The organism is Collinsella aerofaciens (assembly GCF_902501475.1).
Lineage (GTDB): Bacteria > Actinomycetota > Coriobacteriia > Coriobacteriales > Coriobacteriaceae > Collinsella > Collinsella aerofaciens_AL.
Window position 1 is genome coordinate 1 of the sequence record NZ_CABWIF010000022.1, and the last position, 57,671, is coordinate 57,671.

Annotated in this window: 44 protein-coding genes and 1 tRNA gene (1 of these 45 running past the window's edge); 15 read left to right on the forward strand and 30 right to left on the reverse strand. The window is 57.5% G+C overall.

Going from position 1 to position 57,671, the window contains the following annotated elements; all coding sequences use genetic code 11:
- Nucleotides 1-3: 3 nt before the first annotated feature.
- A complete protein-coding gene (locus tag GDJ93_RS10290) occupies nt 4-87 on the forward strand; it encodes an IS3 family transposase (protein WP_226812472.1) in 84 nt (27 codons plus the stop codon).
- A 126-nt stretch (nt 88-213) separates the two neighbouring features.
- On the opposite strand, the gene GDJ93_RS05210 is transcribed toward GDJ93_RS10290, so the two are convergent.
- The 5 genes from GDJ93_RS05210 to GDJ93_RS05230 all read right to left on the reverse strand — a co-directional run bounded on the left by GDJ93_RS05210 (nt 214) and on the right by GDJ93_RS05230 (nt 7,148).
- Complete coding sequence (locus GDJ93_RS05210; RefSeq protein WP_193221456.1) at nt 214-2,460, reverse strand: KAP family P-loop NTPase fold protein; 2,247 nt, start codon at nt 2,458-2,460, stop codon at nt 214-216.
- Nucleotides 2,461-2,623: 163 nt separating this feature from the next.
- The gene (locus GDJ93_RS05215; RefSeq protein WP_152068005.1) at nt 2,624-3,385 is read right to left on the reverse strand and encodes a TIR domain-containing protein; all 762 of its coding nucleotides are present in this window, start codon (nt 3,383-3,385) and stop codon (nt 2,624-2,626) included.
- A 1,828-nt stretch (nt 3,386-5,213) separates the two neighbouring features.
- Nucleotides 5,214-5,606 carry a P-loop NTPase family protein gene (locus GDJ93_RS05220; RefSeq protein ID WP_147332604.1) on the reverse strand — a complete coding sequence of 131 codons (393 nt, stop codon included), beginning with the start codon at nt 5,604-5,606 and terminating at the stop codon, nt 5,214-5,216.
- Nucleotides 5,607-5,715: 109 nt separating this feature from the next.
- Complete coding sequence (locus GDJ93_RS05225; protein ID WP_117769676.1) at nt 5,716-6,567, reverse strand: hypothetical protein; 852 nt, start codon at nt 6,565-6,567, stop codon at nt 5,716-5,718.
- Nucleotides 6,568-6,707: 140 nt separating this feature from the next.
- Entirely contained in the window at nt 6,708-7,148 is a 441-nt protein-coding gene (locus GDJ93_RS05230; RefSeq protein WP_117769675.1) for a restriction endonuclease subunit S, read from the reverse strand.
- 434 nt (nt 7,149-7,582) lie between these two features.
- Here GDJ93_RS05230 and GDJ93_RS05235 point away from each other — a divergent pair, with 434 nt between their 5' ends.
- A complete protein-coding gene (locus GDJ93_RS05235) occupies nt 7,583-8,026 on the forward strand; it encodes a hypothetical protein (protein ID WP_152068006.1) in 444 nt (147 codons plus the stop codon).
- A gap of 125 nt (nt 8,027-8,151) precedes the next feature.
- Here GDJ93_RS05235 and GDJ93_RS05240 read toward each other — a convergent pair whose 3' ends face one another.
- The 16 genes from GDJ93_RS05240 to GDJ93_RS05320 all read right to left on the reverse strand — a co-directional run bounded on the left by GDJ93_RS05240 (nt 8,152) and on the right by GDJ93_RS05320 (nt 24,864).
- Complete coding sequence (locus tag GDJ93_RS05240) at nt 8,152-9,411, reverse strand: nucleotide sugar dehydrogenase (RefSeq protein WP_152068007.1); 1,260 nt, start codon at nt 9,409-9,411, stop codon at nt 8,152-8,154.
- A gap of 69 nt (nt 9,412-9,480) precedes the next feature.
- A complete protein-coding gene (locus GDJ93_RS05245) occupies nt 9,481-10,521 on the reverse strand; it encodes an NAD-dependent epimerase/dehydratase family protein (RefSeq protein WP_152068008.1) in 1,041 nt (346 codons plus the stop codon).
- A 582-nt stretch (nt 10,522-11,103) separates the two neighbouring features.
- Nucleotides 11,104-12,540, reverse strand: a complete 1,437-nt coding sequence (locus GDJ93_RS05255) for a lipopolysaccharide biosynthesis protein (protein ID WP_152068009.1) — start codon at nt 12,538-12,540, stop codon at nt 11,104-11,106.
- Nucleotides 12,541-12,550: 10 nt separating this feature from the next.
- The gene (locus GDJ93_RS05260) at nt 12,551-12,943 is read right to left on the reverse strand and encodes an ATP-grasp fold amidoligase family protein (RefSeq protein WP_193221457.1); all 393 of its coding nucleotides are present in this window, start codon (nt 12,941-12,943) and stop codon (nt 12,551-12,553) included.
- A gap of 28 nt (nt 12,944-12,971) precedes the next feature.
- Nucleotides 12,972-13,898 (reverse strand): ATP-grasp fold amidoligase family protein, encoded by a 927-nt coding sequence (locus GDJ93_RS05265; RefSeq protein WP_226812484.1) that lies wholly within the window; start codon nt 13,896-13,898, stop codon nt 12,972-12,974.
- Between the two features lie 27 nt (nt 13,899-13,925).
- Entirely contained in the window at nt 13,926-15,008 is a 1,083-nt protein-coding gene (locus GDJ93_RS05270; protein WP_152068011.1) for an EpsG family protein, read from the reverse strand.
- A complete protein-coding gene (locus GDJ93_RS05275; protein WP_193221458.1) occupies nt 15,009-16,031 on the reverse strand; it encodes a glycosyltransferase in 1,023 nt (340 codons plus the stop codon). It abuts the gene before it with no gap.
- Nucleotides 16,032-16,131: 100 nt separating this feature from the next.
- On the reverse strand, nt 16,132-17,214 hold the full coding sequence (locus GDJ93_RS05280; RefSeq protein WP_152068013.1) for a glycosyltransferase: 1,083 nt from the start codon (nt 17,212-17,214) through the stop codon (nt 16,132-16,134).
- A 25-nt stretch (nt 17,215-17,239) separates the two neighbouring features.
- On the reverse strand, nt 17,240-17,989 hold the full coding sequence (locus GDJ93_RS05285; protein WP_152068112.1) for a glycosyltransferase family 2 protein: 750 nt from the start codon (nt 17,987-17,989) through the stop codon (nt 17,240-17,242).
- 38 nt (nt 17,990-18,027) lie between these two features.
- Complete coding sequence (locus tag GDJ93_RS05290; RefSeq protein WP_152068014.1) at nt 18,028-18,747, reverse strand: sugar transferase; 720 nt, start codon at nt 18,745-18,747, stop codon at nt 18,028-18,030.
- Nucleotides 18,740-19,993 (reverse strand): DegT/DnrJ/EryC1/StrS family aminotransferase, encoded by a 1,254-nt coding sequence (locus GDJ93_RS05295; RefSeq protein ID WP_152068015.1) that lies wholly within the window; start codon nt 19,991-19,993, stop codon nt 18,740-18,742. Before GDJ93_RS05295 ends, GDJ93_RS05290 begins: the two co-directional genes overlap by 8 nt.
- A gap of 15 nt (nt 19,994-20,008) precedes the next feature.
- The gene (locus tag GDJ93_RS05300) at nt 20,009-21,673 is read right to left on the reverse strand and encodes a polysaccharide biosynthesis protein (RefSeq protein ID WP_226812485.1); all 1,665 of its coding nucleotides are present in this window, start codon (nt 21,671-21,673) and stop codon (nt 20,009-20,011) included.
- 296 nt (nt 21,674-21,969) lie between these two features.
- Nucleotides 21,970-22,515 carry an antiterminator LoaP gene (gene loaP / locus GDJ93_RS05305; protein ID WP_226812486.1) on the reverse strand — a complete coding sequence of 182 codons (546 nt, stop codon included), beginning with the start codon at nt 22,513-22,515 and terminating at the stop codon, nt 21,970-21,972.
- A 772-nt stretch (nt 22,516-23,287) separates the two neighbouring features.
- Nucleotides 23,288-23,363: transfer RNA gene (locus GDJ93_RS05310), tRNA-Ala, on the reverse strand.
- Nucleotides 23,364-23,523: 160 nt separating this feature from the next.
- Nucleotides 23,524-24,165: a thiamine diphosphokinase gene (locus tag GDJ93_RS05315; RefSeq protein ID WP_152068017.1), complete on the reverse strand. Its 642-nt coding sequence runs from the start codon at nt 24,163-24,165 to the stop codon at nt 23,524-23,526.
- Nucleotides 24,166-24,174: 9 nt separating this feature from the next.
- The gene (locus GDJ93_RS05320; RefSeq protein ID WP_152068018.1) at nt 24,175-24,864 is read right to left on the reverse strand and encodes an HAD family hydrolase; all 690 of its coding nucleotides are present in this window, start codon (nt 24,862-24,864) and stop codon (nt 24,175-24,177) included.
- Between the two features lie 331 nt (nt 24,865-25,195).
- Between GDJ93_RS05320 and glgB the strand changes: the two genes are divergently transcribed.
- The 7 genes from glgB (at nt 25,196) to GDJ93_RS05355 (ending at nt 38,739) form a co-directional block, all read left to right on the forward strand.
- Nucleotides 25,196-27,457: a 1,4-alpha-glucan branching protein GlgB gene (gene glgB, locus GDJ93_RS05325; RefSeq protein WP_152068114.1), complete on the forward strand. Its 2,262-nt coding sequence runs from the start codon at nt 25,196-25,198 to the stop codon at nt 27,455-27,457.
- Between the two features lie 94 nt (nt 27,458-27,551).
- Complete coding sequence (locus GDJ93_RS05330) at nt 27,552-29,978, forward strand: glycogen/starch/alpha-glucan phosphorylase (RefSeq protein ID WP_152068019.1); 2,427 nt, start codon at nt 27,552-27,554, stop codon at nt 29,976-29,978.
- Nucleotides 29,979-30,085: 107 nt separating this feature from the next.
- Entirely contained in the window at nt 30,086-31,234 is a 1,149-nt protein-coding gene (locus tag GDJ93_RS05335) for a glucose-1-phosphate adenylyltransferase (protein WP_055310616.1), read from the forward strand.
- A 4-nt stretch (nt 31,235-31,238) separates the two neighbouring features.
- Nucleotides 31,239-32,366 (forward strand): glucose-1-phosphate adenylyltransferase subunit GlgD, encoded by a 1,128-nt coding sequence (glgD, locus tag GDJ93_RS05340; protein ID WP_152068020.1) that lies wholly within the window; start codon nt 31,239-31,241, stop codon nt 32,364-32,366.
- A gap of 90 nt (nt 32,367-32,456) precedes the next feature.
- Nucleotides 32,457-34,688, forward strand: a complete 2,232-nt coding sequence (gene glgA, locus GDJ93_RS05345) for a glycogen synthase GlgA (RefSeq protein ID WP_193221459.1) — start codon at nt 32,457-32,459, stop codon at nt 34,686-34,688.
- A 429-nt stretch (nt 34,689-35,117) separates the two neighbouring features.
- A complete protein-coding gene (locus GDJ93_RS05350) occupies nt 35,118-38,414 on the forward strand; it encodes a 4-alpha-glucanotransferase (RefSeq protein WP_152068021.1) in 3,297 nt (1,098 codons plus the stop codon).
- Nucleotides 38,415-38,502: 88 nt separating this feature from the next.
- Nucleotides 38,503-38,739, forward strand: coding sequence for an FmdB family zinc ribbon protein (locus GDJ93_RS05355; RefSeq protein WP_022094966.1), 237 nt, complete (start codon nt 38,503-38,505; stop codon nt 38,737-38,739).
- 141 nt (nt 38,740-38,880) lie between these two features.
- On the opposite strand, the gene GDJ93_RS05360 is transcribed toward GDJ93_RS05355, so the two are convergent.
- The 5 genes from GDJ93_RS05360 to gltX all read right to left on the reverse strand — a co-directional run bounded on the left by GDJ93_RS05360 (nt 38,881) and on the right by gltX (nt 46,101).
- Entirely contained in the window at nt 38,881-40,281 is a 1,401-nt protein-coding gene (locus tag GDJ93_RS05360; RefSeq protein WP_152068022.1) for an RsmB/NOP family class I SAM-dependent RNA methyltransferase, read from the reverse strand.
- Entirely contained in the window at nt 40,278-41,198 is a 921-nt protein-coding gene (fmt, locus tag GDJ93_RS05365) for a methionyl-tRNA formyltransferase (protein WP_152068023.1), read from the reverse strand. Before fmt ends, GDJ93_RS05360 begins: the two co-directional genes overlap by 4 nt.
- A gap of 330 nt (nt 41,199-41,528) precedes the next feature.
- Complete coding sequence (def, locus tag GDJ93_RS05370) at nt 41,529-42,065, reverse strand: peptide deformylase (protein WP_055250379.1); 537 nt, start codon at nt 42,063-42,065, stop codon at nt 41,529-41,531.
- Between the two features lie 18 nt (nt 42,066-42,083).
- Nucleotides 42,084-44,537: a replication restart helicase PriA gene (gene priA / locus GDJ93_RS05375; RefSeq protein WP_370739713.1), complete on the reverse strand. Its 2,454-nt coding sequence runs from the start codon at nt 44,535-44,537 to the stop codon at nt 42,084-42,086.
- A gap of 88 nt (nt 44,538-44,625) precedes the next feature.
- Nucleotides 44,626-46,101, reverse strand: a complete 1,476-nt coding sequence (gltX, locus tag GDJ93_RS05380; RefSeq protein WP_152068025.1) for a glutamate--tRNA ligase — start codon at nt 46,099-46,101, stop codon at nt 44,626-44,628.
- A gap of 308 nt (nt 46,102-46,409) precedes the next feature.
- On the opposite strand from gltX, the gene metK reads away from it, so the two are divergent.
- The 6 genes from metK (at nt 46,410) to GDJ93_RS05410 (ending at nt 55,075) form a co-directional block, all read left to right on the forward strand.
- Nucleotides 46,410-47,690 (forward strand): methionine adenosyltransferase, encoded by a 1,281-nt coding sequence (metK, locus tag GDJ93_RS05385; RefSeq protein ID WP_022094972.1) that lies wholly within the window; start codon nt 46,410-46,412, stop codon nt 47,688-47,690.
- Between the two features lie 344 nt (nt 47,691-48,034).
- A complete protein-coding gene (sdaAA, locus tag GDJ93_RS05390; RefSeq protein WP_152068026.1) occupies nt 48,035-49,642 on the forward strand; it encodes an L-serine ammonia-lyase, iron-sulfur-dependent, subunit alpha in 1,608 nt (535 codons plus the stop codon).
- Between the two features lie 149 nt (nt 49,643-49,791).
- On the forward strand, nt 49,792-51,525 hold the full coding sequence (locus GDJ93_RS05395) for a L,D-transpeptidase (RefSeq protein ID WP_193221460.1): 1,734 nt from the start codon (nt 49,792-49,794) through the stop codon (nt 51,523-51,525).
- 129 nt (nt 51,526-51,654) lie between these two features.
- Complete coding sequence (locus tag GDJ93_RS05400) at nt 51,655-53,091, forward strand: efflux RND transporter periplasmic adaptor subunit (protein ID WP_152068028.1); 1,437 nt, start codon at nt 51,655-51,657, stop codon at nt 53,089-53,091.
- Nucleotides 53,091-53,864, forward strand: a complete 774-nt coding sequence (locus tag GDJ93_RS05405) for an ABC transporter ATP-binding protein (protein WP_152068029.1) — start codon at nt 53,091-53,093, stop codon at nt 53,862-53,864. Before GDJ93_RS05400 ends, GDJ93_RS05405 begins: the two co-directional genes overlap by 1 nt.
- The gene (locus GDJ93_RS05410) at nt 53,861-55,075 is read left to right on the forward strand and encodes an ABC transporter permease (protein WP_152068030.1); all 1,215 of its coding nucleotides are present in this window, start codon (nt 53,861-53,863) and stop codon (nt 55,073-55,075) included. Before GDJ93_RS05405 ends, GDJ93_RS05410 begins: the two co-directional genes overlap by 4 nt.
- Nucleotides 55,076-55,286: 211 nt before the next feature.
- On the opposite strand, the gene cobK is transcribed toward GDJ93_RS05410, so the two are convergent.
- The 4 genes in view from cobK to GDJ93_RS05425 are tightly spaced (each overlapping or abutting the next) and all read right to left on the reverse strand, a layout consistent with a single transcriptional unit that may run on beyond the window.
- On the reverse strand, nt 55,287-56,060 hold the full coding sequence (gene cobK / locus GDJ93_RS05415) for a precorrin-6A reductase (protein WP_152068031.1): 774 nt from the start codon (nt 56,058-56,060) through the stop codon (nt 55,287-55,289).
- Entirely contained in the window at nt 56,057-56,698 is a 642-nt protein-coding gene (locus tag GDJ93_RS10000) for a precorrin-8X methylmutase (RefSeq protein ID WP_193221461.1), read from the reverse strand. The genes cobK and GDJ93_RS10000 overlap by 4 nt, the downstream gene beginning before the upstream one ends.
- The gene (locus tag GDJ93_RS10005; protein ID WP_193221462.1) at nt 56,699-57,214 is read right to left on the reverse strand and encodes a cob(I)yrinic acid a,c-diamide adenosyltransferase; all 516 of its coding nucleotides are present in this window, start codon (nt 57,212-57,214) and stop codon (nt 56,699-56,701) included.
- A protein-coding gene (locus tag GDJ93_RS05425; protein WP_226812487.1) for a cobyric acid synthase crosses the window boundary here: on the reverse strand, nt 57,211-57,671 show its end. 1,039 nt of this gene lie beyond the right edge of the window; only the last 461 of its 1,500 coding nucleotides appear in the window; its start codon lies off the right edge, out of view; it ends in the stop codon at nt 57,211-57,213. The genes GDJ93_RS10005 and GDJ93_RS05425 overlap by 4 nt, the downstream gene beginning before the upstream one ends.

Genomic DNA, 57,671 nt, shown 5'->3' on the forward strand with positions numbered 1-57,671 from the left:
TACATAGAGCTCTATTACAATAGGGTGCGCATGCATTCCACCCTGGGCTACATGTCTCCAGTGGAATACGAGCGGCAATACGCTTGAGGATCCTTAAAAGAAAGTCCAGTTTATCCTTCCCACTCCAGAGGATCCTTAAAAGAAAGTCCAGTTTATCCTTCCCACTCCACGGCACGGTCACATAGCCAGTCCAAAGAAACGTCCGCATCTCCATCACGCCCTCCTGTTATTTCGCCTCCAACTCGCAAGGAGCGTACCAGCCTCTTCGGCAGAGACCTCGTCCCCATCATAATCGTCTCTATTCACAAAGCAGAAAGCTGCCGCAACTAGCTGGCAGTCTTCCGGCAAGTCGAAAAAGCTGCCGTCTGCGCGCGCCTCAGCAAGAAGACCGTCGACCTTTGCGAGCTCGACCACCTTTGCGACACCAGCCTTGTCGAATGAGAAGCTCGTTACTTCGCCGCTGTCCAGCGAGGTGTAGCGCCCCGACCCGAACGAGAGAAAGGACGCGCACCTCGTCCCGTCAGCATTGGCAATTCTTTTCGCATAAGCCATGAATTCATTGGGCTTACGCTTCTTGAGCAAGATCAACGCATAACGACACTCATCGTTTAGGAACAGGTTCCTCTCGACGGCGTCCTCGCCCACCTTGGCGCAAACGGCATCGGAAAGCTCGAAAATGTCGCCTTCGGGCAAAAGCGCCTTGCGGCCACCGTCTCCCCTGTCATTCAGGCTGTTCAGCTGCGATATCAAGAAAGGCGCGAGCGGATAGATCGCTCTCCCCTTGCTCTCGTCCACCGACGCTCGCAGAATTTCGCCAGACTTAGCAGGCCCCAACTGTTTGAACAGTAACTCGGTGAGTCTGAGGAGTTCCAGGTCGGCACTCGTCGAGGCAAATGGGGCGTAGCTCTTTTCCTTGCTCAGGCCCAAGGCCAAAAGGCATGCCTTGGCGACGACTTCGGCACGTCCTTCCTCCAAGGTCGATACACGGGCCCTCATAGCCGACACAAAGTCGATCATGCTCCCCGCTTCGGCGTGCCTGTGCAGGTCTTCGAGCAACACTCCGCCGTCGCTCACATTCAGCGCATCCTGAACCTCGTGAACATCGATTCCGTCCGGCATGTTCGAATCGAAGTAAAGATCAAAGGAATCGGCCCGCCAGATAGCGTTCAAGCTCTCCCTCGGGTAAGAGACGCAATGGCTCATGCCAGTTTCATTTGCCATCCGCGGGAAAAGCCTGCAGATGGCCTCAACCGCCCACTTGGCCTCAGAGCTCGGGACTATCCCAGAAAACAGCCTCTCCAAATTAGCGAGGTTGTCTTTCTGATCCATGCCATTCATATACAACGACGTTCCGATTGTGCCGCAAAGGAGGTCCTTGTGCACGCGAATCCAATCAACGAGTTGTGGCACCTTGAGCTCCAGCACTGTCAAGGCGACGACGTCTTCGAAGCAGCAGAATCGCGGCAGTATGCTCAACTTCGCCTTTAACGCGTTCGTGAACCGCCGAACCTCCCTTATGGTGAAGAATCGATTGTTCAGAAACGTCAGGCGGACGCCGTTCCACCTCTTGTCATCGAGGTCCTCCCGCCTGTAGGCAAACGCGTTGAAAATCGCGTTGATGTCCTTGAGAAGTATCCGCTCCAAATCGCCCGATGAAATGGATGGCAGGCGCACAGGGACCTGGACCACTTTCTCTAGGTATTCGGCGCCATCGCACTTCTGGACCTCACTCAAAGCCCGCGTAACCACCTCCTCATCGAATGAAAGAAGGTAGTTGATCTTGGGAAGCTTCGCCAGAGAGGCGACGAGCTGAAACACCATACGCACCTGATCATTCGGCAGCCGATCGATGTCGTCGATGATCACTACGACCCGCCCATCGAACTTAAGGAGCTCCTCCTCAAGTCTCTGTTTCTTTGAGGAGACGCTTCCCGCCCTATCTGCGGATTTCCTCAACCTGCTCGTCAAACGATTGCCGAAGGCGGGCACAGCAACGCCCGCAAGCGGCATGCCCGCCAAACTGACAGCGGCGCCGGCGGTCATCAACAAGGCTTCAGAATATGCCGCGAAGGCATTGAGGACCTCAGGGCGCTTAGCGCGCAGCTTGCCGAATAGCTTGCGCCGCCCTTGTACATCTTTATCAAGCGCACTCCCGACTTCCTTAAGGAACTGGGCGAGCAGCTGCTCGGCCGTTAGGTAATTCCAGGGTTCAAAACGGACGACAGAGACGTCCGCCTTGCCGTCATCGTCTTTTCGGGAGAGCGCATTTTCAACGAGGTTTATAACCGAAGTCTTGCCTGATCCCCAAGGTCCATACAAACCAATGACGAGCGACTCGGGGCCAGCTGCGGATTTCAGAATATCAGCCAGTCTCTCAGTGAAAGGGATCCTTCCGATAAGATCTTGCTCCCTCGCCTTGATTGGTGTATCGGTGGCAAGAGATAGGTTGAGGTTATCCAAGGCCACTACCTCCCCAGTTCGTAGCTGCGCACGGCGGCCTCAGAAAGCCGCATTTTCTCTGTCAGGTTGAGCTGCGTCATTCCCAGCTCCTGGCAACTTCGTCTGTTCTTTGTTCCGAAGCCAGCTCCCACAAAACACATCTCGTCGTCTGCTGCCGTATCCGTTAGAAAACTATCTTATTAAAGTCGATGGAATATCCCATGGACTTGAGTTCTTTCAAGAGGCCGAACTCCCAATTGTCTGATCCGGTATATACGACACCCTGTAGATCGGAGGGAATCTCTATACCTTTGTCAACGAGAATTGCAACGTTTTCTCTACCAAGCCGACCAATAAAGTATCCGGCTTCAAATACAACATTCTGTCTAGCCCTGGGCTTTGCCGACTGTTCTGCCTGGGCCCTTCCTTCGTCGTCCGCCGTAAAAAGGCATACCGCTCCTGCTGCATCGCCTTCAATTTCCAGCTTTTCGATGATTGTCTTGCCCTGATTTGACTGCTCGTTCAGGATTACCGCCGTCAGGCCCTGCCTTTCGATGATTCTCGCGACCCTTTCTCTAAGCTCTCCGTTGTGGCCATGAACGATAAATACCTTCGAATAATCTCCGACATTTGCAGTCGATCCGGTTTCCCCTTCGGCTGAAAACTCATCAAGGTATGTCTCCAGCACAGCTTTTGCTTTGCGCAGGCCGTCCGCACAGGCATCAACGAAAGCCGATTCGGGCGTGCTGGAGGCGAAAATAGACAACGAGTAGCGGATTTTGTTAAAGCTATTAAATTCGTAGCTGTCTTCTCCAAATCGCCTAATTAAAAGCCTGTCCGCCTTTGTCTTCCACGCTTTAAAATCAGGCGAACTAGAGCTGATGTATTTCTTTGAAAGTTCGTCTGCTGTTTCGCACAACTGCAGCAAAATTTCAAAATCAGACATTAAGCCTTCTTTCTACAACCAATCACAGAGCTAAGAATCATCTTATTCCAATGAGCAGCCAAATCTCTTTACCGTTTCCTCGGTGCCCCTATCGGAGATGGACTTGCCCATTGCGAACTCAATAGCGTCCAGCAAAGCCATGGCACAAGCTTTGAAATAGGCATCAAAGTCATCATTAATGAACGCATTCCAGTCAATGAGATTCGATTCGATGACGGAGTTCACCCTGTTCGATGACAACTTTCTTAACGTATTCCGCTGAGCAGACGCTGGGGGTCAAGCCTCCAATTTCTCTGTCCGATTCAGGCAGCAGAGGCATCTTGTTGATGACCGAGCTCCACTTATGCCTTTCGTATCCCGTTTTTTCGCAGTGGCTTTTGCGGGAAGCTGGATATCTGGGGCGGTTTCCATGCTGTTCACGATATCGATAGAGACGCCACGCATTAAATCGAGCCCCTTCCCCTTATAGAGGAGAGCCATGATTCTCTTATAGGCTGCCGATTGCCTCGACTGGAGTCGCAGGGGTCGGGTTGACTGAAAATGAGCAGTGTTCACGGTTCGCATCTCGAATTTCGCATCTTCAAGCTGGCATTCACATCCTCTATGTCATAGCGATAGCGGGTCTCGTTTGGGCCGCCATGCATCTCTCCAAAGATTCCACGCCAGAACCGACGAGTAACGTATTTTGGCTCTTTAGGTCTTTGAGTCTTACGAAAGGGCAACCATCGATCATCCTATATTATTCGGAGTTAGATTTATCGCCCCACGACGCTAAGCTGGTGACCATCCAGTGCCTTTTGATATCGATATAGACATCGCCAATCTGATTGTCCAAGCATTCATCGGACTCGTTACCTTGGGGGCCTTGATTGCCGCACTCTGGCAAAGTAACCAGAGCAAAAAGAACAGGGAGGACGACATCAAGCGGCATCAGCCATCCCGCATATCGGCATGGTACGAAGGGGATCGAAACCGAACTGATCAGCCCGAGGACAATCGGTTCGTCTGGCAATTCGTCGTGCTTCGAAACGAAAGCGAGTCCCCCGTCTACGACGCAATCGTCACCTGCGTCGGGATTAGCGGGGCCGGCCCCTCTTTCAAAGGTGAGGATAACCGCCCCGCTTATCCCAACCGCGTCTGCGTCGGCACGCTTCCTCCTGGAGCATGGTGCATATGGCTCCCGACGGAAGGGCACGGAATGGGAGTACGCACGGCACCCGAAACGGCTTTCACCGACGCAAGCGGAACTTCATGGGTTCGGCGGGGCAACGGAAGGCTCGAGGAGATCCCTATGGAGCCAACCTCGTTCTACAGGCTGCCCCTTCCCTTGACCTGGCACGGATGCAAGAAGCTGACCGAGTAACCCCTTGGCATCGTCGTTTCAGGCATTGGGTTTTCCGGACTGGGACGCGAACTTCCCCAGATGTTCCGGATAACGGGAAAGTCAGAACTATTCGGGTTTGCGAGGCGGGATCGAGAGAGCGACTCCGCCCTATTATTTCGATGCGTCCATGAATTGAAGTGAGATCGGCATCATCACCTCGAAGCACTTACATACAGATCCATATGGCAAAGGCAGCAATTCGCCACCTTGGTTGCAGCAGCGGAGGTTATTACTCAGGATACAAGCGGAAGTAGCCAAATAGGCGCTGGGCGCAACCGAGACGCAGCCAGAGAAGGGTGACATGAGAGTTGTTTCAGAGGATTGGGGTGATATGGATGAAGTTGACTGGTAAGTGCATCTCCAGGTTCAACGGATGGCTGATCAAGGCCGTCTTTAGGTTCACGTAGGGATCCGCTTTTGCTGACAAACAAACACGTGATTGATTTATGGCTTCCAGACGCTTAGCGTGTCTGGAAGCTCATTTATTTTATTGTCAGCAACCACGAAGCCAGCGCTGAACCTCGCCCTAGTAATTGCAACATAGAGCTTGGAGCGTGTCTGCGGCTTCAGATCCGTCGAGGCATCTTGCAACCAAGAGGCCATATCGGCAACTGGATAAATCAAAACATGGTCATATGTTCGGCCTTTTGCTTTGCCGAAGTTGCAGATCGATGAAGCGTTCGCGGTCTGAGTGGCGACGCTACGTCTCAAAATCACTGGATCCAAAAACTCGCAATACCTTTGCGCAAGTGACTCTGGAATGGCCCAAACTCCATTATGGGTTTCATTTGAGGCGGCGCGCAAAGATGCGGTTGGTGAAAACTCCGGATAAACCATGTTTGCGAATCGCCATTCTTGATTTGCTGCTTTTTCGTTATCTTGTCTATGCAATGCAACTGAAACGCATCGGTGTCTCATCTGCAAATACTCGTAGGGCGATAAATGATTATTTAGCCGATCCTTCTTCGAATCCGAAAAGCAAACCGTCCTCATTTGGTAAACAGCCCCGTTCGACGCATTCCAAGATTAGCGCTTGCAATAATTTTGCAGAATCGGAAACACAAGACTCAGAAGGTTGTTTTCCCTCATGAACGGCTTCTGACCTTGCTCTATATAGTTTCTTTATTTCTTGCTGTTTTTGCTTGCCTCCTCCAAGAAACAAAGCTGCGAGAGTACTGACACGAAAAACAAGTTCGCTCCGGACTCCAAACAATGACTCAATCCCAGCCCATATAATCGCCATTTGAACTGAAGGTCGAAGCGATTGTTTGTAGCTCCACAAGGAATTCACCGCGGTCTCAAATCGCGTGTTTTTATCAAACAGTTCCCATGCGTCCCGATAATGCTGTCTTATCCACTGCTTCTCTGAATCGTTGATCACTTTCAATTTTCTTGGAATGAACAACCTTGTAGAAAGAACAACATTGATTGCCGAGCATGGCGAAAAATCTTCTGTCCGCGAATCGCTCTGAACATGCCAATACAATTCGCAATTCAAAAGCGCGGACAATAGAACTATTGCAGATTGGGCATTCCAAACTCGAACTGCAAGCTCTTTGCCCTCTCCAACAACGCGCAACTGAGCTGTAGTTTTCCTAAGGACGGCAATCAAGACACCTAAATCGGTCTCATCTCCGCTGCCATATTTCATCACAGAATTTATCATGTCGTCCGGCGAGGCCTTGCACGTGGCCGGCAATAGAGAGAGGTGTTGCGTAAGCGGCAGCTCTTCGTCTATGGTTAATCCCATTAGGTATAGATATGAAGCAGCAGCCGATTCATTTACAACAATCATCATCTTCGCCCCCCTGCCATAGCGCTCTATACCTAATCCATCCGAACAGCGCCAAACTGAGAGACGTCGATTTCGCCCTACATGAGTTTGGGAAGCAATGCGTCACGCAGTTCGCCAAGAGCCTACGACTTGAGTATATTAGCCTATATGAGCTCAAGAATACCATTGAGCGTCGAAGTCGTTCTTTCTATTGCACAAGCTGGAGCAAACGGGACGTTCATCGACTTAATGTTTTTTAATGCAAGCTTGGTCTGAACGGCACCAACAGTTCCAAGCCTAATAGCTTCCATGCCCATTGAGCTACGAAGAAAGAAATACGACCACGCCGCAAAGTCGCCTTTAAACGAAGTAAGTTTGTTGCAATTCTCTGTGAGGTTTGCCTCATCGAGCGTTTTTCCGATATACGCCGTAAGGCCAATCGTTCCGACAACGGAAACAATTAGATCGCCAGTGTTGACAACGTAGCGCGAAATATTAGATCGTGTTTCATCGTCGATATATAGCATTTCCGAAGTGAGTAAGAGAACAGAAGCGTTGTTTAAGTCGCGGACTCGAATATATGGATGAGAGTTTGCCTCTGCAATTAGCTCTGAACCTTTAGGGAGCCTCTAACCGCCCTTGACTTCGCAGAATGACTCGACTGAACGGTAATGATTTTCTCGCTTGTTCTCTTCAATTGTTTGAGCAAAAAGGGCTTCTCCGAGTTCAGCTAAATAATCATTTACCGGAACATAGGCCTGCACTTCAGAATTGTTTCCATCGAACCAAGGGGAAAGGAGCCCCCGGTGGAAGCGATGATCAATATGGTTCTAACACAGATGTAGCCGGTTCTAGACTATCTGCAGATAAAGCAATCTTAAAAGCAGTGCTCGAAAGCACTATGTGTAGCCATGCCGAAAGCAGCGTGCCCAGCAACTCGAGTCTACTCGGTCTCTTCCTTACCGACAAGGAAGTCGAGGGGTGCTCTCCGAGAACAATCGCGTACTACGAAAGCACCCTCAAACCATATGAGGCATGGATGGAAGAGAAGACGATGCTGAGCGAAGACGGCCGAATCGTCAGGGTGGACAACCCATGGTGTTCGTTCTACATCGACACCGAGCTGGCACCTGCGCTAGACGAGAGCAGGTGCGGGAAATGGATGTTCTACTTCAACGATATCGAGTTCGCGGAGGAAGTCTGCCGCAAGGCGGCCCTCGGAATGGTCGTCGCGGAATGCATGCACAGCTCATTCGAGTCCGTTATCGAGAACGGCAGAGGCGTCGCCTGCTTCTACCTGAACTTGGACGACGTCGAAGCACATCGCCGCGTTGTCGCATTCATGTTGGAGCATGGCCTGGTTCGGAAGACGAAGTCGGGGAAGCTGTATAACATCGGCTTCAAGTTGGATGACCAGGCACGGGCGGGAGAATATGGAGCCGGTTTCAAGGCACGAATCACGTTGAGCGATCGCTCGAATTAGGCGAATTTTACCTGCGAAGAACAATGAAGGGCGGGGGTGTATCGGCTAATGCCGAACACCCCCGCCCTCGACGCGGTTAAAATAGCGAATGATTGAAGCGGATCAGCCTGGTTCCGCCCTCTTCCCTAATCCCGCTTAAACAAATCCCTCGTGTACACCTTGTCGGCCACGTCCGCGAGCTCGTCGCTCCAGCGGTTGGCGACGATAACGTCGCAGCCGGCCTTGAAGGCCTTCAAGTCGTGGGTGACCTCGGAGCCGAAGAACTCCGGCGCGTCCAGCGTGGGCTCGTAGACCACCACGGGCACGCCCTTGGCCTTCACGCGCTTCATGACGCCCTGGATGGAGCTCGCGCGGAAGTTGTCGGAGTTGGACTTCATCGTCAGGCGGTAGACGCCCACGACCGGCTTTTCCTTGCCGGCGTACACGCGGTCCCACACCATCTGGAGCACCTCGTCGGCCACGAAGTCCTTGCGGGTGCGGTTGGCCTCCACGATGGCCTCGATCAGGTTCTGGGGCACGTCCTTGTAGTTGGCCAGCAGCTGCTTGGTGTCCTTGGGAAGGCAGTAGCCGCCGTAGCCGAAGCTGGGGTTGTTGTAGTGACTGCCGATGCGCGGCTCCAGGCAGACGCCGTCGATGACGTCGCGGGTGTTGAGGCCGCGGACCTCGCAGTAGGTGTCGAGCTCGTTGAAGTATGCCACGCGCAGCGCCAGGTAGGTGTTGGCGAAGAGCTTGACGGCCTCGGCCTCGGTGGTTCCCAGGACGAGCTCCGGGATACCCACGGTACCGTCAGCGTTCACGCGCTCGAGCTCCGCATGGTCCGCCCCTTGGGCAAGCAGGCGTGCGAAGCGCTCGGCAGCCGCGACGGCGTCAGCGTCCTCTTTCGGCGCGCCCACCACGATGCGGCTGGGGTGCAGGTTGTCGTAGAGAGCCTTGCTCTCACGCAGGAACTCGGGGCTGAAGAAGATCTTGCTGTCGCCCAGCCTCTCGCGCAGGCCGGCGGTGTAGCCCACCGGGATCGTGGACTTGATGACGATCCAGGCGTCCGGGTTCACCGAGCGCACGGCGGCGATGGCGGCCTCGACGGAGCTCGTGTCGAAGAAGTTCCTATCGCTGTCATAGTTGGTGGGCGTGGCGATGACGGCGTAGTCGGCACCCGTGTAGGCCTCGGCCACGTCGACGGTGGCGTGCAGGTCGAGCTCGCGCTCCCCCGCCTTTGCTTCCGCCAGGAATCGCTCAATCTCGTCGTCCTGGATGGGCGACTCGTAGTTGTTGATCTTCGCGACCTTCTCGGGCACGATGTCCAGCGCATGAACTACGTTGTGCTGCGAGAGCAAGACGGCGAGGGACAGGCCGACGTAGCCGGTACCGGCGACAGCGATCTTCATGTCATTCTCCAATTGTCAAAGAACAATAATTCGCATGAAAAATGGCCCCTGTTACAGGGCCATGATTTCCTAAATGTTGTAGTAGCGCTTATACCACTTGGCAAAGGCCCTCAGGCCGTCCTCGAGCGGCGTCGCGGGCTTGTAGCCCAGGTCGCGCTGGAGCGCCGTGGTGTCGGCGTAGGTGACGGGCACGTCGCCGGGCTGCATGGGCACGAGCTGCTTGTGGGCGTCAAAGTCATAATCGGCCGGGAGCACTCCTTCCTCCACAAGCACGCGCTGCAGTGTGTCGACGAAGTCGAGCAGGTTCTCGGGGTGCGAGTTGCCGATGTTGTATACGCGATGAGCGGCGAGCGGCAGCCCGTCCCCGCCCATCTTCACCTCGGGGGCGGCGTCCATGACGCGCCTGACGCCCTCGACGATGTCGTCGACGTAGGTGAAGTCGCGGCGGCAGTCGCCTATGTTGAAGATCTTGATGGTGTCGCCTCGGCGCAGTTTCTCTGTGAAGCCGAAGTAGGCCATGTCGGGCCTGCCCATGGGGCCGTACACGGTGAAGAAGCGCAGGCCTGTCGCGGGGATGGAGTAGAGCTTGGAGTAGGCGGCGGCCATGAGTTCGTTGGACTTCTTGGTGGCGGCGTAAAGCGAAACCGGGGAGTCGACGCGGTCCTCCTCGGAGAACGGCACCTTCTTGTTGCCGCCGTAGACCGAGCTTGAGCTGGCGTAGACCAGGTGCTTGACCGGGTGGTGGCGGCAGGCCTCGAGCACGTTGAAGAAGCCGACGAGGTTGCTCTCCAGGTATGCGCGCGGGTTCTCGATGGAGTAGCGGACGCCCGCCTGGGCGGCGAGGTTCACAACGACGTCGAAGCCGTTCTCGGCGAACAGTCGCTCGATGAGGGCGGCGTCGCACAGGTCGCCGCGCACGAAGGTGAAGCGGCCGTCGGTATCAGTCTCGGCCAGCATTCGCAGGCGCGCGTCCTTGATGCCGGGGTCGTAGTAGCTGTTGAGGTTGTCGAGGCCCACGATAACGTCGTCAGATTCCTCGAGCAGCTTCTTGACGAGGAACGCGCCGATGAAGCCGGCGGCCCCGGTGACGAGCACTTTTCTGGTTGTCATATATACTCTCTTTCATTAGGTAGGTTAGAGTTCTAAATTTGCACCTTGCGGTTAATATATCCACCCGTTGCGTTATCTCGAGGAATCACGCGACAGGGATTACCTAGCACAATCGAGTGGCTAGGAATGTCGCAGTTCACGTACGCCCCAGGGGCGATAAGGACATCGTTTCCCACCGAGATCCTGCCGACCAGGGTCGCGTTGACGCCTATCCAGACGCAGTTCCCTATTACCGGGGCGCCCTTGCGTTTCCCTCGGTTCTCCTGGCCGATGGTCACGCCCTTATGCAGGTTGCAATTCGAGCCGATGATGGCAGCCGGGTTCACCGTGATGTTGTATGCGTGGCCCAGGTAAAGGCCCGGTCCGATATCGGTTGAGCGGGATATCTCGAGTCCATACCTTTCGCGCATATGCTGCAGCATCAACCTCCAGATAGGATTGGAGGAGCGCTGGGCCTTTCGGAGCACCCATAGAAATCTGAGGGCGTGGTCAGTCATAAGTGAAGTGTCTTCTCCATAACGCTGCCAATCGGGGCACCCCCCCCGTTTTTGTTTACCAAACACAAGTTACATAGCCAATCTATTAGAGAAATCTCGAATAAAGCGAATTAAGTTGTTTGCGAGTCGACGGGAAAATCTCGCAGCACAGTGCGTAAACAATCACACACATGATTATCCCAGCGATGGTCGGGAGACAGATGCTATCAAGAACCCAGCCAGAGGTGAACATCACGACGGAGCAAGCAAAAATCGGAAGCAAGCGAGCAATCATTTTGCCAACAGGGAATTTGATAAAGACTTTGAGGATGAAGACGTCGATTCCGATGGCTACCAGACGTAAAAGTGAGCTATAGAGCGCAAACTCATTAAAGTCGAGGGATGCGGCATAGTAAGTTACTGGAACCATGACTAGGAGATAGGAGACCTGCGAGGCAAAGGATAGCTTTGGTCTGCCCTTAGCTCTGAAGACCTCGCTTGCATAATAGCCGACCGGAATCACTACGGCACTGCTTAAGGCCCATAGACCAAACATCAAAGAGCCCTCAGACCACTGCGGTCCAAGCACGAAGGTAGTCACGAAGTTACGGTAAAGAAAAATCCCGAAACCCAGGGGCACGACGAACAAGGCGACCTTTTCCTGCATATGGAAAAAGGCGAGCTGAAACGATTCATCGTCACTCTGCCTTCGAGAAAGTTCGGCAAATAGCACGGGAGTAGTCGCACTCGTGATGATGCCCATGCCGGTATTGACCATCGAGATTGATGTCTTGTAAAGACCAAGGTAGTACGGAGTTAACAGGGAGCCTACGATGAAAGTTCCCATCCAAGACGTAAGCCAAATGGAAAACTGCTCGAGAAGCGTCCATGAACTGAATGACAGCATCTCCTTCAATTCGGCAAATGAGTAAAAAAAGGAAGGCTTCCAATCCGACTTAAGGGTCAAGACTAGAGAATTCACCAAGTTGCCGATAATAGTGCCGATCACAAGCGACCAGAAGTCGAAACCGAGAAGCGCTAAGGGTACAGTAACAAACAAAGGGACGAGGGCCACTGCGACCCTGACGACAAATAACTCCTTAAAGGAGAAGGCCCTGTGAAACAGCGCAAGCTGGATGCTGCTCAAGGCGGTAAGGGGAAGAGAAGCACAAGCGACGATGAGGACGATTCCAAGGCCATCGTTGCCCACAAGGGCAGCAAGAGGCTCGTTGAATAAAGCTACGAGAGACCAGAGTGCTAAGGAGACGAACAAGTTCGTCACAAAGGCGACGTTAGCACTTCGGAAGAGATGAGACTTGTCCCTGAACTCGTGCTGGATGAGGTACTTCTGAAAACCCGCATCCGAAAGCATGTCCGCGAAGCTCGTTACCATGGTAACGGTAGCCACAACACCGAAAGCCTCTGGTGCAAGAATATGCGCAAGGGCGATCTGGGTAAGCGGTGATATTAGCTTAACGACCACCTCGGTCACAAGGGACCATTTGGTAGCCGAAGAAGCCTTTTGAGTTAATTCGTCAGTCATCTTCCTTCAATCATTTTTTCCCAAAAGCTAAGTCAAGATCAATAAAGGAACCAAGAAGAGAGTCGTCCGCATCATCTATAGCGCCGAACCCGCCATCGTTGAAAAGCGTAAGCTCGCCGAAGATGAGCCTATCCCCCGCTAAATACCAATCAGCGCGCATTTCTGGGAACCCTTCGGTAAGAACTGAGCTGTAATTGAGCATCTCGTTGAGTCTCGAAGGAGCAGGGATCTTATAATTGGACTTGGGTATGTCGCCCCATTCGAGATCAGGCAGGGAATCCCAACTTGGAGTGAAATAGTCGCACGTATGGTTGGAAAAACGCCCGCGATGAACTTCGATGAGCTTTGGTACGCCATTAAAACAGCTGACCTTATAGTCTGCAGGAGAGTTATCACGTTTCACAATGCCATGGACCCACAATATCGTTGTTTCATTTTGGAAGAACCCCCCCCCCGATACTATCGGGGAGTTGTATCCAGGAGCCGAGCTTTTCATCCCACAAGGAAGGGTCGAACTCCTCAAAACCACCGCCTGGGAAGAATGTCAGTTCTCCAAAGTAATACTGACCGGCAACCTCATAAAAGTCGGCCCGAACGAACGGAATCTCCTTTGATAGCAGCTCAGCGTCAGAAACCATTTGTTTCAAGCTTGCAGGTGCTTTCGGAGGAATGTCCGCGTTGGGATAATGCCTGGTAAACGGCAGATGGTTCCATTCGGGGTCGAAGAAATCAACGCGCAAGTCGCCCTCGGATCGATCGGTGCAAGTGAACTCGCAGCAGGCCTTTCCATCAAAACACATAATCTTGTAATCAGTCAGATCGCTTTTGCCCTCAGAAGGATCAAGATACTCCTCGGCGAAAACACATGGTTTGACATCCTTATACGGCCACTCTCGGGTACGCCAGAAGTAATTGGTCTTAAGGTGCTTCGCCAATTTCTTCTTCGCAGCATCGAGATCAAATGTGCTTCGGTCGCTGCAGATGGCAACGCCTCCGCAATCGTGATTTGTCTTGAGGACGAACCGGTCAGGAAGATCCGTGATATCGATATCCTCAACTTCCTCCCACATCGCGTAGGTCTTGGTGACATGCTCCACGCCGATACGCTCCGCGACCCAAGGTTTCACTCGATACTTATCCACTAGAGTGTTGTAAAGGGGGTTCTTATCATGCAATTTAAGCCACTGAAGCTTTTCATTGAATGTCTTTGGATTTTTAAGATCGAGCTTTTCACCAACCGTCCCCCTAAACATTGCCTTTAGATGGGGCTCATCGGGGACCCAATTGGTGAGCCCATATCCAGCAGCAAAAACGTATGCTATCCAAGGGTTATTAATAAACTTTGAAAGCTTGTTCACTTGAAACTCCTGAATTACAGTGGATGACTAAATTAAAGTTGCCATACTGTTGGCAAATAAAGCGATTGAGATAGGTACTACGAAATAAAAACTCAGCACTCGTCCATGTCTGCCAAAACAATGCATCATCAAATAAGGAATAAGAATGGCTAAGAAAATAGAATAATAAGAGAGAACTCGTCCCATGATGACCATTGAATATGATGCAGCCTGGAGACACAGCGCTAGACTCAGCGCAAAAATAGAGACTTTCACCATTTGAGGACTTTTTTCGAAATCATTCGTATCCCGAAGCGCGAAAAGAACAACAACCGCCACAAATAAGAGAATGACAAGCATGCTAAAGCTTCCGCCTTCAACATCATATTTTGAACCAACAAAATGAGCATACTGCGGAAAAATCTTTACAGCCACCATTGCCAAAGCGCGCCCAAGAGCAAGGAAGAGAAAGGAGACAGGAATCGCAATCTTAAGTAAGTGCATTACATCTATTTTTTTGTAAAACCAGAGAAGAGCGAAGCATATTGATGATGAATGGAAGGCCATGGCAAGAACTATGGTGAGAACAAATGGAATTGGTTTATTAGAGTCGATCCAACGAGTTGAAAATAAACAAATCGAAAGAGCAATCATCTGGCGGTAAACGCCTAGGCTATATGCAAAGAGGCTTAAAGCGCAGTAGATGAGAAAGCTGACATAGGGAGATTCGCTATAGCGTATAAAAAAATCAAATACCAGTGGATAAATCAAAATACCGATAATAAAAAAGAATGCATGGTCAGATAAATAGAAATGAGCGCAAATTTTCGTAAGCAGGAAGTAAAGCGGTTCATAATCGTATGGCCATACGAGCTTAGCGGTAAACACCTCACCCCACGAGATGCCCGCATAGTAATGTAAGGATCCGAGGTAATTTGGATTATCCGCTCCGACTGTAATATCGCGGACAGCCACGAAACAGATAAGGGCGACGCAAAGGCAGACGGCGTACGGCGTCCAGTTAACATCCTTTAGCCCATCGCTCTTTCGGATATCTCCGCCCTCGCAAACCCCCCTATAGATAAGGGCAACGATTCCAGCAATGATGATAAAGGTTAAATATGGAATCATTTACTGTAACTCCCGAGCGTTATCGTCGGTTCCATAGACCAGGGTAACGAATCGCTTGACTTCTTCATTGATGTCATAACCGGCATCTGCCATCTGATTTCGTTTATCAACCCTTGCTGCTTCGCCAGCACACAACACCGAATTAACCCAAAGATCAGTATCAGTAAAGGGCAGGAACGCAACATCGCCTGTGACATTTACTTCTCTCGTTACCGTGTCAGAAACGACGCAATGAAGGCCTGCGGCCTGAGCTTCAATTACGACATTTGGCATGCCCTCATATAATGATGGCAGAACGAAAACATCGAATGCAGACAATAAAGCCGGGATATCAGAGCGCAGGCCAGTAAAAATGATATTAGAAAGTACTCCCAAAACTTTTGCTTTCTCACGAATATTGTGCTCAAGCTCACCCATGCCCACCAACACGAGACGGGCGTCAGATCTTTGTTTTAGTAATTCAGCAAATACTTTAAGGAGGAATTCATGGTTCTTCTGAGCAGTAAAGCGCCCAACATGTCCAACAACAAGAGAATTGTCGTTTAAACCGAGTTCATTGCGAATTGACCTACGCATTTCAAGAGAAAACTGATATTGATTAAGATCAAGAGCATTGTGAAGATATCGAACTTCACCTCGCCTAATGGCTTTAGGACCAAAAGCATATTCGGCAGCAAGTTCAGAAGGTGCAATCTTTACATCTGCAATTGAGGTCAAAGGTCGGCGAATAGCTTTCTGAATAAACTGACCAATAACGCCCTTGCCGTCACTGGCGTTACTTGAACGCATAAAAAGTCGAGATGCACCCGCTTTCTTGGCAACCCAGAGATCTATTGCTGAAAGTGCATCCGATCCAATACGAAGCACGTTGGGGCATCCATCATCACGAACTGCAAGTGTGAGCTCGCGTCGGTAGGCAGAAAAATCTTTCGTTTTACGAGTGATTCTAAAAACTCTGCCTCCAAGGCGTTCGATTTCGTCTTCGTAATAGCCTCGCTTATCGCCGGAAACAACAAAGTCCATCTGATAACGCGTTCGATCTAGCTGTCGATACATCTTCATTAAGAATGTTTCAGCACCACCTGTGTCCATATTCGACACAATGCAGAGCAGTCGCTGAGGTTTATTGTTTGTGCACATCGAAATTGCTTTCAACAAGAAGCTTGAATGTCCTCAAGCCCGTTTCGTACGAGTAGTCGTGCCCCTTGTGAAGGCAAGATTTTTTCATTTCAAGCAGCTGCTTGGGCAGCCTGGGATTAAGTAGGATATCCAGCAACGCCTCACGATTGCAGAATTCATACGTCAAGCCCGTTTCGCCTTCTTTGACCATCTCGGCATAACTTGGCCATTGCGACGCAATTACGGGGATACCGGCACAGTAAGCATCGACCACGGTGCCTGGGACGCCTTCGCCCGGGTACCTCGTTGGAAAGGCCAATGCGAGGTACCCGTTAAGGACAGACGTGCTCTCTCCTGCAGGCGCTACGCCCTTGTAGGCAACTTCAGAGATGTCACAGCCGGCCATCAGTGAATCGAAGTGCTCCTTGTACTCGGGCAGCACATTTCCGTAAATATCGAGTTTGAAGGCGATACGACCAAGACGGCCGTTCGCCTCGCGAACGGCCCACACGACATCATCGATACCCTTGTCCTCATAGATACGGGAGAAAATTGCTAAAGGCCATGGCTCACTGGACGGCCGCTCAAGCTCGGAGGACTCCAGCAAAGGCAGACGCTTGTAGTTATATACAACAAGCACGTTGTCGAAGCCTTGCTCGATGAGCAGATCTTTAACTCGGTCGGACTCAACGAGTATCGCATCGAATGATTTGAGGTTCTTAGTGAGGAAAGACTGTCCAGCGATAAACTCGGCGAGCCACCCACCGACAACCGAGTACACGGCTTTGCAGCCATATCGATTTCGCAGGAAAACGAGCAACGGTGCGAAGACCTTCACCCCGTTGTGCGCCGGGAGCATAACGAGGACGTCCGCGAACTTCGCGAGCTCGATACATTCGCGCAGAAGGGCAAAGGGATGCTTCTGCCATCCACGTGTGTCGACAAAGCGGACATTCTCATTCCCGCAGACATCGCGTAGCAGCTCACGGACCGTACGAGTCTTCACGATCTGGCCGTCCGCCATGTCAAGCCCCTCGGCGAAGTGACCGATAATGCCCACCCTTTTTATGTGTCTAATCATTTCCATCTATAGAAAGCCTTGCCTCGCATGTTCAGTCACAGTTGTTAACGTACTTCATCTTCTTGTACGCACCAAAAACCAGATTTATGAATGTTCTCCAGCAAGCGAGCGAAGCGCACATGCCCTCGCCCTCGTGCCAAAGTACGTAGAGATGAGCGACCTGGCCCCTAAATCCAACGCCGTGCGAAACGGATGAGGTTCTCACCCGATATCGCCCGAGAACCTCGGGCAGCAGCAGACAGTCCGCATTGGCAGAAACCTTCAGCCACATGGCGTAGTCGTTGTGCTTCTTCAGGTCCGCAATCTGCACCACGCCAATCTTCCGCCTGTCGTACATCACGGTCAGGCAACCCGGCCAGCAGAAGCGGCGCATGCCAGCGCGCGTTATGCGCTTCGGACCCGAGTAGCGACGCCCCAGAGATCTTCCGCCCTCGTCAATCGTCTCATACTCCGTGTACGAGAAGCTGCAGCCGTTTTTGCTCATGAACGCCAGTTGCTTCTTGAGCTTCTCCGGCTTCCAAAGGTCATCGCTGTCCAGAAAGGCAATCCAATCGCCCTTAGCCTCTCGAAGCGCGCGGTTACGCGAGCACGCTGCGCCCGAATTGAGCTCATTTGAGAAAACGTGGATTCGCGGGTCATCCTTGGCTATAGCCTCGGCGATGGCGACGGTACCGTCCTTAGAGCAGTCGTCAACGACTAGCAACTCCCAATCGCCATATGTCTGCAACTGCACGCTTTTTATACTCTCCGCGATAAAGCGTTCAGAGTTGTACGATGGCATCACGATGGATACAAGGCCGAACGCATTGACGCCTTCGCTCACAGGATCACGACCGTTTCGTCCAATAATTTCTTTGCCTGCGCTTGCAGGTCGTCGTACTTCTCACGCGTCACGTGCTTCATAGCGAGCAAGTAATCGCCGTAATCGGCGGCGGTAGCCATTCCGTCCTCGGTAATGCCCTCCTGTTTCACGAAGGCTTTGGCAAGGGTCTTGAAGAAAATGGCGACATCACCCGCGAACGTGATGTGCTCGATATAGTCCAGGTCGTAGGCTAGCTTGTCATCCCAGGCAATTGCATTGCGCCCGTTCACCTGAGCAAGACCAGAAAGGCCGGGGCGCACACAATGGCGCCGGCGCTGTTCTGGTGTCATAAATACCATATCGCGAACCAGCTGAGGCCTCGGTCCGATGATGGCCATCTCTCCAAGTACGATATTGAACACCTCTGGCAGCTCGTCTAGACTTGTCGCACGCAATGCCTTGCCAAACTTTGTCAGACGCATCTCGTCAGGCAAAAGATTGCCGTTTTCATCACGCTCGTCGGTCATCGAACGAAACTTATAAAGGTTAAAGATTTTCTCGTCCTTACCCGGACGTGGTTGCCTGAACAGCACTGGACTACCGAGCTTGAATCGCACCAGCAGAGCGACAATAGCCAGTACCCACCAGAATAAAATCAAAAGTATGAGTGAAAGGCAAAGATCTATTGCTCGCTTACCATATCGCTGATAGAACGTCTCGTTACCAAGTCTACTCAAAACAACGCCTAATCACTTCGATGATTACGTCCTGCTGCTCGGGAGTCATCTTGTTGTCGGAGGGTAGGCAGAGACCACGATGGAAGATGTCGGCGCCAACATCCAAAGGCAAGCCATCTGCACCCGTTGCACCGCCGGAAATATACGCATTGGTCTTAGCTCGGCCATTGCCCTCGCGAGTCACGAAAGCATTCATGCGATAAATAGGCTGCATGTGCATGGGCTTCCAAATGGGGCGGCCCTCGGCATTGATGGCGGCAATGGCCTCAAGAATTTCGGTGGGGCAGCTTTTTCCGGGCTCGCTTACGTAAAGAGCCTCACTTTCGCCACGAACCTGCTTACACATCGCGTTGGCATCAATCAGCATGCAGGAAAGCCAAAAATTCGGCTCGCAAACGCTGGGATTATAGGGGTTCATGCTTACCGGCAGACCCTTGAAGCCCTCTTTGTAACGCATGTAAATAGCCTTCTTTTGGGCAATATGCTCCTCCAGATACGGAATCTGGCCACGCACGACACCGGCAATTACATTGCTCATGCGATAGTTATAGCCAAGCTCCTCATGCTGGTACCAGGGAGCGGCTTCGCGTGACTGGGTCGACCATTTGCGAGTTTTATTAGCTGCCTCTTTGCTATCAGTTAAAAGCATGCCACCAGCGGAACCGGTAATGATCTTATTGCCGTTAAAGCTAATGGCGCTGATGTCACCAAACGTACCAGTCTGACGACCCTTATACGTGGCGCCAAGTGACTCAGCAGCATCCTCAACAAGGACAGCCCCGTGCGCATCGCAAATTGAACGAAGCTCTTCGACTTTGCCAGGCGTTCCGTAAAGATGCGCCGCCACAACGACCTTTGCAGTCGGATGCAGTTCGAAGGCCTTTTCAAGAGCGACGGGATCCATATTCCAAGTGTCACGCTCGGTATCGATAAATACAGGAACACCGCCCTCGTAAACAACTGGGTTCACCGTAGCGTCGAACGTCATATCGCTGCAAAGGACCTCATCACCGGGCTTAATTCCAGCGAGCTTCATGGCAAGATGCAGCGCAGAAGTACCGCAAGAAAGGGCAACGGCATAGCCGCAACCAATCTTTTCGGCCATCTGGCGTTCGACTTCGTTGATATTCTCCCCTACCGTCGACATCCAGTTGGTCTCATATGCCTCGGTAATGTATTTGAGCTCTTCGCCGTGCATGGTCGGCGAGCTTAGCCATACCTTTTTCTCAAAGGGCTTGATATCCATCGTGACTCCTTATCCCTAATCGTTAAACTGTGGATGATATGTAGGTACAACCTCAGCGAGCACAGACTTAACCGTGTCGTTTTCCTTGTCGAGGCAGTCTTGAAGCTTCTCGAGCTTGTCTTTGATCTCTTCCATCTTGTCGGCCTCGGCTGTGGAAATGCGAATCTCGGAATGCTCGGTAGGCAGGAGCTGCTCGTTGTCCATAAGGAGCTCCTCATACATCTTTTCGCCAGGACGTAGGCCGACTTCTTTGATCTGGATATCTTTGCCAGGCTTAAGACCGCTCAGCGTAATAAGGTTGATGGCAAGGTCATAAATCTTGACCGGCTCACCCATGTCCAGTACAAAAATCTCGCCACCATGCGCCAAAGCGCCTGCAGTTATGACAAGCTTGCTGGCCTCCGGGATGGTCATGAAGTAACGAGTGATGTCCTTGTGCGTAATGGTGATAGGGCCACCCTCACGAAGCTGGCGCTTAAACAGCGGGATGACCGATCCGTGACTACCCAGAACATTGCCAAAGCGAACAGCCGTAAAGATGGTCTTGCTGTTTGCCGCGTAATACTGAACGATCATCTCGTCCATACGCTTGGTGGCGCCCATTACATTTGTTGGATTAACGGCCTTATCGGTAGAAATCTGCACGTAGTGGCTGCACTGGAACTTGTCGGCAAGACGTACGACGTTGAGCGTGCCAAAAACGTTATTCTCGATTGCCTCGCGGGCGTTGTGTTCCATAAGGGGAACGTGCTTGTGGGCTGCCGCGTGGAAAACAACTTGAGGATGGTACTTCTCAAAAACCTTGGTAATCGCTGGGAGATGCGTAATGGAGCCGATATAGACTTGAATATCAGTGCCTTGATCATGAGCGGTCTTGATGATGTCGTGATACAGCTCGTAGGTAGTGTTCTCGTAAATGTCGAACAACACGATTTGCGCAGGCTTAGCCGGAAGCAGCTGGCGTACAAGCTCTGAGCCAATAGATCCGCCGCCGCCCGTGACTAAAATGCGCTTACCGGTAACGTAACCCATCTGGTTAAGATCAAGCGACTTCTCCTCGCGAGAAAGCAAGTCGCTGATCTCGACCTCACGAAGGGCAACCCTGCCTACACCATCCTGCGGAATATCGCGGACATTGGGGAGCGTAAGGACCCTAAGACCCGTCTTCATGCACAGGTCATAGATACGCTGACGCTCTTCATGCGTGGCGCTCGGAATTGCCACGACAATCTGCTCCGCTTCACAATCGTGCGCAATAGTAGGGATATCGGCGCAAGTACCGCAGACCTTTACGTCATGAATACGCTGGTTTTGCTTATTGGGGTCATCGTCAACAACGGCAACCGGATCACCGATCATATCAGGGTCTCCGTTGAGCATACGTTTGATGGAGAGAGAGCCGGTCTCCCCTGCTCCTACGATGAGCGTACGCGGGAGATGCGCATCGGAATTGCTTTTAAAGCGCCAGAGCTGGCTACCATATATTGCACGTATGGCAAAACGGCCGCCACCGCAAATAATGAGGACGACAGCCCATGCCATAACGTCCTCACGAAGGGTCATGCCCTTGCCAAATAACACGTTAAAGATAACATCGCCAATAACTGAGCTTACCGTTACAGCAGCAACAATACGTCCAGCCTCGGAAATGCTTGCATAGCGCCACAAGCTGCTATACATATGGAAGAACCAAAAGACGACAACGTTAACAAGCGCAAGAACAAGAATAGCCGGACATGCACCGGCTGCCCCGCTGAGCGTCGCCCAATGCTGCGTTCCCCATGATGCGACAAACACGGCAATAAAAGTTGCCACAATGTCATATGCCATCAACGCATACGGTTCAAACGCACTCAGCTTCCCTTTTTGCTTTGCGCTCTTAGATTTGGTGTTCAAAATAAGTTCTTCTCTTCCCTATTGATCCCGTTATCCCCGCCTCGGGGATCCCCCTTGCTCCGTTAAACAGCCGCCAGCAGCTAGGCAATCGCCTTTTTAAGGTTTCGCATTACGCGCTGCTCAGCCGAAAGCACGGCAAGGCCAACGCGCGTAGTTACGCGTCGGCCGCACAGATCGAGCTCCAAATAAGCAGTGCTCTTGCGTCTGTTAATGTTTTTGATGAGGCCCTCGTGGCCCAGCAACGGACCTGCCGTCACTACAACCTGGTCGCCGTCTTTTAGTGCCTCGCTCATGGGCACTACGCGGTCTCCCTTATGCGTAAAGCCGCCAATAAGCTGGACCTCTTCTTTTGCCAACGGCACAAACTGACCGTCCTGGGCAAGCACCCGGGCAAAGTCGTCCATACGCAGCAGATACTGTTGCACGGTGCGGGGATCTGCCGTATCGCAGATAAGGTAACCGGGAAAGAGCGGCTTGGTCGTATCGACCCATTCGCCGCGCATCTTGATCTCGGTCTGAAATTGGGGATAAAAGAGCTCCTGCATGGCACCAGCCGGCACCATACGCTCGATGCGCTCGCGCATTACGTCTTCGCGGCCGTTAATGACCTGGATCACATACCACACGAGCACCACCCCCTTGCTGTCTTACGTGTGGCTCACGGGGTTTGGGTATGGCTTCGCCAGGGCGCTTGTGCGCGAAGGCGCTCCATATTCAAACCCTGAGCCCAGTCAGACAAGCACGTGGCTCTGCCCCACCGTGAACGGTATGTATGAGTGCAGTTGCTAGAGACGCGGACGTGTATCGCAAAAATGACCGCGACTCCAGCTGGCTGCGTGCGAACCAGTGAAGCGGGGACAAAACTGGACCGCACGCAAACAGCTGCAAAACTGTTTCGCATTGGCATACAAGCTATTAATTGCACCATGGAATTACCCAAAGCAAATAAATAACGTCGCATGACTTCTTTATTGGAGCTCGTGGTGTTTCGGACACCGCCGTTACGGCCGGATGCTGATCGACCCTGCGCTTTGTGACTTGCTGAAGCCGTGAGCACAGTTGAACTCATGTAACGTTAGGTATCCTAGCACAAACTGTTAGCGAAACTGATTTGGGCTGCGTTGGACAGCATATCGTTCATTTGACGTGCTTAAGGGGGCTGTTTTGGGATGTTGTTCACGTTGGCGCAGGTTATTGGGGTGCTGGCGTTTATTGGGAGCGTTCCTGAAGCCCAAATGGAGCAGCAAGCTGCACTGGTAATTGCGTTTGACTAACAAACTATGTACAGACAAGGGGAATAAATTGTGCAACTTTTTGTTGGCGTGGTTGGTATTTGTGGCGTGTGGTGTTTTGGCATAAAAAAGGCCTTCGGGATTCCGAAAGCCTTTACATTCACGATGGTGGAGACGAGGGGGATCGAACCCCTGACCTCTTGACTGCCAGTCAAGCGCTCTCCCAGCTGAGCTACGCCCCCGTGACACGGTAGTACTATAGGGGAAGACTTTCTTTGATGCAAGGACTTTTTTGGGGTTGAATCTCTTACTTACGGGTTTTCCTGGGACGGGGCAGAAATAATCACTCTTCGAGCGCTTATTTCTATCCACCGTCCCGATAAAACCCTGATGCGATAGACCTTACTTGTAGAGGTAGGCGATGGCGGTGCCGGTGTGGACTTGGATTGTGGCTGTTGACTTGACGACGTTGCTGATGCCCGTGTCGGCTAGCAGGGCTAAGGGGCTGTGGTCTAGTTCCCATTCTAGGCATTGTTCACTTATCTCTGTGTTGGGAGCGATGGCGATGATGGAGAAAGTTTTGCCCTCGGCGCCCTCGATGGTCCAGGTCTCGTCCTGGTGCAGGATTCTGGCCGTGACTTCGTCTTCTTCGATCCAGACGGGGGCGTCCGCATAGCCTGCCAGTAGCCCTAACACAGACAGGGCCATTTCCGGGCGACCACCGGTGGCGCAGGTCGCAACCACTTCGGCACCCGGCCAGCGACGGCGGACGGAATCGAGCGCCAGCGCCAGGTCTGTATAGTCCTTGTAGGGGTCGTGGCGCTCTACCTCAAAGGCTTCGGCGGCATCGACCAGAGCGCGTCCCTCATCGCTAACGGTATCGGCATCGCCCACGTAGACGTCGCAGCACAGTCCGGCGCCCAGCAGCGCGTCGAGCCCACGGTCCACGGCGGCAACGTGGTCGCACTCTCCCGCCAGCTGGCGAAGCAGATCCGCGCTCGCCACCACCGGCGAGCCGCAAACCACTAATACTTTGCAAGCCACGGCACTCGCCTAGCCCTCAAACGAAAGCACGCGGGCCAGTTCAAGGTCCCCATAGCTGTCGATAAAAATGTCGCAGTTGGTACGCACCTCGTCGCGCTCCATGCGTCCGTGTGGGTCATAGACGCCCACGCGCTTAAAGCCTGCAGCGCCAGAGCTCTTAAGGCCAAAGACCGCGTCCTCAAACACCCACGCGCGCTCAAACTTGCACCCATGGCGCTCCTCCAGGCGGCGCAGCGCCAGCTCGTACACATCGGGGAACTGCTTGGAGCGTCCTGCCTCACCCGTCGTGGTAACAAACTCCATGTAAGCGTCGAGCCCCGCACCTGCGAGCGCAGACTGCACCAGCTCGGCCGGAGTGGACGTAGCCACGCACATGGCAATACCCGCCGCCTTCGCCTGCTCCAAAAATGCCAGGAGCCCGTCGCGCGGCGGCACCTTGGAGTAGCCATCGATCAGGATGTCGCTCAGCTCACGGTAGAGCTCCTCACCATTTGCGCCAATGCCCCAGGTGTCGTGGTAGGCCTGGCACTCATCCTCCAACGACAAATGCTCAAACTGGGCAAAATCGTCGACCGTCACGTCAATCCCGTGACGGTGCAATAACTCAGGCTGGGCATAGGCCCATACGGGGGTGCTATTTACCAGCGTGCCATCGCAATCAAAAATAAAAGCAACCTTGGGAGCGGCGGTACGGGACATAAACGAACCTTTCGATATCAAATGGTAAACATCCTGCTAAAAACGTTTTACCAAACGTCAGCCAAACAATTTTGAAACCCAAATTGGTAAAACTGTCAAGAGTTTTACCACGTCAAATCTGCCAGTGGTATAAACATGTCGCTTACCGATTAAACGCCCGCGCAAATCCGCTTTCGTCCATAAAACTAACGCACAGGTGTTATCGTAGTTTCTGCCGAAAGTTCCACCGAGCACGCGAGGTGGAACGAATCACAGAAACTTCGCCGTCCCTTCGATTCGTGCAGCCTTGGACCTTTCGCATCTAGTCACCAAGGCAACACGCTGCCGCGTCATGATGGGATCAAACGTGAGCGATACAAAGCTAAAGCCAACGGCTAAAAAGCCCGCAACCCGCAAACCGGCTCCGCACGCACCGGAGCTCACCAAGGACGATGTCTATCTGTTTGGCATCGGCACGTGGGAGCGCAGCTGGGAAAAGATGGGCGCGCATCCCGACACGCAGCAGCGCACGCGCGGTTGGCGCTTTTGCGTTTGGGCGCCCGACGTAAAGAGCGTCCATGTCATTGGCGAATTTAACGACTGGGATGAACAAGCCAACCCGCTGGTGCCCGTACATACGAGCGCTATTTGGGAAGGCTTTATTCCCGGTGCCGAGCAGGGCCAGCTCTATAAGTACCTTATCGAGACCAACGAGGGCGAAAAGCTCTACAAGGCCGATCCGTATGCCTTTAAGGCCGAGTGCCCTCCGGGTACCGCCAGCGTGCTGTGGACCCTCGATGGCTATAAGTGGAACGACGCCGCATGGCTCAAGCGCCGCGCCGGCCACAACCACATGTCGCAGCCGCTCAACATCTACGAGGTGCATATTGGCTCGTGGAAGCGACACGGCGACGCGCCGCAGGGCGAGCCGGACGAGTACGGCAACTACCCTGGTCCCATGGATCCCTTCCCCGCGCAGCGCGGCGAGTTCTACACCTACGACGACCTGTCGGTGGAGCTCGTGGACTACGTGCGCGATATGGGCTACACGCATATCGAGGTCATGCCGCTTATGGAGCATCCCTTCGATGGCTCCTGGGGCTACCAGACGACCGGCTACTATGCCGCCACGTCGCGCTACGGCAACCCGCAGCAGCTCATGCACTTTATCGATGCGTGCCACGAGGCGGGCATCGGCGTGATCATGGACTGGGTACCCGGCGGTTTTTGCGCCGACTCCCACGGCCTTGCCACCTTTAACGGGCACATGCTGTTTGAGCACGAGATTCACCCCAACTGGGGCACGCACAAGTTCGACTTCGCCCGCGGCGAGGTCCGCTCCTTCCTGGTTTCTAACGTGCTGTATTGGCTCGAGAACTTCCACGTTGACGGCATTCGCATGGACGGCGTGTCCAGCATGCTGTACCTCAACTTTGGCATCGACGATCCCGGCCAAAAGAAGTTCAACAAGTACGGAACCGAGGAGGACCTGGACGCCAGCGCGTTTATCCGCCAGGTCAACTGCGCCGTGGAGGCTCACTTCCCTGACGTGATGATGATGGCCGAGGAGTCCACCGCGTGGCCGCTCGTGACCTACCCGCCGCAGGACGGCGGCCTGGGCTTCCACTACAAGTGGGATATGGGCTGGATGAACGACACCCTGCACTACATGCAAACCGATTTTCCGTGGCGCCCCGGCAACCACGGCCTGCTTACGTTCTCCATCATGTACGCCTTTACCGAGAACTTTATTTGCCCACTCAGCCACGATGAGGTCGTGCACGGCAAGTGCTCGCTGATCGGCCGCATGCCGGGCGACTGGTGGCGCCAGTTTGCCGGTCTGCGCACGCTAGCCTTCTACCAGATGACGCACCCCGGTGCCAAGCTCAACTTTATGGGCAACGAGATCGGCCAGTTTATTGAGTGGCGCTACTACGAGTCCATCCAGTGGTTCCTGACCGAGGAGTACGAGACCCACCGTCATCATCAGGCGTTTATCAAGGCGCTCAACCACCTGTACACCGCCGAGCCCGCCCTGTACGAGCGCGGCTACACCGACGACGGCTTTACCTGGATTGATGCGGATAATTCCAAGCAGTCCATCGTGAGCTTTGTGCGCCAGGGTGAGGACGTCGATGACGACCTGGTGATCCTGATTAACTTTGACCCGGCGAGCTACGAGAGCTTCCGCGTGGGCGTGCCGCGCGAGGGTGACTGGGAGGTCATCTTCGATTCCGACCGTCCCGAGTTTGGCGGCAGCGGCTATGCCGGCGAGGAGCCCTACACCTGCTCGAGCGAGCCCTATCCCTGGAACGGGCAGATGGACTCCATCGAGATCAAGGTGCCCGGTCTGGCAGGCGTGGTGCTTAAGCGCCGCGGTCCCAGCAGCTACAAGCCGCCCGTGGTCGAGGAGCCCAAGAAGGCGACACGTAAGCGTGCGTCTTCGGTGAAGCCCAAGGTCGCGGCTGCTAAGAAGGCTCCGGCTAAAACGAAGGCTGCCAAGCCCGCTGCCAAGGCTTCGGCCAAGTCCACCACGGCCAAGAAGGCAGCCACCAAAAAGGCTGCTCCCAAGGCCAAGGCAGCTGCTGTTAAGGCTCCTGCCAAGAAAGCGTAACAAAGGTGTTACCACTGTAATTACCCGCCCCGCGGGGGCGTAGGATACAAGTCATAACCGTTCCGGGAGAAACATCCCCGGGGGAAAGGAACGTATGAATAAGATCTTCGACAACAAGCAGGAGTTTACCGAGCTCTATCGCGATGCCGTCATGAGCATCAGTGGCAAGAGCATCGAGGCCGCCAGCGACCTCGATCGCTTTAACGCCCTGGCCAAGCTCGTGGCCGAGAAGGCACGCACCGTTGCCACCAAGAGTGACGCCCGTGCAGCCGCCGAGGGCAAAAAGCGCGTGTACTACTTCTCGATCGAGTTTTTGATCGGTCGCCTGCTCGACAACTACCTGCTCAACTTTGGCGTTCGCGACATGGTCGCCGAGGCACTCGACGACATGGGCTTTGACCTGTCTGTCATCGAGAATCAGGAGCCCGATCCGGCACTGGGCAACGGTGGCCTGGGCCGTCTGGCCGCATGCTTCCTGGATTCCATGGCAGCCGAGGGCATTGCCGGCTACGGCAACGGCATGCGCTACCGCTACGGCCTGTTTAAGCAGGAGATCGTCAACGGCAGCCAGGTCGAGGCCACAGACGAGTGGCTCACCCATGGCTATCCCTGGGAGGTCCGTCGTCAGGACAAGGCCGTGACCATTAAGTTCGGCGGCCGCGTCGAGGGCTTTGAGGAGAACGGCCGTACGTTCTACCGCACAGTGGACACGCAGGACATCCTGGCCGTCCCCTATGACATCCCCGTGGTGGGCTATGCCGGCGAGACCGTCAACAAGCTGCGCGTCTGGGCTGCCGAGCCGGTCGAGGAGCACTTCGATCTGGAGGCCTTCAACCGCGGCGACTACGCCCTGGCCGATGCCGAGCGAGCCGAGGCCGAGGCCATCAGCGCCATCCTCTATCCCAACGACGCCGGTGAGCACGGCCGTCTGCTGCGCCTGAAGCAGGAGTACCTGTTTGTCTCGGCCGGTATCTACAGCCTGCTCGACACCTTTGAGAAGGAGCACGGCGCGAACTGGGAGCTGCTGCCGCAGTTTGTGGCCATCCATACTAACGATACCCACCCCGCCATGTGTGGCCCCGAGCTCATGCGCATCCTCATCGACGAGAAGAAGCTCGAGTGGGACGACGCCTGGAACATCGTGACGCAGGTCGTGAGCTACACCAACCACACCATCCTGCCCGAGGCTCTGGAGAAGTGGCCCATCGGCACGTTCTCCAAGCTCCTCCCCCGCGTGTACCAGATCATCGACGAGATCAGCCGTCGTTGGCACGAGTCGTTCGACACCACGCAGGAGGGCTGGCAGGAGCGTCTGCGCCAGACCGCCATTCTGTGGGACGGCGAGATTCGCATGGCCAACCTGTCTGTGATCTGCAGCCACAGCGTCAACGGCGTGGCAAAGATTCACTCCGACATCATCAAGAACATCGTGCTCAAGGACTTCTATGCCCTGACGCCCGAAAAGTTCAACAACAAGACCAACGGCATCTCGCACCGTCGTTTCTTTGCCGAGGCCAACCCCACCTATGCCAAGCTCGTGACCGAGGCCATTGGCGACGGCTGGCTCAAGGACGCCTTTGAGCTGGAAAAGCTCAAGGAGTTCCAGAACGACACCGAGTTCCTGAAGGCCGTGGGTGCCTCCAAGCGAGCCAACAAGGAGCGTCTGGCCGCCTACGTTAAGGCCGAAACCGGTCTGGTCATTGACCCCAACACCGTCTTCGACGTTCAGGTAAAGCGCTTCCACGCCTACAAGCGCCAGCTCATGAACATCATGAAGGTGATGGACATCTACAACCGTCGCATCGCGGATCCCAACTTCCACGTGACGCCGACGACCTTCATCTTTAGCGGCAAGGCTGCGTCGAGCTACACCTTTGCCAAGGAGACCATCCGCCTCATTAACTCCGTGGCCGACGTCATCAACAACGACCCGCGCGTCAACGAGGTCATGAAGGTCTGCTTTATCCCCAACTTCCGCGTGAGCAACGCCCAGCTTATCTACCCTGCCGCCGAGATCTCGGAGCAGATCTCCACGGCCGGCAAGGAGGCTTCGGGCACGTCCAACATGAAGCTCATGATGAACGGCGCCATTACGCTGGGCACCCTCGACGGCGCCAACATCGAGATTGCCGACCTGGCTGGACGCGAGAACGAGGCCATCTTTGGCCTGACCGCCCCCGAGGTCGAGCAGCTCTGGGCATCCAACAGCTACTTTGCGTGGGATACCCTCAACGGCGACCGCGAGCGTCTGGGCCGCGTGATGGACGAGCTCAAGGACAACACCTTTGCGGGCCTTTCGGGCAACTTCGAGAGCATTTACAACGAGCTCATGAACAACAACGACCCCGACCTGGTCATGGCCGATTTCCGCAGCTACGTCGACGCATGGGAGAAGCTTACGGGCAGCTACGGCGACCAGGAGACCTGGAACCGTAAGGCGCTGCTCAACACCGCCTCGAGCGGCTGGTTCTCGAGCGACCGCACCATTCGCGAGTACCGCGACGAGATCTGGCACGCGTAAAGGCGCGCGAGTTCCCTTATGCCAGCACGGCATTACTCGACGGGCGCGCCCGAGCGCCGCGCCCGTCGCTAATGGGTTAGAAACATCGATGACAGAAGGAGAAATCGATGAGTAAGAAAGAATGCATCGCGATGCTCCTCGCAGGAGGACAGGGCAGCCGATTGGGGGCACTCACCCAAAAGATCGCCAAGCCGGCGGTTAGCTTTGGTGGTAAGTTCCGCATTATCGACTTCTCGCTTTCCAACTGCTCCAACTCGGGCATCGACACGGTGGGCGTTCTGACGCAGTACCGCCCCTACCTGCTGCATGCGTATGTGGGCTCCGGCGAGGCTTGGGATCTGGACAGCCGTGACGGCGGCGTGTCGATCCTGCCGCCGTACGAGACGCAGACCGGCGGCGCCTGGTATGCGGGCACGGCCGACGCCATTACGCAGAACCTCGACTACATCAAGGCCAACGACCCCAAGTACGTCCTAATTCTGTCTGGCGATCACCTGTATCGCATGGACTACCGCAAGATGCTCAAGACGCACATTGAGAACAACGCCGACCTCACGGTGAGCGTTATGCCCGTGCCGTGGGAGGAGGCCAGCCGTTTTGGCATCCTGACCACCGACCCCGAGGACGGCCGCATCACCAAGTTCACCGAGAAGCCCGATAAGCCCGATTCGAACCTCGCTTCCATGGGCATCTACATTTTCTCGGCCGACGTGCTGATCGAGGCGCTCGAGGAGGACGCTCTGGACCAGCGCTCGAGCCACGACTTTGGCAAGGACATCATCCCCAAGCTGCTCGGCGAGAACAAGCGCCTGTACAGCTACGAGTTCCACGGCTTTTGGAAGGACGTCGGCACCATCGCCAGCTTCCACGAGACCTCGATGGACCTGCTGGGCAACAACCCCGAGTTCGATCTGTTTGACAAGCACTTCCCCATCATGTCCAACATCACCACGCGTCCGCCGCACTACATTGGACCGGACGGTCGTCTGGACGACTGCCTGGTCTCCAACGGCTGCAAGATCTACGGCACCGCTCGCCACTCGATCCTTTCGACCGATGTCATCATCGAGGAGCGCGCCGTGGTCGAGGACTCCGTGCTGCTGCCGGGTGCGCACGTTAAGAGCGGCGCGCACATCTGCCGCGCTATTTTGGGCGAGAACTCCACGGTCGAAGAGGGCGTGAAGCTCGGCTCTGTCGATACCACCAAGGATACGGCCGTCGTTGGAAATGACGTCGTTATCGGGAAGGGGGAATGATCCGATGATCAATCGCAAGGCCATCGGTTATATCACCGCTAACTACTCTTCGACCTACGGCAGCGTGCTGCTCAAGGACCGCCCCATCGCGTCCGTTCCGTTTTTGGGCCGCTACCGCCTGATCGACTTTCCGCTGTCCAACATGATGAATGCCGGCATCAAGACCGTCGGCGTCGTCATGCCGGGTAACTACCGCTCGCTGATCGACCACGTGGGCTCGGGCAAGGACTGGGGCCTGGACCGCAAGAAGGGCGGCCTGTTCATGGTGCCCGGCAACGCCTATGGCACCACCAAGGGCGGTATGCGCTTCCTGCTGCGCGACATCATCTCCAACAAGACGCTGTTCCAACGCTCGGACAAGCCCTACGTTGTGATGATGGGCACCAACATCATCTTTAACATGGACCTCAACACCATCATCGAGGCGCACGAGAACTCCGGCGCCCAGATGACCGTGGTGTACTGCAAGGCCACGCGCAACGTCGATGACGAGACCAAGTTGCAGATCAACGAGAACGGCCGCCTGACGGGCGTGAGCGCCGGCGTCGTGTACGGCGACAACGCGTCTATGGACTGCTGCATCGTCAACCGCGAGACACTGCTCGAGATCATCGACCACTACCAGGCCGCTGACTATCTGGACCTGCTCGAGGCACTCCAGGGCGACTTTGGCAACATCGACGTTTGCAGCTACGAATACAAGGGCGAGGTCGTGGGCGTGTTTAGCGAGAAGTCGCTGTATCGCCGCAGCATGGACCTGCTCGACCAGACCGTGGCCGACCAGCTCTTTGACCCCGAGCGCCCGATCCTGACCAAGGCTCACGACGTGCCGCCTTCGCGCTATGCGACCGGTAGCCACGCGTGCAACTCGATCATCTCGGCCGGCTGCATCATCAAGGGCACCGTGCGCAACTCGATCCTGTCGCGCGGCGTCGTGGTCGAGGAAGGCGCTTCGGTGACCAACTCGATCATCAACCAGAGTTGCATCATCAAGAGTGGCGCCCGCGTTGAGAACGCCATCCTGGACAAGAACAACGTGGTTCCCACCAACACCGAGCTTCGCGGCACGCCCGAGAACATCCTGGTGCTGGGCAAGGCTCCGTTAACTTCCGATAACACCATCGTACGTTAACGTTGGCACTGCAACATCGCTCGTAACATGTAGAATAGCCGCCCGGTTAGCGCCAGGCGGCTATTCTCGAATTGCAACATGGGAGACAATATGGCTGATTCCAGCAAAAAGATGCAGATCGTGTTTGCCTCGGCCGAGTGCGCACCGTTTGTGAAGACCGGTGGCCTGGGCGACGTGGCAGGCTCGCTGCCTGCGGCGCTTGTGCGCGCCGGCGCCGAAGTCATCGTGATGGTGCCCAAGTACGCCACCATCAAGGACGAGTACAAGGCGCAGATGGAGCACTTCTCCGATTTTTACGTGAGCCTAGGCTGGCGCAATGAGTACTGCGGTCTCGAGAAGCTCGAGCACGACGGCGTCACCTATATGTTCATAGACAACGAGCGCTACTTTGCGCGCGACTATCCGTACGGCTTCTTTGACGACGGCGAGCGTTTTGCGTTCTTTTCCAAGGCTATCACCGAGAGCCTGCAGCACCTGCCGGCCGGCTTTGAGTGCGACATCCTGCACTGCAACGACTGGCAGACGGCGCTGGCGCCCGTGTTTTTGCGCGAATTCTATCAGGGCCTGCCGCTGTATGACCGCGTTAAGACCGTGTTCTCGATCCACAACGTGGCGTTCCAGGGCCAGTTTAGCGACACCGTGATGGAGGACATCCTGGGTGTGGCGCACATTCCGGCAGCCGCCTCGCAGCTGCGTTGCGACGCTTGCAGCATCAACTACATGCTGGGCGCCCTGCGCTATGCCGACGCCATCACCACGGTGAGCCCCACCTATGCCAACGAGATCCAGACGCCCGAATTTGGCGAGGGCCTGGACGGCGTTCTGCGCGAACGTTCGTACGCGCTGCAGGGCATTTTGAACGGCATTGACGTGGCGGGCTTTGACCCGGCGACCGACAAGCGCATTGCCGCCAACTACACGGTTGAGGACCGTTCCGGCAAGGCTGTGTGCAAGGCCAAGCTGCAGGAAGAGCTGGGGCTCGAGGTTCGCGACGACCGTCCGCTTATGGTCATGGTCACGCGTCTGACGCGCCAGAAGGGCTTGGACCTGGTCATGTACGCGCTCGACCGCATCCTGGCCGGCGGCGTGCAGGTGGCGGTGCTGGGCACCGGCGACCGCGACTACGAGGACGGACTGCGTTACTTCCAGGACAAGTACCCCGGCACCATGGCCGCACGCATCGAGTTCGATCCTGCGCTGTCGCAGCGTATGTATGCCGCCGCCGATATGTTCCTGATGCCTTCGAAGTTTGAGCCCTGCGGCCTGTCGCAGATTATCGCCATGCGCTACGGCACCCTGCCGATTGTTCGCGAGACCGGTGGTCTGAAGGACACTGTGATCCCGTACAACGAGTTTACCGGCGAGGGCACGGGCTTCTCGTTTAGCAACTTTAACGGCGACGAGATGGGCGACGCGGTATTCCGTGCGGCGCGCCTGTTCTGGGATAACCGCGACGCCTGGAACCAGCTGGTCACGCAGGCCATGAGCCAGGACTTTAGCTGGACGCGCTCGGCCGATAAATATCTGGACCTGTACTTCTTTATGCATCCGGAGATTGAGAGGCCGGCGGCTGTTGTCGACGAGCCTGAGGCTGTTGCTGAGCCGGTGGCCGCTGAGCCGGAGCCCAAAGCCAAGGCCGAGGAGAAGCCGGTTGAGGCTGAGCCCGCAAAGGCCGAGCCTGAGGTGAATGCTGAGACTGCTCCTGCGGCAAAGGCAGAGGTCAAGCCTGCCGCGAAGCCTGCCGCCAAGAAGACCACAACCCGCAAGACGACCGCCAAGAAGGCTACGACGACCAAGGCTACCGCGACTAAAACGACGGCTACCAAGGGAACGACCACGCGCAAGCGCACGACCGCCGCTGCCAAGACGGACGCCGAGGCCGAGGCTGCTCCCGAGGTAATGGCTGAGGTCGCTGAGACCAAGCCGGCCGCTAAGGCAGCTACGACCAAGGCAGCCGCAAAGCCGGCCGTCAACGTCGAGGAGACGCCCGCCGAGTCCAAGGCCGAGGCAACCGTCGAGGCCAAGCCGGCCGCCAAGACCACCACGCGCAAGCGCACCCCGACGACGACCAAAAAGACCACGACCAAGGCCGCAGTTACCAAGGCAGAGGCTAAGTCCGCTGCTGCCAAAGTGGAGCCCAAGGCTGAGGTAAAGGCCAAGCCGGCGCCGAAGACCGCTGAGGTCAAGGCCGCCCCGAAGGCAGAGACTAAGCCCGAGCCTGCCAAGGAGACCCCGGTCTCCCCCGCTGTTCCGGCCGAGGAAAAGACTCCGACCAAGAAGACCTCCGTCCGTAAGGCAACGGCCACCCGCAAGCGCCACTAGTCAGGACGATTAAAACTTAATCTAACGCAAAAGAGGGCGCCCCTACCAGGCGCCCTCTTCTTGGTTGAACTTCTGTATTAAAAAGAGGGCCAGTTTACTACGACAAAATGGCTCCAGCCGACCACGGCGGGTAATCTACGAAATTGGCAACGCCTCTACCTGCGGTTTTAATATCACCAAAATGACCGTGGTTGAGATCATCCAATTCATCGTAGTAAACCGAAGTACTTTTGGTTGGCTACAAATAGTATCGGTATAGACGTTTTTAAATATCGCGATAATTTGGGTGGTAAAACGATTTTCTAGGACAACCGTTCGCCGATGGTAAACGGATGTTGTTTATACAGCCTGTGTACAACAGATATACTTACATCCTGTGCGTAAAGCCCATGGCCAGCTGGCCATGATTCTATTGAACTGGACCGTACTATGAGATTGATACACAACAGCCGTCTGCCGCAGTTTCGCACTCCGTTTGGCGCTGTGACCACAGGAACTACCCTTTCGCTCTCCGTGATTCTAGAGGATGCCGATCCCGCGCAGGCAACGCTTACGCTGCGCACCTGGGTCGATGAGATCGGTGAGTCTCTGTATCCCATGACGCACGAAGGTGACGGCATATTTAGCGTAGAGCTTGAGTGCACCGAGCCCTGTCTTATCTGGTACAGCTTTATCTGCAATATCGAAGGCCAGCCCGAGGTCCGCTTGGGCGCACCGCAGGGACGCACCGGCGGCGAGGGTGTAACCTACGACTACGCCGAGGTGCCGTCATTCCAGGTCACCGTCTACAAGCACCGCGAAGTTCGACCCGAGTGGTACGAGCGCGGAATGGTCTACCAGATCTTCCCCGATCGCTATGCCCGCGACGAGCACTGGCGCGAGCGCACGCTGGCCGAGGTCGAAAAACCGCGCAACGGAATCCAGCGCCGGATGGTCGAGGACTGGAACGAGCCGCCCGTTTACGAGCGCGCCGAGGACGGCTCCATCAAGACCTGGGACTTCTACGGCGGATCGCTCAAGGGTATCCAGGAAGACCTGCCTCGCATCGCCGAGCTGGGCTTTACAGCCATCTACCTCAACCCCATTTTTGAAGCCGCGAGCAACCACCGCTACGACACAGCCGATTACACCAAGATCGATCCGATTCTGGGCACTGAGCAGGACTTTACTGAGCTGTGCGAGGCGGCCGAGAAGCTGGGCATTTCCATCATTCTGGACGGTGTGTTCAACCACACGGGCGACGATTCGATCTACTTCAACCGCTACGGCAACTACCCCGGCGTGGGCGCGTGGCAGAGCGAGGATTCGCCGTGGCGCGATGCGTTTTATTTCCACGAGGACGGCTCATACGACTGCTGGTGGGGCGTGGGCAATATGCCCGCCATTAATGAGAGCTCCGAACTGGTACGCGAGCGGCTCCTGGGCAAGGACGGCGTCATTCGAAAATGGCTGCGCGCCGGCGCTCACGGCTGGCGCCTGGATGTGGCCGACGAGCTTTCCGACGATTTCCTAGCCGAGATCAAAAAGGCCGTGCTCGCCGAGAAGCCCGATGCACTGCTGCTCGGCGAGGTCTGGGAAGACGCCTCCAACAAGATCAGCTACGGCCATCTGCGTCGCTATCTGCAAGGCTCCGAGCTCGACTCGGCCATGGATTACCCCTTCCGCGACATGGTCATCGGCTTTTTGATGGGCTACAAGAACGCCTACCAGGCAGCCGAGGATATCGAGACCCTACGCGAGAACTATCCGCGTGAGGCCCTGTCTTGCGCACTTAATCTGCTTTCGAGCCACGACCGTCCGCGCATTATCTCGGTGCTCGGCGGCGGCCCCGACGAGTCACAGCTACCCGAGTGCGAGCGCAGCAAGTGGCGCCTGGACGAGAACTCGATGGGCCTGGCCAAGAGCCGCTTTTGGCTTGCAACGCTCATGCAAATGACGTTCCCGGGCGTTCCCTCAATCTATTACGGTGACGAGTATGGCTTGGAGGGTCTCACCGATCCGGGCAATCGTCGCACCATGCCGACCAAGGAAAACCTGCACGACTTCGATACGTTCGCAATCGTCAAGAACGCATCTGCCGTGCGCCGCGCACTGCCGTTTATGGTTGACGGCGAGATCAAGGCCTTCGCGCTCAACGACGAGGTACTGGCCTATACGCGCACCGGTAAAGACGGTGAGGCCGCGACGGTTATCATCAACCGCAGCCTGCGCAATTCACACCGAGTGACGATCCCGGCGCTCGGCGAATGTGCGAGCGACGTGATTAGCGGCCACGAGTGCGAGATCCACAACGGTACCGTCACGCTCGATCTGTATCCGCTGGGGTCGTCCATCATCTATCACCATGCCGAGCAGCGCCTGCAGGAGCCGCTCGATCACGGTGCGGGTGTTGTGTGCCATATCACATCGGTGCCGACCGACGACGGCAAGCCCGGTACGATCGGCGCACCCACGCGTCGCTTTATCGACCATCTGGCCGCCATGGGTATGCGCTACTGGCAGGTTCTCCCCGTCAACCCCACGGACTTCTTCCGCTCCCCTTACGCCGGTCCTTCGGCCTTTGCAGGCAATATCGACCTGCTACCCGAGAGCCACGAGGAGCTGGCAGCCGACTTTGAGACCTGGAAGGCCCGCGGAGGCGAGGATGCCGATCCGCTGTACACCGCCTTTAAACATCGCAATGCCGATTGGCTCGAGAAATACTGCGTCTATATGGCCGTCAAAAAGAACTTTGAGGGCGAGTCGCGCCACGATTGGCCGGCAGATGTCGCGCGCTACAACGAGCATCTGATTGACGACAAGCGTTTCCACGACGAGGCAGAGCTGCAGGCTTACATGCAGTACCGCTTTGACCTGGCTTGGTGCGAGCTCATGAACTATGCGCACAAGAAAGGCATCGAGGTCATCGGCGATATTCCTATGTACGTGTCCGACGATTCGGCAGACGCGTGGAGCGAACCTGAGAACTTCTGGCTGTCCGATACCGGCAAAGCAATCGAAATTTCTGGCGCGCCGCCCGACAACTTTGCGCCCGAAGGCCAGGTGTGGGGCAACCCGACGTTCCGCTGGGACCACATGAAGCAGAACGGCTATAGCTGGTGGATGGATCGCCTGCGTCGCGCGTTTTCGCTCTACGACCGCGTGCGCCTGGATCACTTCCTGGGCTTCCACAGCTACTTTAGTATCCCCGCGGGCAAGGCTTGCGCCGACGGCCGCTGGCTGGCGGGCCCGGGCAAGGACCTGTTCCAGACTGCCTACGATGAGCTGGGTCCGCTCAACTTTATCGCCGAGGACTTGGGCTATTTGACGCCCGGTGTTCGCGCCATGGCTTCGACCTGCGGTTTCCCCGGCATGGACGTGCTGGAGTTTAGCGATTACGACGTCCGTTGCGGCGTGCACCCCACGCCAGGAAAGATCCTGTACACCTCAACGCACGATACGTCGACGCTGGCCGGTTGGTGCACGCGTTCCTTTGCGGGCGGCGACGAGCCGAGCGGTGTTGAGGTGGCGGCCAAGCTGATGAGCGACGCGCTGGCAAGCGACGCTCCCCTAGTGATGATGCCACTACAGGATATCCTGAGGCTTGGCGACGACGCGCGCATGAACGTTCCGGGCGTTGCCACGGGCAACTGGACTTGGCAGGCTGACGAGGCCGACGTTGCGGCCGCCGAGGGCAAAACCGCACAGCTCCTGCGCAACAACCATAGATTCTGGGGCGAAGCGTGATAAAACCCCCGATATAGGGTACAGTTACAGACGTTTGAATTTTTGCGGGCAGAGTAATCTGCCCGCTTTGTGCTGAAAAGGAAGTATTATGGCGCGCTACGATTACAAGTGCTCGAGCTGCGGCAACGTGTTTGAGGTTGAGCATCCCATGTCCGAGACTCCCGAGGTCGTGTGCCCCAGCTGCGGTGCCCCGGCGGCCAAGACGTTCTCGGCCAGCGGCATTAAATTTGAGGGTAGCGGTTTCTACAACACCGACCAGCGAAGCGGTGGCGCCAGCACCAGCGCCACCAGCGGCTGCTGCGCCAACTGCCCGCATAACCACTAGGAACCAAACAGCCCCGCGACCGACACCGATCGCGGGGCTGCTTCTTTAGCTACCCAAGTTTCCTAATGAGTTGCGGTGAAATAAGGACTGTTTGGCGGGCAGAAGCCGCTATTCAATCCCTATTTCACCGCAACTTAGTCGTTACTTGCGGACCAGCCTGGCGCAGAAGTGGCCGTCGTAGGAGTCGGCGTTTACCGGCACGCTTTGGAAGAGGCCTCGTTCGTTCTGGCGTACGGATACGAGCTTCTTAGCCTGATCGAACTCCGGGAGTTGCAAAATCTGCGCCTCGGAGAGCAGTGCCACGCTAAAGCAGGCACCCTCGGGAGAGGCTAGGAAGGCATCCACGACCTGCGTGTTCTCTTCATCAAAAACCGAGCAGGTGGCATAGATGAGCTCTCCGCCGGCGGCCACGCGCGCAGAAGCCTCCTTAAGCATCGTCAGCTGAAGCTTGGGTAACTCGGCCGTCACATCATTCTCGGTTAGGCGCCACGGGATCTCGGGATGACGACGCATGGTTCCGGTGCCAGAGCACGGCGCATCGATAAACACGGTATCGAACTTGACCCGCTCACCGCGCATAGCATCAAACGATGTGAGCACCTCATCAAGCTCGCAGGCATCACCCGAAACCGTACGAACGCCCTGAATACCCGCCTTGTGAAGGCGCGCGAGATTCAGGTCACACTTGCGGTCGTGCAAATCGAGAGCAGTGTGCTGGCGGTCGTAGCCGGCACGCTTGGCCTGGCACATCATCACATAGGTCTTGGTGCCACGACCGGCACCAATCTCAAGGCAGCTTCCGGGGCGCGTGGCTGCCGTGGCGATGAGCTGGGCGTTGAGATCAGATGCCACCGCGGCAGCACGCTCAAACACACCCGAAGCAACGGTAACCTGGGCATCAACCGGGGCATGGCAGCCCGGGAACACAGGTGCCACAAGCTGGGAGATAAACGGATCGAGCTTGGTCGCAAAGGCGTTCTCATGCAGGGCCAGCGGCGCGGGGGCCAGATTGCCGGCAAAGTTAAGCGCACCCTCAGGCGTGTCGAACGATGCCATAATGCGAGCGCACAGCCAACGCGGTAGACCCATCAGGCGCGACAGACGAACCAAGCGTCGCTCAGACTCATCCACATCGGACGCAGTAGCAAAGTCCTCAACGTTGTCCGCGACCTTATGCAGCACAGCGTTCGCCAGACCGGTGGCAGACTTAGCTCCGCTGCGCACCAGCTCAACACCCTGACTTACGGCAACGCGGCCAGGCGTATGCAGATAGAGCATCTCGAAGGCCGAGATACGAAGCGCCATGCGAACACGCGGCGCAACCTTTTTGGGCTTATCGAGAAACCGATCGAGCAGCTCGTCCAAAATACCCTGCGTGGCGGCCACACCAAGCGCTAAGCGGGCGGCAAAAGCGGAATCGCGCTGGTCAATAGCCTTGGCCGAAGCACGGGAAGACAGCACGTCGCGCGCGTACATGCCGCGGCGATCGGCCTCCATCAACACATCGAGCGCAAGCTTGCGCGCGGGAGACAACTTGCTCATGACAAAACACCCCAGATAAGATCGGCGCCCTGCAGGCCAGCAGCCCAAGCAGAAGCGGCCATAGCACGCTTACCATCGGGCTTAACCTCGAGCAACTCAACCGAGCCATCGGAAAGACCCAGGTAAACACGCTTGTTCTTAACGTCAACAGCGCCCTCGCCAAGCGAGACATCGGCCGGTGCAGCATCGAGCACGCGCACGGTCTTGCCGGCAATCACGCATCGGGCAGGCGCGGTATCGGACGAGGCCAGCACATGGCGCACGCAATCAAGCGCAGCCATCTGCGGATCCAGACGCATCTCCAGCTTGGAAATCTTGGCAGCATGGGTAACGAGCGACTCATCCTGCTCAGTCCAAACAGCCGAGCCATCGGCAAGCGAGGGAAGCGTATCGGCAAGCAGTTTGCCGCCAAGCTCACCAAGCTCCATGGTCAGCGCCTCAGCATGCTTACCGGCAACCGACGTGGAAGCCTGAGCACAATAAGCACCAGTATCCACGCCATGCCCAATGCGCATAATGGAAACGCCAGCAACCTCATCACCAGCAAGAATGGCACGCTGAATAGGAGCAGCCCCACGCCAACGAGGCAGCAAGGACGCATGAACATTCACAATACCAAGCGGCGCCATATGCAGCACGTCATCAGGCAAAATGCAACCATAAGCAGCCACACAGAAAATGTCAGCCTGAGCAGCTTGGAGTGCCTCAACAACCTCAGGCGTCATACGATTTGCCTCAACAACCGGCAACCCCAGTTCAAGCGCCTTAGCCTTAACAGGAGACGGCTCAAGCTTCTTACCACGCCCACGAACAGCATCAGGACGAGTAACAACAAGCGCAATCTCATTCCCAGCCGCAACAAGCGAAGTCAGCGAAGGCACAGCAAAATCAGGCGTACCCATAAACACAATACGCATAGAGAACGTCTCCCCTCAACCAAAGCCGAGACGGCTACAAAGAGCAGCGGAAAGCCAAGTACCCAGCCCATCCGCAATAACAATTCAACAAGAACAAATATACCCAAAACCAAAGAAAGAGCCGCCATAAAAGCAGCTCCCTCTCAACAAAGACTATCAGCGAAGACGCCCCTCCCTGGCCCGACGGCACCCGGGCGAAACGAAGAGCGACAACGTAGTCCCTGGGATGGGGCCCACACATATCGTCCCGCACGCAGTTTCGCAGCGCAGCGAGAATGTTTGAGCACGGGATGATATGTGTGGGCCCCATCCCAGGGACGGACAATTAACCTATTCCGTCTCGCCCGGTCGAGCGCCGCGGGCCAGGGCGTCCTGGTACTCCTTGACTGCCTTGATGCGCTGCATCGGCTTCAGTCGCTCGAACATGGTGTTACCGTGCAGGTGATCGATCTCGTGCTGCAGGCACACGCAGAACAGATCGCCCGTGGCCTCATAGCGAATAAGGTTGGCATCCAAGTCATACGCCTCGACGACGACATGGTCGGGACGCTCGATCTCGCAGCTAATGCCGGGGATGGACAGGCAGCCCTCGCTAAACGGCACCAGATGGTCGCTCTGCTCCACGATCACGGGATTGATGAGCACGTAGGGGTCATAGTCGTTCTTGTCGCTGTAGTCGCAGTCGATGGTGACGAGCTGAATAAGCTCGCCGATCTGCGGGGCAGCCAGGCCGCAACCGCCGTTATCGAACATCATCTTCTTCATCTTCTCGGCAAGCGCCTCGATCGCCGGAGTGATCTCCTCGATGACGGCGCACTCCTGGCGCAGACGAGGGTCGGGCGATAGTACGATTCCGTTGGCTTCCATGGCCATCCTTTCGGGTTGTTACATCAAATCATAGGCGTCGACGTCAACGCTCACGCTCACGCCGCGCACAGAGCCCACCTCTTTGAGGCAGGCGTCGATATCATCAGAGACATGGTACCCTACCGGCGACTTTACAAGCAGATGGAAGCGGTAACGGTCCTTGGCTCTCTCGATTACACATGAAGCCGGGCCCAGCACCTGAGGCACGGCGCTCCCCGCCCGCAAAAAGTCGGGCGCGGCGGCATGCCAGCGGCGCTTGAGGAGCTTCGCGATGCGGCCGATGTAGTCCTGCGCGTCGTCTCGGTTCGCCGACCATACCAAGATGTTGACCAGGCGAACAAACGGCGGGTACAGCGCGTCGCGGCGCTGGTCCAGGTCGTAGTCGGTAAAAATCGAGCGGTCGTGCTCGGCGACGGCGCGGATGACCGGGTCCTCGGGCAGGTAGGTCTGGATGATAACCTCACCGGGGCGATCGCCGCGGCCGGCGCGGCCCGCAACCTGCTCCAGCAGATCGTAGGCGCGCTCCCCTGCGCGAAAGTCGGGCAGCTTGAGGGCGAAGTCGGCATTGACCACGCCTACGAGCGTGACCTCGGGAAAATCGAGACCCTTTGCGATCATTTGCGTGCCCAGCAACACGGCACAATCCGCCGCATCGAACTGCTCGAGCAGCTTTTTGTGCGCATCCTTGCCGCGCGTGGAATCGGCATCCATGCGAATAATGGCGACATCCTCGGGAAGCATCTGATGCAGTGCGTCCTCGATCTGCTGCGTTCCCAGACCCATTTTTGCCAGGTAGCGACTGCCACATTTGGGGCATCGGCTCGTGGGCGCGGGATACGGCTGCACGCGCCAAGACGAACCGCAGGTGTGACATTGCAGCGTGTGCGTGCGCTCGTGATATGTAAGCGCGGTGGAGCAGTGATTGCAGGTGGGGACGCATCCGCACTCGCGGCACATCAAGAACGGCGCAAAGCCACGGCGGTTGTGCAACAGCACGGCCTTCTCGCGGCGCTCGACCACACGCTCCAAGCCCTCCATCAAGGGTTTTGAGAACATGCAGCGGCTGCCATGCGAGAACTCGCGGCGCAGGTCGGCAATGCGGACAGTCGGCAGCACGGCGTGTCCCGGGCGCTCGGGCATCTCGACGCGCGTCCAGGTAGCACCGTTATACATGCCACGGCGGCAGCGGTCGAGAGCCTCGGCCGAGGGCGTGGCGGAGCCCAACACAAGCGGGCAGCGGTAACGCCGCGCCATCTCTGCCGCCACCTCGCGCGCGTGGTAGCGCGGACTGGAACCCTGCTTGTAACTGGTCTCATGCTCCTCGTCGATGATGATGAGGCCCAAGTCGCTGAGCGGGCAAAAGAGCGCCGAGCGGGCGCCCACGACCACGCGGGCCGCACCGCTGGCGACCATATCCCACTGGTCCAGGCGCTCGCCAGCCGAAAGGCGGGAATGGAACACGGCGACCGTCTCGCCAAAGCGCGAGCGGAAGCGGCCGACGGTCTGGGCCGTCAGCGAGATTTCAGGCACAAGCACGCACGCCGAGCGACCGGCCGCGAGCACGCGCTCGATGGCGGAGAGATAAACCTCGGTTTTGCCGGAGCCGGTGACGCCGTCGACCAGCACCACGTCGCCATGAGCGTCCAGACGGGCGCGCTCAATCTGCGCGAGCGCCTGCTGCTGACCGTTGGTGAGTGCGACCGGTGCCTTGCCGCTTGCCGAGGAGAGCGTGGTCTGTTCATTGCAGCCACGCCACGCACGGCGCTCCTCCACCACCACGACGCCGCGTTTTTCGAGCGCCTTGATGGTAGCCGACATGCTGTTATAGAGCAGGTTGAGGTCACGCGTCGTGACCGGGCCGCACCGCAGTGCCTCGATGAGCTGGCGCTGGCGGACCGCGGTCTTGGGCGGCGTATAGTCAAAGCCCTCGGGCGTGAGCATGACCCAGCGGTTTTGGATAGGCTTGACGGCGGGACGTTCAACCGTCCACACGCCGTCGTCGCCCTTGACCACGCGCGGGCTTCCACCCGGGGGCAAAAACAGGCGCTGGCACTCGGAAAGCGTCGCGACATACTCGCGGCTCATCCAGCGCGCGATACGGGCAGCCTCGGCGGTAAAGAGCGGTTTGCTGAGGATGGCTTCGACGGCTTTAATGCGCGCGGGGTCGAGCGCGCTGTTGCCCTGCAGATCGCCCAGCTCGGGCGCAATGTCGACGATGTAGCCTGCGGCAGCACGGTTGCCAAAATGGACCAGGACCGTGGATCCGATCTGCGCGTCGCTAGCAAGGGGTTGAGGAATGCCATAGGCAAACGGCTCGGACAGCGCACGCGTCGGGATGTCGAGAACCACGCTCGCATAGGCGGCGATGGGCTCAGGTGCAGGCTTAGGCTGAGCCGAGGCAGCGGCAGACACTGGCTTCACCGGAACCTCCTCCGGTTCCGACGAACCAAACAGCGACAGTTGCTCGGCCACGGCTCCAGCACCTCCTATCCCATACGTCTACAGAAACAAGAGCCCCGCTCGGGTGAACGGGGCTCGGATACATGCGTTTACACGGCTGCTACAGCGCCATCGTGCGGGCGCGGTCGATGCGCGCCAGGCAGTCGTCGCGGCCGACGAGCGCCATGGTCTCGCCCAGTGGAGGGCTCACCATGTTGCCGCAGACGGCGACGCGCACGGCCTGGAACACCACGCGCTTCTTAAGGTCCATCTGCTTGGGCAGCGGCTCAAGCGCGGCGTCGATGTTCGCGGCGGTCCACTCGGTGACACCCTCGAGCGCGGCCTTGGCGGCGTCCAGGATGGCACCCATGCCTTCCTTGGCTAGGCCTTTGTTAACGGACTTCTCGTCATACTCGAGCGTCTCGGCCGTGGCAAAGATGGGAGCGGCGACGGTCACGGCGTCGGCCGGCATCTTAGTGCGCGGCTTGACGATAGCGGCAAGCGCGTCGATCCAGTCCTCGCCGTACTCGACGTTGCCCTCGATGAGGCCCGCCTCGTGCAGCTCGGGGACCATGATCTCGTCGGCAAACTGGGCGTCGGACATGCCGTTGATGTACTCGGCATTGACCCAGTCGAGCTTCTTGGGGTCGAAGGTCGCCGGGTTCTTGGAGATGCGGTCGAGCGAAAACTTTCTGGCCAGGACATCACGCGGAATGATCGTGGTCTCGCCGTCGAGCGACCAGCCGAGCAACGCCAGGTAGTTGACGAAGGCGTCGGACAGGTAGCCGGCGTCGCGGTACTCCTCCACCGAGGTGGCGCCGTGGCGCTTGGAGAGCTTCTTGCCGTCGGCGCCCAGGATCATGGAGATGTGGGCGAACGTAGGCACGGGAGCGCCGAGGGCCTCGTACACCATGACCTGACGCGGGGTGTTGGACAGGTGGTCGTCGCCACGGATGACATGGGTGATCTTCATCATGGCGTCGTCGACGACGGTCGCAAAGTTATACGTGGGCGTGCCGTCAGAGCGGAAGATGACAAAGTCGTCGAGCTCCTTGGCATCGAAGGTCACCTCGCCGTGGACGGCATCGTGGATAACGACGTCGCCGCGGTCCTCGGGCACCTTGATGCGAAGGACGTAGGACTCGCCGGCCTCGATGCGACGGCGGGCCTCCTCGGGATCAAGATTGCGGCAACGGCGCTGATAGCCCTGGAAGGGGTCCTTGCGCTCCTGCGCGGCCTTGCGGTCGGCGTCGAGCTGCTCCTTGGTGCAGAAGCAGGGATAGGCCTTGCCCTCGTCCCAAAGCTTCTGGGCGGCCTGCTTGTACAGGTCCAGGCGCTCGGTCTGGGCGTAGGGGCCAAAATCGCCGCCCACCTCGGGACCCTCGTCCCAGTCCAGGCCCAGCCAACGCATGGCGCGCAGGATGATCTGCGTGTTCTCGTCGGTAGAGCGGGTGGGGTCGGTGTCGTCGATGCGCAGGATGAACGTGCCGCCGTTTGCACGGGCGAAAGCCCAGTTATAGATAGCGGTGCGGGCGCCGCCGATGTGCAGCTTGCCCGTCGGTGAGGGTGCAAAGCGGACGCGAACGTCTGATGCCATGGAAATCTCCTCGATTGCAGGATGGATGTCTAACCGCATCAGTATAAAGCATCAAAGCAACCTCCGCACAAAGGGCACCGACCTACTCATTGGGGACAGACTTAAATGACCAGTCTTTGGGCAACCTGTCGGCACTTGGGCAAGGCTGATCATTTAAGTCTGTCCCCAATGAGTAATTTAAGTCTGTCCCCAATGAGTAGGTGCGGAAAGGGTGTGAATGTTTGATTTACGCGCTATGATGTGCCCTTGCATAGAGAGCCCGGCGGAATGGTAACGGTCGCTGGGACACGTTTTTTGAAAGGACAATCATGTCAGAAGAACTTCGTTCCATCCCGCCCCAACACGGGTCCTTTGTTTTTACGTCGGAGTCGGTGACCGAAGGTCATCCCGATAAGATTGCTGACCAGATCAGCGACGCCGTCCTCGACGCAATCCTCGCCAAAGAAATAGAGCTTCAGGAACAGGGCTACATCGCCCCCAACGGCGTGCCTGCGAACGTGGAGAACGTCCGCTGCGCCTGCGAGACCCTCGTGACCACCGGCACCGTCATCGTCGCCGGCGAGATCCGCACCCAGGCCTACGTCGACGTACAGGAGATTGCCCGCGGCGTTATCCGCCGCATTGGCTACAACCGTGCAAAGTTCGGTTTTGACTGCGACACCTGCGGCGTTATGAGCCTCATCCACGAGCAGTCGCCCGATATCGCCCAGGGCGTCGACGAGTCCTTCGAGACCCAGACCGGCGCTACCACCGACCCGATCGACCTGATCGGCGCCGGCGACCAGGGCATGATGTTCGGTTATGCCTCCAACGAGACCAAGACTTTAATGCCCATGCCGCACTACCTTGCCAGCCGCTTGGCCGAGCGCCTGGCAGCCGTGCGCCACGACGGCACCCTCGCCTACCTACGCCCCGACGGCAAGACCCAGGTCACCGTGCGCTACGAGGAAGGCAAGCCCGTCGAGGTCACGACCATCGTCATCTCCACGCAGCACGCCGCCGAGATCGAGGACATGGGCAAGATCAAGGCCGACCTCATAGAGCACGTCATCACCCCGGTCATGGCCGCCGAGAACATGCCGTGGGACAACGCCGACATCTACGTGAACCCCACCGGTCGCTTTGTCGTGGGCGGCCCCATGGGAGACACGGGCCTCACCGGCCGCAAGATCATCGTTGACACCTACGGCGGCTACGGCCGTCACGGCGGCGGTGCCTTTAGCGGCAAGGACTGCACCAAGGTCGACCGCTCCGCCGCGTATGCCGCGCGCTGGGTCGCCAAGAACGTGGTCGCCGCCGGCCTGGCCGACCGTTGCGAGGTCGAGCTTGCCTATGCCATCGGCGTTTCCAAGCCCCTCTCAATCATGGTCGACACCTTCGGTACCGCACATGTTGCCGAGGACAAGATCGTCGAGGCCGTAGAGAAGACCTTCGACCTGCGCCCGGGCGCAATCATCCGCGACTTGGACCTGCGCCGCCCCATCTACGAAAAGACAGCAGCCTACGGTCACTTCGGCCGAGAAGACGCCGACTTCACCTGGGAGAAAACCGACCGAGTCGAAGAACTCAAAGCAGCCTGCGGACTGTAAGCTAACGGCAAAAGCTGCAGCCACATATCGATGCGCCAAAAGAAGTACCGGCCCCAACCGGTACTTCTTTTTTTATTTAAAGGTGGTGAAGATGAGCCGACCTGGGACATGGAATAGGTCACAGGCCGATAAATTTCGCAGCAGAGCGACTCCAACCATGTATCCTAAGTTCCGAGGGCTTTAGTATTTGGTCGGTCGCGAGTTCCGCACGAGCCGGAGGCCACTTAATGTGGCCTCCGTGCGAGCAGGACTGTCCGAGCAGGCGACCAAATACTAAAGCCCTCGGAACGGCGGGACAGAGTATGCCCCGTCCCTCGGGACGACGGGATAGAACAGGAGCGCATATGGCAGGCAAGCCGCAAACACTAGCTACGACCTCGGCATTCGAGATCTTGGGCCCCGTCATGGTCGGCCCAAGCTCATCGCACACCGCCGGCGCCCTGCGCTGCGCCCAAGTTGCCGCCAGCCTGCTGGAAGGCCGCATCACCAAAGTCACCTTTGGCCTGTGGAACTCCTTCGCCCACACCTACCGCGGCCACGGCACCGACCGTGCGCTCGTCGCGGGCATCCTGGGCCTCGACACCGATGACGAGAACATCAAGCAGGCCTTCGACCTCGCGCGCGAGCAGGGCCTCGAATATCACTTTGACATCAAAGGCGACGACGCCTCCATCCACCCCAACACCGTCGACATCGACATGGTCGACGACACGGGCGCCACGGCACAGGTCCGCGGCGAGAGCCTGGGCGGCGGCAAGATGCGCATCAGCCGCATTAACGGCGTCGGCGTCGACATCTCGGGCATGTATTCCACGCTCTTCGTGGCGCACAAGGACGTCCCCGGTGTACTCGCCGCGCTCACCAACCTGCTCGCCTACGCACACGTGAACATCGCCTTCTGCCGCACCTACCGCACCGAAGTGGGCGGCCAGGCTTATTCCGTCTTTGAGACCGACGGCGCTCCCGACGACACCGTCGTCCCCATGCTGCGCAAGCTCGACAATGTCGATTACGCAACGTTTATCGAGCTCCCCGGTTCTGCCTCGTCGCTCTCCCCCGGCGTCTCGGCCAAGGAGATCTTCGACGACGGTGAGCAGCTGCTCGATGCGTGCGAGGAACTGGGGCTCAGCATCGGCGCCGTCATGGCCGTTCGCGAGGCGCGTCTGACCGGCGAGGCCCACGCCGTCGCCGCCATGCGCCGCGTGCTCGACGTCATGCGCGAGGAGACCACGGCCCCCCTCGCCAATCCGCAGCGCTCGCTCGGTGGGCTAATCGGCGGCGAGGCCAAACTCGTCGATGCCACCAGCCGCAACGATTTGAGTGCAAGCCTGATGGGCGTCGTCCAGACCGACGCCGTGGCCCGCGCGATGGCCGTGCTCGAGCGCTCCGCCACGATGGGTGTGATCGTCGCCGCCCCCACGGCCGGCTCCGCGGGTGTTGTGCCCGGCTGCGTGCTGGCGCTCGCCGATCGCCTGCAGCTCGACGACGAGCAGGTCATGGACGCGCTATACTGCGCAGCCGCCATCGGCCTCAACCTCACCACAAGCGCCTGCGTTGCCGGCGCCGAGGGCGGCTGCCAAGCCGAGGTCGGAAGCGCCGCCGCCATGGCAGCCGCCGCGCTGGTGCAGATGCTCGGCGGCACGCCCGAGCAGGCGCTTGACGCCAGTTCCATCGCGCTAAGTAACCTGCTGGGCCTCGTTTGTGACCCCGTCGGTGGCCTCGTGGAGGTGCCCTGCCAAAACCGCAACGCCATCGGCGTGGCAGCGGCCTTTAGCTCGGCACAACTCGCCCTCGCAGGCATTAAGAGCCTGGTGCCGTTTGACCAGATGGCACATGTCATGCTCTCGGTGGGCCACGCTTTACCGGCCACGCTGCGCGAGACGGCAAAGGGTGGCATCGCGCAGGCTCCGGCCGCACTTTCGGCCTGTGCAACATGCGGTGTGTGTGGATAACGGCAAAGAACGACTCAAAGGTGGGACAAATGTCCCACCTCTTTTGAATGCCACCGTTTCCGTACCACAAACAGCAGGGCAATCGCTATAATGCAAGCCCAGTAAAAACACGATGAACCGCAAGGCGAAAATCGAAGGATATGCATACGATGTCGCAAAACGATCGAACTCAACTGATTCCCGATCCGCAGCAGCCGAGCAGGCACACCGGCGGCGTTCAGTCACCGCGTCCTATCGCGCCGAGCCACGGTCAGCAGCGTAGTGCAGCAAACGCTTCCCAACGCCCGAACCAACAGCGACAGCAGCGTCAACAACGTCAGCAGCGCCAGGCAAACGGCAATGCGCCCAAGCAACCCCCCACGCACGCTCGAGGCGATCGCGGCCCCGCGCGCAAGTCCGCCGGCAACAATAAGTCGTGCAAAAAGACGACGCTCTTTGTCGTCCTGGGTCTAATCGTCATTGTCTATATCGTAGGCGTCGTAGCGTTTTCGCAGGTAGCCTACCCCAACACCACCATCGCCGGCGTCGACGTCTCGTTCTCCAACGCTTCGTCTGCCGCCACCAAGGTCAACTCGGCATGGAAGCACTATAAGCTCACCGTGACAGGCGATGACTTTAGCTGGACCTATCAGCCCGAGTCCGATGAGCCCATCGTCGACGGTGAAGCTGCCGCAAAAGAGATCATCAGCCACAACGAGGCCTTTGTATGGCCGGTCCGCCTTGTGGAATCCTTAAGCGGCAAGACCAAAACTACCGCTACCCCTAACGAAGTCGATCTTGATCAAGACGTCGACCTGTCCATGCTCTCCGACACCTTTGACCAAAAGAAGTTTGAGAAGGATCTGGGTACCGCCATCGACGAGTTTAACGAGGGCCGTTCGGGCACGTTCGAGGCCAATAGCTCCTATGACGAGCAGGCCGGCAAGTTTACCGTCGAGAAGGCGCGCTCCAACGAAAAACTCAACCGCGAGCATGTCATTAAGTATGCCGAGCTCGAGCTTGCCTCGCTGGCCGAGACCGTAGATCTTTCGAAGCTCGGCAACGATGCCTATGAGCCGCTCAATGGAACGCTGACAGATGATCAGATTCAGGCCGCATGCGATGCCGCCAACAACTTCCTGGGCGTCAACGTGACCCTCAAGCTCAACGGCGAGGATGCCGGCAAAGTTGATGGCAGCTCCGTATTGCAGTGGATCAGCTTTGCCGATCCGGCCAGTCCCACGCTCGATACGTCGCAGATCAGCAGCTGGGCAGCCGAGCTCGCCAACGGCTTTAATACCGTGGGCTCCACTCGCTGGTGGACGCGCGCCGATGGCAAGCAGTGCGCCGTCGAAGGCGGCGACTTTGGTTGGTCCATCGACAGCAGCTCGCTCGCCAAGCAGGTCGAGGACGCCATTAACAACAAGCAGACCGGCGAAATCGAGATCAAGTACTCCCAGAAGGCCGACACCTTTACCGCAAAGGGAGAGCCCGACTGGAAGGCATACATCGATGTCGATCTGTCCGAGCAGCACGCGCGCTACTACGACGAGAACGGCAATATCGTGTGGGAGGCCAACTTTATTTCCGGCAAACCGGGCGAAGACGCCACCCCCGAGGGCGTGTGGCAGATCAACAGCAACGACGGCGGCAGCACCCTGATCGGAGCCAAGGACCCCGAGACCGGTAAGCCCAAATACGAGAGCCCGGTGAGCTACTGGATGCCTTTTGAGGGCAATATGATCGGCTTCCACGACGCCACATGGCAAAACGACAAGAGCTTCGATAATGCCGAGTCGTACAAGTGGTGCGGCAGCCACGGTTGCATCAACCTGCGCCTGGCCGATGCAAAGGCACTGCACGATTGCATCAAAGTCGGCCTGTGCGTGGTTGTCCACTCGTAGGAAAACACGCCTTCACACAACGGGAAACTGACGCTCCAATCTAACAGTTCCGAAAGAATCCGCCATATGCGCCCGCCTCACGCGACGGGCGCATATACTTATTGAGGAACTTTCTATAAAGGAGACGCCATGTCGAATGTCCCCACCAACAGCTCGGGACCAAATGATACCGAGCGAGCGCCCGAGGGTGCCACCGAAACGATTCCCCTCATAACAGACGTGCACGCCACACAGCAAAATGGCAGCACAAGCGATACAACCGAGATTTCTGACGAAGAGGCCTACGCCAAGCTCAAAGCAAAACGTGCCGAACGTCGACGCAAAAAGCTGATTCGACGCGGTATTGCCGCCGGCGTCGTGGGTGCCATCGCGCTCATTGCCATTGTCGCAACCCTGGTTATCAATGCGCAGCCACAGGGCGCTAACGAGCCTGTGACCGACATGGTGACCGAGGGCACGTTTACCACAACGGTCGAGGCTAAAGGCCAGCTCAAACCCATTTCGTCCTCAGTGGTCTCCCCTTCTGTCGACGGCACGGTCGATTCTATCAACGTGCAGGCAGGCCAATCCGTCAACGAGGGCGACGTGCTTATGACCATTAAAAACGACGAGCTCGATCGTAACGTTGCCGAGGCGCAGCGTGCAGTTGCTGCCGCTCAGGAAGACCTCGCCAACGCACAGAAAGCCGCAGCCGCCGCGCAGGCCACCCCAACGACGGACGTCGATGGAGCTTCCGCAGCGGCTGACGTCTCCGCCGCATCAGCGGACACGAACGCCGTATCGGCCGCGCAGCGCAGCCTCGCATCGGCCCAGGCAAACCTCGACCAGGCGAACGCCAAGGCCGCCAGTCGCACGGTCACGGCCCCGAGCTCGGGTAGCATCGTGGAGCTCAACGCCAAGGTGGGCGCCACGGTAACAGGCGGCATGATCATGGGCGAAAGCGATACGAGCGGCGGCAAGCAATGCATGCAGATCGCCGACCTATCCAAGATGAAGGTGACCGTGCAGGTGGGCGAAAAGGACATCGCCAAGATCGCCGTTGGGCAGAGAGCCAACGTCACGTATCCCGCGTTTCCCGATATCGTGAGCCAGGGAACCGTCACGGCCATCGCGTCGGTGGCAAACTCCGACGCCGCAAACGGTGGCGGCGGCAACGTAACCTTTAACGTCGACATCCTCATCGAGGCGCCCGACGCGCGCCTGAAGCCGGGCATGACGGCCGAGGTATCGGTGGTGACCGAGCAGCTCGACGACGTGGTGATGGTGCCGACGATGGCGCTCATGACCGAAGACGGCGAACACTATTACGTCAACGTGGCAACCGATGACGAGGGCAAGCAAACCCATCGCGTGAAGGTGGCCGTCGTGACACAAAACGACAACGAAGCCGTAGTCGGCAAGACACAGGTCAAGCGCGACGACCAGGGCAACGAGATCAACCCTGACATGCCGGTTACCAAGCTGCGCGATGGCGACACCCTCGTCATGGACACCGGAGCGGACGCAACGGCTGACGGCGGCTACAGCGCGGATTCGGGCAGTATGACTGCCGATGAGGACATGTAATGCGTCCCGTTATCGACATTCGCAACGTGCACCGCATCTTTGAGAGCGAGGCAGGTTGCGCCCACATCCTGCACAACGTGAGCCTTGCGGTAATGAGCGGCGAATTCGTCGCTATCACTGGCCCCTCGGGCTCAGGCAAATCAACGCTCATGAACATCCTGGGCTGCCTGGATAAGCCGACGGCGGGCGACTATTACCTGCAAGGGCTCAACGTGGCCGAGCTCGATGATGACGAGCTCACCGAAGTTCGCGCCCTGAGCATTGGCTTTGTCTTTCAGAGCTTCAACCTGCTGCCGCGCCTGTCGGTTATCGAAAACGTCATGCTGCCGCTGGCCTACACCAATGTGCCCCGTAGCCAGCGCGAAATGCGCGCCGTCCACGCCCTGCAAGCCGTCACGCTGCCGGTCGACCACTGGGACCACCGCATATCAGAGCTCTCAGGCGGACAGATGCAGCGCGTCGCCATCGCGCGCGCCCTCGTCAATGACCCGCCCATCATTCTGGCCGACGAGCCGACGGGAAACCTGGACTCCGCGACTGGAGCGCTTGTGATGGAGACCTTCCATAAGCTCCAGGAGCGCGGCAAAACCATCGTTCTTATCACACACGACCCCGGCATCGCCGCCGAAGCCGACCGTGCCGTGACCATCCGCGATGGTCGCATTCACGACGGCGCGTATATTCCACATGCACCGCAGACCCTGCGCAGCGCCGTAGATAGCCTGCCCATGATTTCCGCCTCCGCCAACCCGCCGAAAGGAGTGGTGGCATGAGCGCCCGCGATCTCATCCAGGAAGCCCTTCACTCGCTCGAGGCCAACAAGGGGCGCAGCCTGCTCACCATTCTGGGCATTGTCATCGGCATCGCCTCGGTTATCGCCATGACTTCGCTCATCGGCGGCATCCAAAACAGCCTGGTCAACAGTCTGGGCCTCAATGCGGCACGCATGGTGCAAATCTATTCGTCGCAAGAACTCACCGAGTCGGAAATCGAGAAGCTTCAAAAACTGGTGCCGCAGATAGAGCAGATCGGCATTGTCGACAGCGCGTATACCGAGTATAAGACCGGCGATAAAAGCTATACCGTCATGGCACAGGGTGTCGATAGCGACATGCTCGACGCCGTGGGGGCCAGCAAGCTCGTTGCGGGGCGCACCTATTCCCAGGCCGAGTCCCAATCAGGCTCGCGCGTGGCGCTCATCAGCCGCAACGGCGCCGATCAGCTTTACGGCAACGAACAGGATGCGCTGGGGAAAACCATCAAGGTGTCCAACGGCGAGGTGCAGATTGTAGGCGTGATTGATGGCGGCAGCGACTCCATGGGCTCGCTCACGCTGTATATGCCACGCGAAACTATCTCCGGACTGTTTGGCGACGAGAATCCTTCATTCCCCAGCGTGACGGCACTTGCCGCCGAGGGCACGGACATGGATGAGCTTTGTAAGACCATCGAGTCCAAGGTGCGCGCAATGAAGGGCATCGCGGAGGATGATGAGTACGACAGTGTATCGGCGACCTCCATGAAAAGCGCCATCGATGCACTCAACTCCTTTATGGGCGCGTTCTCGCTCATCATGGGCGCTGTCGCCAGCATCTCGCTGCTTGTCGGCGGTATCGGCATTATGAATATGATGCTCACCAACGTGACTGAGCGCATCCGTGAGATCGGCATTCGCCGTGCCCTGGGCGCAAGTCGTCGCGATATCACCGCGCAGTTTTTGGCCGAGTCCTCGGCGCTGTGCGTCACCGGCGGACTGTTGGGTGTCCTGATTGGCTATCTGCTGGCCTGGGCTCTTGCGATGTTTGCCTCCGGATCCGGGATTCTTGGCGAGCTCGGTGCCAGCGGGCAAATCACACCGAGTTTTTCAATCGCCACGGTGCTGCTGGCCTTCGCCGTCTCCGTCGGCATCGGCGTAATCTTTGGCTTCTACCCCGCTCGACGCGCGGCAAAGCTCAACCCGGTGGAGTGCCTACGCTACCAGTAAGTCACCACCAACAAGTTGCGATGAATTAGGGACTGAATATGCTATCTAGCAGCAAAAACAGACACTATTTCACCGCAACTTATTGAAGGGCTGCTTGCGCCGGTTCCGGGCGTCGTCCTCGAGCTTTTGGCGGATGACGGGCTTGTACGGGTCGAGCTTGCTCGGGGCGCTCCTCCTCGCGGGCGAGAGGGCGCGCAGGCGTGGCGAGCGCCTAGCGCGCGAGCTCCCGTAAGAGCGCGTCTTCCACTTCCCGAAGCGAAAGGGCTCCGCCTCCCTCGGCGGGACGGGCAACCACGATACAGTGCGCTCCCACGCCGCGCGCGGAGGCGATCTTCTCGGCCGTGCCGCCTACGGTTCCCGAGTCCTTGGTCACAAGCCACTGGGCGCCCACCTGCCGAAGCATCGCCTCGTTGAGCTCGCGGGTGAAGGGCCCCTGCATGCCGATGACGTGCGACGGCGAAAACCCCGCGTCGATGCACTTCGTTATAGCACCGGGCAGCGGGAGCACACGTACGAAAAAGCGCTCCGCAAAATCGGCGACGCGCGTGTAGGGAGCAAGCTCCTTGCTCCCCGTCGTGAGAAGCGCGCGACCCGGGTTCTCGGAGAGAAAGCGCGCCGCGCAGGCGATCGACGCGACCGGCACGACGCCTTTGGGCAGCGCCTCGGCCGGGCGCGCAAGGCGCAGGCATCGTGCACCCACGGCGAGCGAAGCGGCCCGGATGTTGCCGCTTGCGAGCGTAGCGAAGGGGTGCGTGGCGTCGACGACGATGCACGCGCCGGAAAGCTCGCGCTCCATGTCGGCCTCGTCGAGCCTGCCCGCATGCACCTCGATGCCCGGAAGCTCGCCCAAAAGCTCGCCTCCGTACTCGGTTGCCGCGTAGGCACGGGCGGGGATGCCCGCCTCGCTCGCCCATTCGCACAGAAGGCGGCCCTCGGTGGTGCCGGCGAAGATGCGCAGCGCCGGCGCGGATGCGGGCGCCGTCACTTCGGGCCGCCTGGGCGCGTGATCTGGTAGAGCAGCGCATTCATAATGGCGGCCGCCACGGTCGAGCCGCCCTTGCGACCCCTCGCGACGATGGCCGGCACGCGTCGCGCGAGTAGCTCCTCTTTCGCCTCGACCACGTTCACAAACCCGACCGGCACCCCAACGACGAGTGCGGGCGCGATCTTCCCCGCGTCCATAAGCTCGGCGAGGCGCAGAAGTGCTGTGGGAGCGTTGCCGACGGCCACGATGAGCGGACCCTCGATGCCGCAAGCTTTGTCCACGCTCGCAACGGCGCGAGTCGTGCCCGCAGCGCGCGCAGCCGCGGCGACATCAGGGTCGGCCATGTAGCACACAGCCTTGCAGCCGAGCTTCGCGAGCGCTGGCTTGCTTATGCCTGCGAGCGCCATGTTCGTGTCGGTGAGCACCGTGGCCCCTGCGCGCAGTGCGTCGAGCGCACAGCGCGCGGCGTCATGGGTGAACACGAGGGAATCGGCGTACGAGAAGTCGGCAGTGGTGTGGATGACGCGCTTCACGACGGGCTCTTCGAGCGGCGGGAACGTGCGGCCGCCGAGCTCTTCGGTGATGATCTCGAAGCTGCGCCGCTCGATGTCGCCGGGCGCCATCTCCTTGGAATCCATCTAGTACTCCACTCCTTCCCTTGCACATATCCCCTGAGCGTAGGGGTGTTTCTCGCACCGCATCTCGGTTATGTAGTCGGCCCTCTCCACGATCTTGCGGGAAGGAGCGCGCCCGGTGAGCGCTACTTCGACGCCGCGCGCGGACATATCGAGCGCGCGGTCCACGAGCGCCTCGTCGACAAGCCCCTTCGAAAGCGCGTCGAGCGCCTCGTCGAGCACGAGCAGCCCCTCCTGAGCGCCCTCGAGCTCGGCTAGCGCGGAAGCGAGGTTCCCATCGTGCAGCTCGCACGTCGCGGCAAGTTCTTCCGACGTCATTGACCAAGTAAACTTGTCCGACACCTTCCCCGCGAACACGGGCACGCCAAAATGCTCGGCGAGCAGGCGCGCCTCCCCGCTTTCGCCGTCTTTCAGGAACTGCACGACGACAACGCGGCGGCCTGCGGCGATCATGCGAAGGGCAAGGCCCATCGCCGCCGTGGTCTTGCCTTTGCCGTCGCCATGATACACGTGGATCATACGCCCTCCTCGATAATGCGGTAAACATACTCCATGTCGAGCGCCCCGCGCACGGCGTCGGCCAGGCGGTCGAACTCGCGTACACGGTGATCGGCCGCGGACGCCGCACCCGCAGCACCCACGACGCTCTCGGGCAGGCCGCGCATGCGCGCGAGCGAGCGCGCGAGGGCGAGCGCCACCCCCGGTTCGTCGAACAGGCCGTGGAGATAGGTTCCGAACACGTTTCCGCAGGCCGCGCCTTCTGGTTTGCCGCCAATCGTGCCCGCAGGGGCGCAGGAGACGGTCGTTTCGCCGTCGTGAATCTCGTACCCGCGCGCCGTCATGCCGTTCCACACCGAGAACGCGCCTTGGGCGCCCGTGATGCGCAGCTCCGACTGGGCGAGGCGCTTTTCCTCCTTGAACACCGTACTTGCAGGGATGAGCCCGAGCCCGCGCGCGGTGCCAGCGCCTTCCCTGC

What these genes read in the sequence shown, in the direction of transcription:
- GDJ93_RS05215 (WP_152068005.1), bottom strand. Translation starts at nt 3,385, where the DNA reads ATGTCTGATTTTGAAATTTTGCTGCAGTTGTGCGAAACAGCAGACGAA.
- GDJ93_RS05220 (WP_147332604.1), bottom strand. Translation starts at nt 5,606, where the DNA reads ATGGTTTATCCGGAGTTTTCACCAACCGCATCTTTGCGCGCCGCCTCA.
- GDJ93_RS05225 (WP_117769676.1), bottom strand. Translation starts at nt 6,567, where the DNA reads ATGATGATTGTTGTAAATGAATCGGCTGCTGCTTCATATCTATACCTA.
- GDJ93_RS05235 (WP_152068006.1), top strand. Translation starts at nt 7,583, where the DNA reads ATGGAAGAGAAGACGATGCTGAGCGAAGACGGCCGAATCGTCAGGGTG.
- GDJ93_RS05240 (WP_152068007.1), bottom strand. Translation starts at nt 9,411, where the DNA reads ATGAAGATCGCTGTCGCCGGTACCGGCTACGTCGGCCTGTCCCTCGCC.
- GDJ93_RS05245 (WP_152068008.1), bottom strand. Translation starts at nt 10,521, where the DNA reads ATGACAACCAGAAAAGTGCTCGTCACCGGGGCCGCCGGCTTCATCGGC.
- GDJ93_RS05255 (WP_152068009.1), bottom strand. Translation starts at nt 12,540, where the DNA reads ATGACTGACGAATTAACTCAAAAGGCTTCTTCGGCTACCAAATGGTCC.
- GDJ93_RS05270 (WP_152068011.1), bottom strand. Translation starts at nt 15,008, where the DNA reads ATGATTCCATATTTAACCTTTATCATCATTGCTGGAATCGTTGCCCTT.
- GDJ93_RS05275 (WP_193221458.1), bottom strand. Translation starts at nt 16,031, where the DNA reads ATGGACTTTGTTGTTTCCGGCGATAAGCGAGGCTATTACGAAGACGAA.
- GDJ93_RS05280 (WP_152068013.1), bottom strand. Translation starts at nt 17,214, where the DNA reads ATGGAAATGATTAGACACATAAAAAGGGTGGGCATTATCGGTCACTTC.
- GDJ93_RS05285 (WP_152068112.1), bottom strand. Translation starts at nt 17,989, where the DNA reads ATGCCATCGTACAACTCTGAACGCTTTATCGCGGAGAGTATAAAAAGC.
- GDJ93_RS05295 (WP_152068015.1), bottom strand. Translation starts at nt 19,993, where the DNA reads ATGGATATCAAGCCCTTTGAGAAAAAGGTATGGCTAAGCTCGCCGACC.
- GDJ93_RS05300 (WP_226812485.1), bottom strand. Translation starts at nt 21,673, where the DNA reads ATGTATAGCAGCTTGTGGCGCTATGCAAGCATTTCCGAGGCTGGACGT.
- GDJ93_RS05320 (WP_152068018.1), bottom strand. Translation starts at nt 24,864, where the DNA reads ATGTCCCGTACCGCCGCTCCCAAGGTTGCTTTTATTTTTGATTGCGAT.
- glgB (WP_152068114.1), top strand. Translation starts at nt 25,196, where the DNA reads ATGATGGGATCAAACGTGAGCGATACAAAGCTAAAGCCAACGGCTAAA.
- GDJ93_RS05330 (WP_152068019.1), top strand. Translation starts at nt 27,552, where the DNA reads ATGAATAAGATCTTCGACAACAAGCAGGAGTTTACCGAGCTCTATCGC.
- GDJ93_RS05335 (WP_055310616.1), top strand. Translation starts at nt 30,086, where the DNA reads ATGAGTAAGAAAGAATGCATCGCGATGCTCCTCGCAGGAGGACAGGGC.
- glgD (WP_152068020.1), top strand. Translation starts at nt 31,239, where the DNA reads ATGATCAATCGCAAGGCCATCGGTTATATCACCGCTAACTACTCTTCG.
- glgA (WP_193221459.1), top strand. Translation starts at nt 32,457, where the DNA reads ATGGCTGATTCCAGCAAAAAGATGCAGATCGTGTTTGCCTCGGCCGAG.
- GDJ93_RS05350 (WP_152068021.1), top strand. Translation starts at nt 35,118, where the DNA reads ATGAGATTGATACACAACAGCCGTCTGCCGCAGTTTCGCACTCCGTTT.
- GDJ93_RS05355 (WP_022094966.1), top strand. Translation starts at nt 38,503, where the DNA reads ATGGCGCGCTACGATTACAAGTGCTCGAGCTGCGGCAACGTGTTTGAG.
- GDJ93_RS05360 (WP_152068022.1), bottom strand. Translation starts at nt 40,281, where the DNA reads ATGAGCAAGTTGTCTCCCGCGCGCAAGCTTGCGCTCGATGTGTTGATG.
- fmt (WP_152068023.1), bottom strand. Translation starts at nt 41,198, where the DNA reads ATGCGTATTGTGTTTATGGGTACGCCTGATTTTGCTGTGCCTTCGCTG.
- def (WP_055250379.1), bottom strand. Translation starts at nt 42,065, where the DNA reads ATGGAAGCCAACGGAATCGTACTATCGCCCGACCCTCGTCTGCGCCAG.
- gltX (WP_152068025.1), bottom strand. Translation starts at nt 46,101, where the DNA reads ATGGCATCAGACGTTCGCGTCCGCTTTGCACCCTCACCGACGGGCAAG.
- metK (WP_022094972.1), top strand. Translation starts at nt 46,410, where the DNA reads ATGTCAGAAGAACTTCGTTCCATCCCGCCCCAACACGGGTCCTTTGTT.
- sdaAA (WP_152068026.1), top strand. Translation starts at nt 48,035, where the DNA reads ATGGCAGGCAAGCCGCAAACACTAGCTACGACCTCGGCATTCGAGATC.
- GDJ93_RS05395 (WP_193221460.1), top strand. Translation starts at nt 49,792, where the DNA reads ATGTCGCAAAACGATCGAACTCAACTGATTCCCGATCCGCAGCAGCCG.
- GDJ93_RS05400 (WP_152068028.1), top strand. Translation starts at nt 51,655, where the DNA reads ATGTCGAATGTCCCCACCAACAGCTCGGGACCAAATGATACCGAGCGA.
- GDJ93_RS05405 (WP_152068029.1), top strand. Translation starts at nt 53,091, where the DNA reads ATGCGTCCCGTTATCGACATTCGCAACGTGCACCGCATCTTTGAGAGC.
- GDJ93_RS05410 (WP_152068030.1), top strand. Translation starts at nt 53,861, where the DNA reads ATGAGCGCCCGCGATCTCATCCAGGAAGCCCTTCACTCGCTCGAGGCC.
- GDJ93_RS10000 (WP_193221461.1), bottom strand. Translation starts at nt 56,698, where the DNA reads ATGGATTCCAAGGAGATGGCGCCCGGCGACATCGAGCGGCGCAGCTTC.
- GDJ93_RS10005 (WP_193221462.1), bottom strand. Translation starts at nt 57,214, where the DNA reads ATGATCCACGTGTATCATGGCGACGGCAAAGGCAAGACCACGGCGGCG.